This window comes from Paenibacillus sp. FSL F4-0100 (assembly GCF_037993005.1).
GTDB lineage: Bacteria > Bacillota > Bacilli > Paenibacillales > Paenibacillaceae > Paenibacillus_AQ.
On sequence record NZ_CP150303.1, the window covers coordinates 5,009,081 to 5,066,751 of the forward strand.

General features: G+C 48.4%; 55 protein-coding genes. 18 read left to right on the forward strand and 37 right to left on the reverse strand.

Translation table 11 applies throughout. From position 1 onward, the window contains the following. Positions 1–216 precede the first annotated feature (216 nt). From MHH48_RS22480 to hrpB, 3 genes are all read right to left on the reverse strand, one after another. Complete coding sequence (locus MHH48_RS22480; protein ID WP_076322105.1) at positions 217–1,413, reverse strand: acyltransferase; 1,197 nt, start codon at positions 1,411–1,413, stop codon at positions 217–219. Between the two features lie 197 nt (positions 1,414–1,610). Then, on the reverse strand, positions 1,611–2,162 hold the full coding sequence (locus MHH48_RS22485) for a general stress protein (protein ID WP_076322106.1): 552 nt from the start codon (positions 2,160–2,162) through the stop codon (positions 1,611–1,613). A gap of 78 nt (positions 2,163–2,240) precedes the next feature. After that, a complete protein-coding gene (gene hrpB, locus MHH48_RS22490; RefSeq protein WP_076322107.1) occupies positions 2,241–4,751 on the reverse strand; it encodes an ATP-dependent helicase HrpB in 2,511 nt (836 codons plus the stop codon). A 182-nt stretch (positions 4,752–4,933) separates the two neighbouring features. On the opposite strand from hrpB, the gene gluQRS reads away from it, so the two are divergent. Continuing rightward, a complete protein-coding gene (gene gluQRS, locus MHH48_RS22495; protein WP_076322108.1) occupies positions 4,934–5,911 on the forward strand; it encodes a tRNA glutamyl-Q(34) synthetase GluQRS in 978 nt (325 codons plus the stop codon). A gap of 124 nt (positions 5,912–6,035) precedes the next feature. Here gluQRS and MHH48_RS22500 read toward each other — a convergent pair whose 3' ends face one another. The 10 genes from MHH48_RS22500 to MHH48_RS22545 all read right to left on the reverse strand — a co-directional run bounded on the left by MHH48_RS22500 (position 6,036) and on the right by MHH48_RS22545 (position 17,608). Continuing rightward, on the reverse strand, positions 6,036–6,416 hold the full coding sequence (locus MHH48_RS22500) for a DnaJ family domain-containing protein (RefSeq protein WP_076322109.1): 381 nt from the start codon (positions 6,414–6,416) through the stop codon (positions 6,036–6,038). 108 nt (positions 6,417–6,524) lie between these two features. Next, positions 6,525–7,322: an SDR family NAD(P)-dependent oxidoreductase gene (locus MHH48_RS22505; RefSeq protein ID WP_076322110.1), complete on the reverse strand. Its 798-nt coding sequence runs from the start codon at positions 7,320–7,322 to the stop codon at positions 6,525–6,527. A 224-nt stretch (positions 7,323–7,546) separates the two neighbouring features. Then, entirely contained in the window at positions 7,547–8,389 is an 843-nt protein-coding gene (locus MHH48_RS22510; protein WP_076322111.1) for a hypothetical protein, read from the reverse strand. 12 nt (positions 8,390–8,401) lie between these two features. After that, positions 8,402–9,154: a vWA domain-containing protein gene (locus tag MHH48_RS22515; RefSeq protein WP_076322112.1), complete on the reverse strand. Its 753-nt coding sequence runs from the start codon at positions 9,152–9,154 to the stop codon at positions 8,402–8,404. A gap of 44 nt (positions 9,155–9,198) precedes the next feature. Continuing rightward, entirely contained in the window at positions 9,199–11,268 is a 2,070-nt protein-coding gene (locus MHH48_RS22520) for a hypothetical protein (RefSeq protein WP_076322204.1), read from the reverse strand. A 165-nt stretch (positions 11,269–11,433) separates the two neighbouring features. After that, positions 11,434–11,709: a WXG100 family type VII secretion target gene (locus MHH48_RS22525; protein WP_006211202.1), complete on the reverse strand. Its 276-nt coding sequence runs from the start codon at positions 11,707–11,709 to the stop codon at positions 11,434–11,436. 157 nt (positions 11,710–11,866) lie between these two features. Then, complete coding sequence (locus MHH48_RS22530) at positions 11,867–12,379, reverse strand: hypothetical protein (protein WP_076322113.1); 513 nt, start codon at positions 12,377–12,379, stop codon at positions 11,867–11,869. A gap of 27 nt (positions 12,380–12,406) precedes the next feature. After that, positions 12,407–13,213 carry a hypothetical protein gene (locus tag MHH48_RS22535; RefSeq protein ID WP_076322114.1) on the reverse strand — a complete coding sequence of 269 codons (807 nt, stop codon included), beginning with the start codon at positions 13,211–13,213 and terminating at the stop codon, positions 12,407–12,409. A gap of 16 nt (positions 13,214–13,229) precedes the next feature. Continuing rightward, positions 13,230–17,207: a type VII secretion protein EssC gene (essC, locus tag MHH48_RS22540; RefSeq protein ID WP_076322115.1), complete on the reverse strand. Its 3,978-nt coding sequence runs from the start codon at positions 17,205–17,207 to the stop codon at positions 13,230–13,232. 89 nt (positions 17,208–17,296) lie between these two features. Next, positions 17,297–17,608, reverse strand: coding sequence for a hypothetical protein (locus MHH48_RS22545; RefSeq protein ID WP_076322205.1), 312 nt, complete (start codon positions 17,606–17,608; stop codon positions 17,297–17,299). A gap of 365 nt (positions 17,609–17,973) precedes the next feature. On the opposite strand from MHH48_RS22545, the gene MHH48_RS22550 reads away from it, so the two are divergent. The 5 genes from MHH48_RS22550 to MHH48_RS22570 all read left to right on the forward strand — a co-directional run bounded on the left by MHH48_RS22550 (position 17,974) and on the right by MHH48_RS22570 (position 21,086). Then, complete coding sequence (locus MHH48_RS22550) at positions 17,974–18,213, forward strand: hypothetical protein (protein ID WP_076322116.1); 240 nt, start codon at positions 17,974–17,976, stop codon at positions 18,211–18,213. A 440-nt stretch (positions 18,214–18,653) separates the two neighbouring features. Further along, positions 18,654–18,983: a PadR family transcriptional regulator gene (locus MHH48_RS22555; protein WP_071220202.1), complete on the forward strand. Its 330-nt coding sequence runs from the start codon at positions 18,654–18,656 to the stop codon at positions 18,981–18,983. Further along, entirely contained in the window at positions 18,976–19,536 is a 561-nt protein-coding gene (locus tag MHH48_RS22560) for a DUF1700 domain-containing protein (RefSeq protein WP_076322117.1), read from the forward strand. The genes MHH48_RS22555 and MHH48_RS22560 overlap by 8 nt, the downstream gene beginning before the upstream one ends. Beyond that, on the forward strand, positions 19,533–20,381 hold the full coding sequence (locus MHH48_RS22565) for a DUF4097 family beta strand repeat-containing protein (RefSeq protein WP_179090612.1): 849 nt from the start codon (positions 19,533–19,535) through the stop codon (positions 20,379–20,381). Before MHH48_RS22560 ends, MHH48_RS22565 begins: the two co-directional genes overlap by 4 nt. A gap of 78 nt (positions 20,382–20,459) precedes the next feature. Then, positions 20,460–21,086 carry an FMN-dependent NADH-azoreductase gene (locus MHH48_RS22570; protein ID WP_076322118.1) on the forward strand — a complete coding sequence of 209 codons (627 nt, stop codon included), beginning with the start codon at positions 20,460–20,462 and terminating at the stop codon, positions 21,084–21,086. 93 nt (positions 21,087–21,179) lie between these two features. Here the strand turns inward: MHH48_RS22570 and MHH48_RS22575 are convergent, their stop codons facing one another. After that, on the reverse strand, positions 21,180–21,488 hold the full coding sequence (locus MHH48_RS22575) for a DUF2087 domain-containing protein (protein ID WP_256720487.1): 309 nt from the start codon (positions 21,486–21,488) through the stop codon (positions 21,180–21,182). Between the two features lie 179 nt (positions 21,489–21,667). Here MHH48_RS22575 and MHH48_RS22580 point away from each other — a divergent pair, with 179 nt between their 5' ends. The 7 genes from MHH48_RS22580 to MHH48_RS22610 all read left to right on the forward strand — a co-directional run bounded on the left by MHH48_RS22580 (position 21,668) and on the right by MHH48_RS22610 (position 26,890). Next, entirely contained in the window at positions 21,668–22,645 is a 978-nt protein-coding gene (locus tag MHH48_RS22580; protein ID WP_076322119.1) for a YpdA family putative bacillithiol disulfide reductase, read from the forward strand. Positions 22,646–22,665: 20 nt separating this feature from the next. Next, on the forward strand, positions 22,666–23,109 hold the full coding sequence (locus MHH48_RS22585) for a DUF441 domain-containing protein (RefSeq protein ID WP_076322120.1): 444 nt from the start codon (positions 22,666–22,668) through the stop codon (positions 23,107–23,109). A gap of 222 nt (positions 23,110–23,331) precedes the next feature. Further along, entirely contained in the window at positions 23,332–24,237 is a 906-nt protein-coding gene (locus MHH48_RS22590; protein ID WP_076322121.1) for a decaprenyl-phosphate phosphoribosyltransferase, read from the forward strand. Positions 24,238–24,265: 28 nt separating this feature from the next. Beyond that, positions 24,266–24,898, forward strand: a complete 633-nt coding sequence (locus MHH48_RS22595) for an HAD-IB family hydrolase (RefSeq protein ID WP_076322122.1) — start codon at positions 24,266–24,268, stop codon at positions 24,896–24,898. Then, the gene (locus MHH48_RS22600; RefSeq protein WP_076322123.1) at positions 24,886–25,227 is read left to right on the forward strand and encodes an EamA family transporter; all 342 of its coding nucleotides are present in this window, start codon (positions 24,886–24,888) and stop codon (positions 25,225–25,227) included. The genes MHH48_RS22595 and MHH48_RS22600 overlap by 13 nt, the downstream gene beginning before the upstream one ends. Next, complete coding sequence (locus tag MHH48_RS22605) at positions 25,217–25,537, forward strand: EamA family transporter (protein WP_076322124.1); 321 nt, start codon at positions 25,217–25,219, stop codon at positions 25,535–25,537. The genes MHH48_RS22600 and MHH48_RS22605 overlap by 11 nt, the downstream gene beginning before the upstream one ends. Before the next feature lie 60 nt (positions 25,538–25,597). Then, on the forward strand, positions 25,598–26,890 hold the full coding sequence (locus MHH48_RS22610) for a DUF6080 domain-containing protein (protein ID WP_076322125.1): 1,293 nt from the start codon (positions 25,598–25,600) through the stop codon (positions 26,888–26,890). Between the two features lie 97 nt (positions 26,891–26,987). Here the strand turns inward: MHH48_RS22610 and MHH48_RS22615 are convergent, their stop codons facing one another. Beyond that, positions 26,988–28,733, reverse strand: coding sequence for an ABC transporter ATP-binding protein (locus MHH48_RS22615; protein ID WP_076322126.1), 1,746 nt, complete (start codon positions 28,731–28,733; stop codon positions 26,988–26,990). A gap of 133 nt (positions 28,734–28,866) precedes the next feature. Between MHH48_RS22615 and MHH48_RS22620 the strand changes: the two genes are divergently transcribed. Next, positions 28,867–29,379 (forward strand): ADP-heptose synthase, encoded by a 513-nt coding sequence (locus tag MHH48_RS22620; RefSeq protein ID WP_076322127.1) that lies wholly within the window; start codon positions 28,867–28,869, stop codon positions 29,377–29,379. A 139-nt stretch (positions 29,380–29,518) separates the two neighbouring features. On the opposite strand, the gene MHH48_RS22625 is transcribed toward MHH48_RS22620, so the two are convergent. Beyond that, on the reverse strand, positions 29,519–29,968 hold the full coding sequence (locus MHH48_RS22625; protein ID WP_076322128.1) for an NUDIX domain-containing protein: 450 nt from the start codon (positions 29,966–29,968) through the stop codon (positions 29,519–29,521). Between the two features lie 46 nt (positions 29,969–30,014). Continuing rightward, entirely contained in the window at positions 30,015–30,320 is a 306-nt protein-coding gene (locus MHH48_RS22630) for a HesB/YadR/YfhF family protein (RefSeq protein WP_076322129.1), read from the reverse strand. Positions 30,321–30,909: 589 nt separating this feature from the next. Here MHH48_RS22630 and MHH48_RS22635 point away from each other — a divergent pair. Continuing rightward, the gene (locus MHH48_RS22635; RefSeq protein WP_076322208.1) at positions 30,910–32,667 is read left to right on the forward strand and encodes an ABC transporter transmembrane domain-containing protein; all 1,758 of its coding nucleotides are present in this window, start codon (positions 30,910–30,912) and stop codon (positions 32,665–32,667) included. Continuing rightward, positions 32,668–34,770, forward strand: coding sequence for an ABC transporter ATP-binding protein (locus MHH48_RS22640; protein ID WP_076322130.1), 2,103 nt, complete (start codon positions 32,668–32,670; stop codon positions 34,768–34,770). It begins immediately after the preceding gene. A 161-nt stretch (positions 34,771–34,931) separates the two neighbouring features. On the opposite strand, the gene MHH48_RS22645 is transcribed toward MHH48_RS22640, so the two are convergent. From MHH48_RS22645 to MHH48_RS22680, 8 genes are all read right to left on the reverse strand, one after another. Then, the gene (locus MHH48_RS22645) at positions 34,932–35,861 is read right to left on the reverse strand and encodes an S-layer homology domain-containing protein (protein ID WP_076322131.1); all 930 of its coding nucleotides are present in this window, start codon (positions 35,859–35,861) and stop codon (positions 34,932–34,934) included. Positions 35,862–36,113: 252 nt separating this feature from the next. Continuing rightward, positions 36,114–36,578, reverse strand: coding sequence for a hypothetical protein (locus MHH48_RS22650; RefSeq protein WP_076324908.1), 465 nt, complete (start codon positions 36,576–36,578; stop codon positions 36,114–36,116). A 79-nt stretch (positions 36,579–36,657) separates the two neighbouring features. Further along, positions 36,658–37,386: a hypothetical protein gene (locus MHH48_RS22655; RefSeq protein WP_256720739.1), complete on the reverse strand. Its 729-nt coding sequence runs from the start codon at positions 37,384–37,386 to the stop codon at positions 36,658–36,660. Beyond that, on the reverse strand, positions 37,386–38,276 hold the full coding sequence (locus MHH48_RS22660) for an ABC transporter ATP-binding protein (RefSeq protein WP_076324910.1): 891 nt from the start codon (positions 38,274–38,276) through the stop codon (positions 37,386–37,388). Before MHH48_RS22660 ends, MHH48_RS22655 begins: the two co-directional genes overlap by 1 nt. 417 nt (positions 38,277–38,693) lie before the next feature. Further along, entirely contained in the window at positions 38,694–40,109 is a 1,416-nt protein-coding gene (locus MHH48_RS22665; protein WP_076324911.1) for a VWA domain-containing protein, read from the reverse strand. 567 nt (positions 40,110–40,676) lie between these two features. Beyond that, positions 40,677–41,897: an ROK family protein gene (locus MHH48_RS22670; RefSeq protein ID WP_076324912.1), complete on the reverse strand. Its 1,221-nt coding sequence runs from the start codon at positions 41,895–41,897 to the stop codon at positions 40,677–40,679. A gap of 207 nt (positions 41,898–42,104) precedes the next feature. Continuing rightward, complete coding sequence (locus MHH48_RS22675; RefSeq protein WP_076324913.1) at positions 42,105–42,443, reverse strand: four-helix bundle copper-binding protein; 339 nt, start codon at positions 42,441–42,443, stop codon at positions 42,105–42,107. Positions 42,444–42,570: 127 nt separating this feature from the next. Next, positions 42,571–43,623, reverse strand: a complete 1,053-nt coding sequence (locus MHH48_RS22680) for a GTP-binding protein (RefSeq protein ID WP_076324914.1) — start codon at positions 43,621–43,623, stop codon at positions 42,571–42,573. Between the two features lie 107 nt (positions 43,624–43,730). On the opposite strand from MHH48_RS22680, the gene MHH48_RS22685 reads away from it, so the two are divergent. Beyond that, positions 43,731–44,249, forward strand: a complete 519-nt coding sequence (locus MHH48_RS22685) for a molybdenum cofactor biosynthesis protein B (protein WP_076324915.1) — start codon at positions 43,731–43,733, stop codon at positions 44,247–44,249. Between the two features lie 410 nt (positions 44,250–44,659). Here the strand turns inward: MHH48_RS22685 and MHH48_RS22690 are convergent, their stop codons facing one another. Together MHH48_RS22690 and MHH48_RS22695 are read right to left on the reverse strand one after the other, a co-directional pair. Beyond that, positions 44,660–45,187 (reverse strand): hypothetical protein, encoded by a 528-nt coding sequence (locus MHH48_RS22690; RefSeq protein WP_076324916.1) that lies wholly within the window; start codon positions 45,185–45,187, stop codon positions 44,660–44,662. A gap of 92 nt (positions 45,188–45,279) precedes the next feature. Further along, positions 45,280–46,278, reverse strand: coding sequence for an acryloyl-CoA reductase (locus MHH48_RS22695; RefSeq protein WP_076324917.1), 999 nt, complete (start codon positions 46,276–46,278; stop codon positions 45,280–45,282). A gap of 228 nt (positions 46,279–46,506) precedes the next feature. On the opposite strand from MHH48_RS22695, the gene MHH48_RS22700 reads away from it, so the two are divergent. Further along, positions 46,507–47,307, forward strand: coding sequence for a hypothetical protein (locus tag MHH48_RS22700; RefSeq protein WP_076324918.1), 801 nt, complete (start codon positions 46,507–46,509; stop codon positions 47,305–47,307). Positions 47,308–47,384: 77 nt separating this feature from the next. Here MHH48_RS22700 and MHH48_RS22705 read toward each other — a convergent pair whose 3' ends face one another. The 10 genes from MHH48_RS22705 to rny form a co-directional block, all read right to left on the reverse strand. After that, on the reverse strand, positions 47,385–48,839 hold the full coding sequence (locus MHH48_RS22705) for a nicotinate phosphoribosyltransferase (RefSeq protein ID WP_076324919.1): 1,455 nt from the start codon (positions 48,837–48,839) through the stop codon (positions 47,385–47,387). Between the two features lie 57 nt (positions 48,840–48,896). Continuing rightward, a complete protein-coding gene (locus MHH48_RS22710) occupies positions 48,897–49,454 on the reverse strand; it encodes an isochorismatase family cysteine hydrolase (protein ID WP_076324920.1) in 558 nt (185 codons plus the stop codon). Positions 49,455–49,529: 75 nt separating this feature from the next. Further along, on the reverse strand, positions 49,530–50,315 hold the full coding sequence (locus MHH48_RS22715; RefSeq protein ID WP_071220157.1) for an NUDIX domain-containing protein: 786 nt from the start codon (positions 50,313–50,315) through the stop codon (positions 49,530–49,532). A gap of 166 nt (positions 50,316–50,481) precedes the next feature. Further along, the gene (locus MHH48_RS22720; RefSeq protein ID WP_076324921.1) at positions 50,482–50,931 is read right to left on the reverse strand and encodes a YlbF family regulator; all 450 of its coding nucleotides are present in this window, start codon (positions 50,929–50,931) and stop codon (positions 50,482–50,484) included. A 100-nt stretch (positions 50,932–51,031) separates the two neighbouring features. Further along, complete coding sequence (miaB, locus tag MHH48_RS22725; protein ID WP_076324922.1) at positions 51,032–52,591, reverse strand: tRNA (N6-isopentenyl adenosine(37)-C2)-methylthiotransferase MiaB; 1,560 nt, start codon at positions 52,589–52,591, stop codon at positions 51,032–51,034. A gap of 306 nt (positions 52,592–52,897) precedes the next feature. Next, positions 52,898–53,470, reverse strand: a complete 573-nt coding sequence (locus tag MHH48_RS22730; protein WP_076324923.1) for a phosphate propanoyltransferase — start codon at positions 53,468–53,470, stop codon at positions 52,898–52,900. A gap of 178 nt (positions 53,471–53,648) precedes the next feature. Beyond that, positions 53,649–54,605 (reverse strand): membrane dipeptidase, encoded by a 957-nt coding sequence (locus MHH48_RS22735; protein WP_076324924.1) that lies wholly within the window; start codon positions 54,603–54,605, stop codon positions 53,649–53,651. A 91-nt stretch (positions 54,606–54,696) separates the two neighbouring features. After that, positions 54,697–54,957, reverse strand: coding sequence for a stage V sporulation protein S (locus MHH48_RS22740; RefSeq protein WP_006211249.1), 261 nt, complete (start codon positions 54,955–54,957; stop codon positions 54,697–54,699). A gap of 129 nt (positions 54,958–55,086) precedes the next feature. After that, the gene (locus MHH48_RS22745) at positions 55,087–55,881 is read right to left on the reverse strand and encodes a TIGR00282 family metallophosphoesterase (RefSeq protein WP_179090707.1); all 795 of its coding nucleotides are present in this window, start codon (positions 55,879–55,881) and stop codon (positions 55,087–55,089) included. A gap of 136 nt (positions 55,882–56,017) precedes the next feature. Then, positions 56,018–57,559 (reverse strand): ribonuclease Y, encoded by a 1,542-nt coding sequence (rny, locus tag MHH48_RS22750; protein WP_076324926.1) that lies wholly within the window; start codon positions 57,557–57,559, stop codon positions 56,018–56,020. Positions 57,560–57,671: the final 112 nt, after the last annotated feature.

A 57,671-nucleotide genomic window follows, 5' to 3' on the forward strand; every position in this document is an offset into this window, starting at 1 on the left:
CCCTCTTTTTAAACCAAGAAGGCATAGATTGAAACGTGGTTGGGTCTTGGATGAAGAAGAATGATGCAAGAGCGTCAGTGTTTATACTATTCTGAATTTTTCATATAATGAAATTATATAGTATGTGGTTTTTCATCTGCTGTTTTTTGGGTGGTTGGTGGATCGAAGGATTGGTTTCATAAGAAAAACCCACCCTCGGAGGGTGGGTTTAATTCTTCACATCCCGGTGGATGTGCCGGTGTTTGGACGCGATTTGCCGTATGGGCGAACCCCGCGATTTTTTCTTGCTCCGGCGATTCCGACAAGCCACTTCCCGAACGGCAGCTTGGCTAGCAGGCGAGTGGCACCATAAGCCACGCCCACACTGATGATCCATGAAGAGAGTATACGAACCAGAGGGTGCATGCTGATCAGCATAGATTCGTCGACTGCATAGCTCATACGTAGTGTCAATAGATGGATCAGGTAAGCACCATACGAATAGAGCCCAATGGAGGTCAGAAGCGCATTCGCTCCCGCTCCGGCATGACGACATATCCAACCAGCCACATCGTACATGACCAATATAGAGCTAATCAGAAAAAGTGCCATCATCGGGCGAAGCAGCGATAGGGAATAGAATGTAATCGCGCCATTCGCGGCGGAACGGATTTCATTAACGGCCTGGATGAGCATCCATCCGAACAAAAATGCGAAGGCGAGCCATATCGCCGGCCGTGCCTTTTGCAGCCATTTTTTCCAAGCGTCATGGTATAATCCGGCCGCCGCCCCCAGCGCAAAATAGAAGAAATAATAGAGTGCATTTCGATCTGCGTAGGTTGTGAACAGCTCACTCCATACCGGGATATTCAGGCTTCCCATCCATTGGCCAATATCATTGATAATTCCTGTTAAACCCACGTACAATAACCCGGATACAATCAATATCGTAAGCTGCGTCTGCCAGCCCCATCGCTTCTTTATTCCTAATATAGCGGAGCGGAACAGCGGGTACAGCAAATAGAATTGAAACAGCATAATGATGTACCAAAAATGCGAGCTCGATTTCCCGGTTAACCATACTTCCCCAAGATACTTCCAATCCTCAATTACAGTGGGATTAAACTTATGATTGATCAATAAAGTAATCAAGGTCCATACCGCAAACGGAACGTAGATATCACCAAAACGCCTCTTGATGAACTTTCCGTAATACAGTTGACCTTTATCGTTATAAAACAGCACCATGCCAGTAATAAAAATAAAGACGGGCACAGCAAATTTCGTCACCATCAGAAGAACTGCCATCATCAAACCATCGCCTGTCGTCATTCCCGGCGCGACAGAATAGTGCGCGATGGAGTGCTGTAAGACTACAGCCAGGAAAGCAATTCCCCGCAAGCGCTCAATTTCCGGTATTCTTTCTTTGGGCATACTGCTCCCCCTTCGTCTGACTTCGTGTGAACACTCCTCATTGTAAGGGACACTGCCCTGAATCGGGTAATCCAATTATTTACTGATCCTGAGGTTAAGGACCCTCGAAATACGTCTGTCGATGAACCTTCATAGAAGACAGACCGCGATTGATATCAATATAAAACCCGGTTCCAATGAGAACCGGGTTTGTTTCCTTACAGCAGCGTAGTGCCTCGCGGCGGAAGCATATCGTCCCGATCCAGATCAACCGCACCGGCACGACCCTCGTTTCTATAATCATAATCGCGGAATATATCGTAGATGCCTGTATTTTCTTGATCAGCGTCAACCAGTACCAGAATCCGTCCTTGCTCTATATAGGACTCGTACTCTTTCGCCTCATCTTCCGGGATGCCAAGGCCGATAAAACCACCGACCAGCCCCCCGGCTCCCGCACCCACTGCTGCGCCGGCAAGCGTCGCTGCAATAGGTCCTGCGGCAAGAATCGGACCGATGCCGGGAATAGCCAAAGCCCCAAGTCCTGCCAGCAAACCTGCCGTACCCCCAAGTATGCCGCCTGTTGCTGCGCCTGCAGCTACTCCTTCTGGCGCCATCGTTCCCGTCTGTTCAGCAATCATGTCTGCTTCGCGTTTATCCTTCGCTATAATCGAAATGGCATCATTCGGAACCCCATGCTGCTGAAGCTGCTCGATGGCTTGAGCCGCTTCCTGTTCCGAACGGAATACTCCAACAATTTTCTTCTCCATGATAAACCCTCCTCATCGGTGGTCGTTCATATTTAACATTACCCGACGGAAGGTGAAATTAAACGTGGAGCTGCTCTGTTAAGCCTTGGGCCGGATCCGATGGGTTGCAGTCGCCTCCATGGGATCATCAGGCCAATAATGTTTAGGATATCTTCCCTTTAAGTCTTTTTTCACATCGAAATAGCCGCTGCGCCAGAAACTGGATAGATCCGAGGTTACCTGAACGGGCCTTTGTGCAGGTGACAACAAATGCAAGGTCAACGCAACCCGTCCATTGGCAATTCGCGGAGTATCCTGAAGTCCGAATATTTCCTGCAGGCGAACAGCCAGGAACGGTTGTTCAGGGTCACTGTAGTTAATTGGGATCAAGGACCCGCTCGGTACCCTGATATGAGTTGGCGCTTCCTTCTGAAGCTGCTGCTTTTGCTCCCAGCTAAGCATATGCTCCAAGAGCGTTCCCGGAGCAAGACGTCTCATATCATTTCGATTCCGCAGCCCGTCCAAATAAGGGAGCAGCCACTCCTCCGCCTGATTCATCAGGCCTTCGTCCGAAACATCAGGCCAATTCCCCTCGGGATCATGTCGGAACATAAAAGCCAGCCGCTCTCTCAGCTGCAATGCTGACTTGCTCCACTGTAACAATCCAAGGCCCTCTTGCCTGATCCCTTGCAGCAAGGCTAGCGCTATTTCCTCTCCAGTTGGATTCGAATAGGATTGCTCCTTGATCACGATCGCTCCAAGCATCTGCTTTTGTCTCGCCCTGATGCTGCCGGTAGCAGCATCCCATACGACCTCTTTATGCTGTTCCATCTCGCCATGATAATACTTATCGAGCCATAATTCATCCATTTCAGAGGCAAGCTGAATATTCCCGTCCGCGCCTTGATCATCAACTGCAGCGACCACAATATACGGGGCACGGCTCATAGGCTGTACCGACATCAATTTCACACCTCTGCCGCTTCGCATAAGGAACCCGGTTCCTCCCCTGTTCTTTGCGATCCGATCCGGGTAGGCGAATGCCAGCAATAGTCCACAGAGGTTCAGATCCCCGCTTACTGTATATGTGATATTTAGCTGTGTATGCAGTTTCCTAATCTCTTGTTTCATCCGCTGCAGTACGGCTTCATTGGACATATCTTGTTCGGCGAACCGCTGCCCACCTTGTTCATACGCGAGAAGCCGCTCCACGCGCGAACGCATATCCTGATCCCTTAAGGCTTCACCTCTGCTCATGATATCACGCTCCTGAAGCAGTACAGCCATTCGGATGGCCAGCGATGCCTCGCCTAGTTCTTGTGCCTTCAGCAGCATGTGGGCCAGCCTTGGATGAAGCCCGAGAAGCGCCATCTCACGGCCATGCTGTGTAATACTGCCCGAATCATCCAAAGCCGACAGCTGCTTCAATAACGTTTGCCCTTGCGTAAGAGCTGGTCGAGGCGGCACATCAAGCCAGGCAAGCTGCTCCGGGCCACGCGTCCCCCATACTGCCAATTCCAAGGCCAGCGGCGTCAGATCGGATTCACGGATCGCCGGAATGGTGCTTTCCGGCAGATGGCGATGCTCTTCCTCACTCCATAAGCGATAACATACACCAGCAGATACACGTCCAGCCCTTCCCCTCCTCTGATCCGCGGATGCCCGGGATAACCGTCTCGTAATCAATTGCGGCAGTCCCGTTCTCGGCGAGAACACCTCCGTCCGCATATAACCGCTGTCAATAACGGTCATGATCCCCTCAATGGTAATACTGCTCTCGGCAATGCTTGTGGAGAGTACGATTTTACGCCTGCCATTCGAATCGCGTCTAATCGCTTCATCCTGCTTCTCTATGGGAAGCGCGCTGTATAACTCTCGAATGACGACATCTTCCCTTAAACCCATTCTTAATAATTCGTTAGCGGTCCTCCTGATTTCGCGGGCGCCCGGCAAAAATACTAGCATATCGCCTTCCTGTTCGGAGAGTGACCGCATGATGGCACTCGCAGCACCTTTATGTAACTCTTCGAGAGAGAATGAGCGCAAATAGTGAGTAGACACTGGAAAAGCACGCCCTTCACTAACGATGATCGGTGCATCGCCAAGAAGCTTCGCTACTGGTGCGGCCTCAAGGGTAGCAGACATGACGAGCAGCCTTAAGTCTTCCCGCAGCACCGACTGGGATTCCATCGCAAAAGCCAGGCCGGTATCGCCCTGCAAATTTCGTTCATGAAATTCGTCGAATATAATCATACCAATGCCGGTTAATTCCGGATCATCCTGCAGCATGCGCGTCATGATGCCTTCCGTCACAACTTCGATCCGCGTATTCTGCCCGATCTTGCTGTCCATTCGGACGCGATATCCGATCGTCTCACCAACTGCCTCTCCTAAAGAGGATGCCATGTAACTCGCGGCCGAGCGGGCTGCGATCCTTCTGGGCTCCAACATGATGATCCGCTTGTCTTCCAGCCAGGGTTCATTCAGGAATGCTAAGGGCACCTGGGTCGTCTTGCCTGCACCCGGTTCAGCGATCAAAACCGCATGGGTCCCAGTAGATAAAGCCATTTTCAATTGTGGAAGTATTCGGTGAATCGGTAATTCAGTCATGGATACATCTCCGTTATCCTATTAAATATCAATATAATCCCTTAATTATATAAAACACCCGATGTTCGTCAAGGGGAGCTCCTTGTTCGCCACGGCTGGAAAGTATCGATATAATTGCGCTACAATATGAATATCATTCCCAAGTGAACATCAAGATTCATGGAGTCAAGAAGGTGAACTGTATGGAGCAGCATGCCACATTTCGCGGTCGCTTTGCCCCTACGCCATCAGGCAAAATGCACATCGGCAATGCATTGACCGCTTTACTTGGATGGCTGCAAATAAGGAGTATGAACGGCCAATATATACTCCGAATAGAAGATATCGATGTCCAGCGTTCCCGACAGGAGCTTGCCGTCGAGATTATGAGAGATCTGGAATGGCTCGGTTTGGATTGGGATGAAGGTCCTGGTATGGCCGGTGCCTATGGACCTTATCATCAGGCGGCACGCCAAGCGCTGTACGAGCGGGAAATCAGCAAGCTGAAGGAATCGAATAAACTATACCCCTGCTATTGCAGTCGGGCCGATATCACGGCCGCAGCCAGCGCACCGCACGGCATTGCATCGGAAGGCCTCCGCTACCCGGGAACTTGCAGAGATTTAACTCGGGAGGAAGCGGTGCTTAGAGAGCTTCATAAGAAACCTTCGCTGCGGATGAAGGTACCGCAAACGATCGTTTCCTTTGTTGATGGCATCGCCGGAGAGCAGTCCTATCGGCTATCTGATGGAGGAGACTTTGTGGTTCGCAGGGCAGACGATATTATCTCATATCAACTTGCGGTAGTCGTGGATGATGCCTTAATGGGCATAACCCATGTACTCCGAGGAGCCGATCTACTGGACTCCACCCCACGTCAGCTTCTGTTATACCAAGCATTAGGCTACCACCCGCCACGGTTTGCGCACACCCCGCTGATGGTGGATGCGGAAGGCAGAAGGCTCGCTAAGAGAACCCGCGGACTTAGCCTCTCATTTCTTCGCGGCCAGGGCCTGATGCCCGAACGCATCATCGGCTGGCTGGCTTGGACCGCCGGCCTTCTGGATCATTTGGAATCCGTTCGCCCTGCGGATCTAATTCCTGTTTTTGACTTATCGAAAGTATCCTCTGCCCCAATAAAAATGACGGATCATGCTAAAAATCAGCTGTTTGAATCCTAAGTACAGCTCACCGAAATAAGGGATTCATTGAGCATTATTCAAATTACGTTCCTTCACATCCCGACAAACAATCAGCGCCAGCACTATCATTCTCGAAAAGAGAAGAAAGGCTGGCGCTGTTCTGTTATTCCTCATGGGTTAATCGTTCCCTGACCTTGGACTCATACTGTGTAAACGCGCTATTACCGCTAAGGCCCCGCTGTTCCATCAGCAATTGCAGTCTTAGATGCTTTTCATTCAGCTTGCGTTGAAGTTGCTCCTGCTCACCCTCGTTTTGGGCTGCACCGAGTAGGTCATACAGTTGAACGCATTCCTTGCGAAGTGTAACTTCTTCAGGAACATAACCCGCATTTTTCATGATGCGGTAGGACATTCTCAGATCTTCCGGAATGTGCGAAAGATCGTCGATCGGAAGTTTCTTCCCGGCAAAAGGCAAATGATCGAGCTCCCCGTTACGGATCGCTTCTTCAATCTTCTGCTCAGCCAATCTGGAAAAGATGCTCATTATTATCCAGCCTCCTCCTTTTCCCTTCGTCCTCCTCATCATATAGCAGCGCAGTTTATATTCCAAGTTCTAAATGCAGGGAACCTTTGGGGGTTCAACTGATCTCATTTACAACAGCGATTCGGCTCCATCTATGAATATTTGAGCCCCTGTAATATGTCTCGACTGATCGGAAGCGAGAAACGCCACCAAATCCGCGACCTCTTCAGGCGTACCCGGACCGTCAGACAGCGGCTGGCTCCCCTCCGGATATTCCACCGGAATCACGATCTCCTCCAGATCGCCCTGCTTCTTCGTGCTTTGATCAATGTTGGTAGAAATTGCGCCGGGGCAGATTACATTAACCCTGATCTTAAATTTTGCCAGCTCCAGCGCAGCCATCTTCGCAAAAGCCACCTGTCCCGCTTTGGTTGTACTGTAAGCGCTCATCCCAAAGTTGGAGAAGGTTCGGGTGCCATTGACGGAGCTGGTAATGATAATGCTGCCCTGTCCCCGTTTCTTGAGGTGCGGAATCGCATATTTGACCGTCAGAAACGTACCGTTCAAATTCACGTTCAGCGTCTTGGTCCATTCCTCCAGCTTCATTTCATCAATTGGCGTCATCACGCCATTAATCCCTGCATTGGCGAATACGATATCCACACCGCCAAAAATCTCCACTGTTTCGAGGACCGCCTTCTCCACCCGGTCAGGATCTGTGGTATCCACGTCAAAGGCTCTGGCGGAACCCTCCCGAATCGAGTTGATCTCCGATTCCGCTTTATTCGTTCGGTCATCCAAGAGATCAAATAAGGCAACGTTTGCGCCTTCTTTCGCCAGGTGAATGGCCGCTGCTTTTCCGATGCCTGATCCGGCTCCGGTAATGATCGCTGTTCTCCCATGAAAACGTCCGTGTCCTTCATTCATTATCAACACGCTCCTTTTAATCGTCATCCGTTATGCATTCATCTGTCACAAGATTACCCAAAAGGAGTTGTTTTATAATCATGATTACAAAATAACCCCACAAAGTGGAGCCTATGCTACGATGCTTATTCCAAATACTTTGCGGGGACCCCAAAAAACTTATGTGCAAAAAAGCCGGACCTTGGGTCCGACTCAGCGTTTATCATACCATACTTCTTGGGAACCTACCATACAATCTCCAGAAACGAAGCATCATCTTCCAGACCGTCCGTATGGCGAGCATTCATTAATACTTGCACCTGCTCATCGGGAATCGGCTCCTTCATCGGGTCCAGATCGTTGAGCCCATCGCTGTATAGCTGAAGCCGATATTCGGTCTCCGGGTCTAATTTGCACGAGAACACATGAGGACTGCCTCCGATCGGTCCACTTCGGGAAGACCAGCGTTCCGACGTTCGGAAACGATCTCCGAATACCGAGGTGATCTCGTCTTCCTTGCGCCACAAGCGTACCCTGGAATCACCCTGCCATGCGAGCCACAGCCTTCCTTTGCGACGAAAACCCGAAGAGAGCTCTATGCGACCGCAAATATACATGGCTTCGCTTCCCTTGCGCTGCTTCTCTTCCAATACTTCACGAAGCAGCTTTGGCGTTTCGGAACTCAGCGAATGAGTCCGCATTTCCCGATCGGCTTCATGGGTAAGTTCCTTCAGTTTGCGTTCAAGCGATGCGCTCGTGAGTTCCTCCACCGTTTCCAGCCAGTTCATTAATCCCTGACCCAGCAGACGTGAAGCCACATCGCCTCGATAACTCAATCCGACACCATCACACAGTACAAAATGGCACACATCTTCATTCATCTTTAACGCAATGAAATCCTGACCCATCTCGGAGAGCATGACAGATTCTGCCGCTCTGCCATACGCATAACGACATGTGAACAAATCTTTAATCTTCGTAATCGGTTCTTCCACGGTCTGCTTGCTCTCGTAATAAAACGATGCTGCTTGAGCCTTCCGCTTACGAATTCCCAACGATTCCATGCTTCTCGTGTATGATCGCTTCATCTTTGTGACCTCTTACCTTACAGGCGTGGCAGCTGACATCTGAAATCCGATGGACACCAGCTCAGAGCAAGTGCCTGGAAGCATCATCAAGGCTCCCGGGCTCAGTTGATAATCCGCCTCAAGCAGCATTTCTCGATAGCTTTCGGGAAGAACGGAAGACATCATTTTAAGTTTGCGCGCATGTTCATCCTCAAGCGATGTATCAGCCAAAATCCCCTTCCATCGGCGCGGTTCGGATATCGGCTGGCTCATCAGATGATCGGAAATGAAAATATTCTCCACGAGCACGTTGCCGTCCGGAACGCTCATGTTCATGATGCGGCGAGCAATCGGTTCCGGATCCTCTCCCGTGGCTACACCGTCCGTCATATGACACACAAGCGGTGCAGGGCAATCCTGCATATTCGGAATCTCCGATTGCAGAATTTTCTCGGCTTGAAGGAACGCTTTCGCCGAATCGGAGAACCGTTTAGGCGTTAAGTCCGGAAGCGATCCGATCGCCGCAATTTCGTCAATGCCCTTGATCCCGTTTAACAAATCATAGACATCATCGCTGTAAGCAAGAATGGCGATCCGGTACCTCGGCGTCAGCCGATTCCCTTTGGTGGAGCGAAACACCATTTGCCGAATGGCCAAGGACAATGCTTCGTATACGACGTCGATCCGCCTGCGGTCCTCCATCAGCATATTCATAGACGCGCTGATATCAATCAGATATATAATGAGCGCTGGCGTGCGCTGTGATGCTTGAATGGTATAGTTCATCGTGAATTAACATTCACCCCTGCAATTTCGTCATGTTTACTTCTTTATAGTTTTGGTATCCAGTGGCTGTCGTTACTTATGAATTCCTGCAGATTATTAAGGCGGCTTCTCATTTTACCAACCGTCTTATAATAGGCTTTATCGTTGTTATACAGCTCTATGAACTCACGCGCGGCATTCTTGGCGCGGTCTTTGTTGCCGGCTACCTGCGCATTATACGCCTTATTATATAGGGCAACCAGTTCTACTACGTTTTGTGAACGCTGCTTTTGAAGCATTGCGGCTTGAGCTTCTTGGGCAGCCCTGGCTTTCGCCTGACGCTCTGCCTCCGCCTTGGCAGCGGCTGCTTCCTGGGCCGCCTTTTTCTTCTTCTCTTCCATTTGGGCTAAGTACGCTTCATACTTGACTTGATTATCATATTTCTCTTGCAATACTTGCTTCTTTTTCTTCTCTTCTAGCGATGCCAGGTAAGCTTCATACTTCGCCTGCTTCTCATACTTTGCCTGAAGCTCGGCTTTCTCCTGTTCCTTCAGCGTCTGCTCAGCTTCTTTAGCCTTCTTGGCCTCTTCTGCCTTCAAGCGCTCCTCTTCCGCTTTCTTAGATTCTGCCTCTTTCTGAGCCGCCTCTTCCTGCTGCTTCCGCGTCTCTTCCCCTTGCTTGCGCGCAGCTGCTTCTTTCTCCTGCGCTTGCTGCTCGGCTAATCGCTGGGCATCCAACTGACGGCTCTCTGCCTTCTCCGCCAAAATCTGGTTCACCGTAATCGCAGAACCTGCCAATATGACGATAGCCGCAGCGGCCGAGAGCATGAATTTACGGGATAACAATAGTGCTTTAATGCCTTTGTTGGATGATTCTTCAGCCGGACGAAGCTGCTCCTCGAGCCCCTGTATAGCGGCGGCAAGCTCCACTTCAAGCGGACTGTCCTTCTTTACGAAATGATACGCGGAGCGGAATATTTCCAACGCACCGGAAAGATTGCCCGCATCCTCCAGATCACGCGCCTGATGAAACAAGCGTCCAACCACACTGTCGTTGACCTCTCGGGTGCCTGGCTCAATTCCAAGCGATGCCATAATCTCAGCCGGCACCTCTTGGGAAGTTTCAGAACGGGGTTCATCCGAATGGTCGTCATGGGCAGTTGCAGCGGCTGCAGCGGATGGTACTTCCTCCACCACTTCTTCCTCACTTAATGAGGATAATGCAATCAGCCACTCACCAAAGGTAGGACAGCTGCTCAAATCCTGACTGTCCCAGGTTCTGCCGAACAGATCCGAAATCCGTGTACCCCAACGCTGACCCAGCGACTTTTTCAGTAAAAAATAACGCTCGCACGGAGTCTGCATTTCATGCTGGTCAAAATAACTTTCGCCCCATGCCCGATTAACGATAGCCGGATCGCTCCATCCCAGCATTTCCGCAATGATAACAGCGCCCGCGAAACGGTCGGCATACGCACTCCATAACCCGCTATGTACCGTTCGATGAGCCGCATATCCAGGAGAGCCAGCAAGCAAAACATCAGGTCGATCCATTTTGGGGCTGTACATCTGCTCCACATCGACAAGCTCAACGGCGGCAGCGCCTTCCGGCAGCTTCACTTCCGAAAAAAACGGAAGCATGACATTAGGCGCAGACAGGTCACAGTGTGCTAATCCGCGCTGCTCCATGCTTGAACCGATGGCTGCCAATGCCTTGGCAAGCATCAGACTTTCAGAACGTCCCAGATTACGCTGATCGCTTATTACGTCAAACCAAGTACATCCATGAATCCATGGCATGATGACCGCGTAGAGCAAATCCGGATATTCCGCTATCAAATCTCCGTTTCTTTCGGGAGTGAGCACCTCTCGACTACTTACCTGCAAACCCGGTATCTCGCGATAATTCCCCATATGCTCGGATTGGTACACCATAGCCGGAATTCTGAACTTAGGAAAAAACACCTTTAGTGCTTTGGCTTCATGCAGCTCCCCATCCACAGGAAGCAGCTGATAGACGATTCCCTGCCGCCCAGCTTGGGCGTAGGCTACGCCTGGCGCTGCGGGATGCTGCCCTACTGTATAAGCCGTTCCATTTACAACAATCCCATCGCCCGGGTTTGGCTGAAATGTCATGAACGTCATCCTCTCTTAACTCCGTTACCTAACTATATAACTCTCTACTCTATTAACCAGATTGTTATATTCTAAACATCCAAAATTGCAAGAAAACCGGGTTGTCTTCCACCCGGTTTATTCTGCCTATTAAACTATTATAAAGCAAAAGTCTCCGAATAGGTATTAACGAGATTCGTCAGCCATACGGAATTTCTGAGCGATCGCTTTCAACTCATTGCTGATGCTGTCAAGCGTTTGTACGAAGGAGTTCATCAAGCGGCTTGCTTCCTGGAATTCCTGGAAAAAGCGCTGCTTCGTCATACCGTCCCATTGACCTTCCATACCGTTGATCGATTGAGTCAGGCTGTTAACGATTTGCTGACTTTGATCACCGCTCTGTTTAAATTGGTTCGCTACTTGCTCGACTTGCTCTGGCGTAATTAAAATACGTCCTGCCATTTATGTAACCTCCTAGAAATTCGTTTTCTGGTGACACTTGACATCTTAGCCCAAGAGTCTCAGTTTATCAAAATGTCCTCAGACCTAATTTCCAGTTACCCTATACGTCCCAATTTGAAACATTTACCATCCTGATTATCCCAAAGGGAATAGGAATTTAGTTGGCAATACCAAATGAAGACGGATCGGTAAAGGTCCAGCTTTGCCCGGCTAATGCGGCTTGTTTAGCCGAATCCCCGTTGTCTCCACTGGCCATACCTACGGCAGCGGCTACCGAACTCGGGTTCGATATTACCGTCGATGAATTACCATATTCCGGTAATATGGATGAACGTCCCTCCATGCCGGAAGCCGCAAACAGAGCTGTCGGCGATACTGTACTTATGATTGCATGCTCCAAAATCGTATGGTACTGATGATCCGTTTCTTGAAATTGATCGGCTTTGCTTTGAAGATGCTTGCCCAGCTGAGCTAGAAGAGCTCCCAGATGCTCTCCAAGACTCCGGGCAGACTGCCACTCATCAATAACCGCCGCTTTGAGAGACGTCTCCCAAACGAGTGATTCCATAGCTTGGTTGAGCGTTCTCGTAATCGCTAAATATTCATCGCCACTATGCTGCAGCTGACGGCTTAACGTCCGGAGAGACTCCGGCTCGACAGAAATACGCATTGGTCCTCACCTTTCATACAGGCTCTGTTACTGTTTCAGCCACATGAGTAGCATATGACGAAACTGCTCTTTAGTCGCTGGCGCTGCGGTTAACCAGTCCTGGTCTCCCTCCAGGCTCATACGCAGCAGCCAATTCATGGACTCGTTCACTATAAATGCTGCATTTTGACTTTCCCAGCTGATTCCGTTCCATATCGACAGCTGGAGTTCCCCCGAAGACACCTTGTTTTTCATACATTTCGCTAGAGCGATCGAACCCTCCGCATCATCCGTCAACCTGGCCAAGCGATCGCCGATATCGTCACACTTCTGTTCGGAAACGGAGGTGTAAATATCTCCGAATTCCTTCCGGCTAAGGAGTAGTGCCGGTATATCCCCCCAGTTTTGGTCGCTTAGGGCCAGATCCTGCACCAGTTGATCGCAGGTTTGTTCGATAGTACCAAGTTCGCTAAGCAAGTAACATCGGTTGTCTTCGTTGCTTCTGCATACTTGTATTACCCGTTCGTCCGTAACATGCAGATATCCTTCAAACGCCGAATCCTGATTTTCATATTTCAACCAGCACGCACGTTCCGCAAGTCCGGCAATAGCTACTCTTGAGAAGACTTCGGGTGGAATCGACAATTCCCCGCCTTCCTCTTGAATCAAATATTGCTTGCTTAGGAGCGATTGTTTGGTTTTCTCCCACTCAACCGCGATTTCTTCCGTTAAGTATCCTACAAAAGGATCTTCAACACCAAGTAATCGGTCCGATCCGATAATTCCAGCCAAGAAGAAAAATTCCTTGTCGTTCAGCGTGATCGTTTCTTGTTTGGAAGCATGAATTGTCAACATTATGAGCCACCTCCCCTCAAACTACAACATGCCATCGGTCGCGAATTTCTGTGACCCATCTTTGGGCGTTCCATTCGTCATCAAACGGAACTGCGCCTTTTATTCTGGAAAATTTACGTTTTACATAGTACCCCTGTCCTGGCGGAAGTATTTTTAGTCCTCCAGGACTATTGGTGGATTCGGAAAAAGGAATTCTGAAGAACGATAAATCGTTGGAATCCAATGTTCCGAATAAAAATCCGTTTTGTGCAGCCTTGATATCGGTAAACCAATCGACGCCATACGTCGGGAAATCGGCCGGTACACCGGCAATGACAACATGTACCTTGCGGTCTCTTCCCTGTCTGACGATGGCAGACAGCTGGTCTTTCAAGGTGAAATCGGAAAGCTGCTTGCTGAGCACGTCAGCGTCATCAATCATAAGCAGGATAGTCGGATCTTCACTGTCTTTGGACCGGGTCTGAACCCGTTCATAAAGGCCTGAAATGAGCGGAGCCAAATCTTCCTCATTCTCCGCATGCCCACGGACATGCGGAAGATGGTTCATCCGACTCAGACCACTGCTTCCATAGCGCGTATCTACCGTATATAATTCCAGCTCATCCGGCGATGTATGATATGCAAGTGATAACATCCAGCTAAGGAGGAATGATGTTTTACCACCTTCCATCGGACTCGCCACAATAAAATGTGGTCCATCCTCCAGATTGATAACAAAAGGGGTCAAGTCATCCGTAGCCACCCCGACAGGAACCCGAAACTTCACCATTCCTGCTGATTCATAAGGCTTTTGTACCTTCAGCAGTTGATGGAGCGGAATCTTGTCCGGCAGTGACTCAATCCGTGGTGCTTCTTCCCCGTGCCACGCTGCCCGGTGAGTGCGAATCGTATCGCGGAGCGCTGCGGAACGGTCCCCCTCTTCCTGACCGGAAGCCGGCAAAGCCGTCTGAAATTCAAGCGGCGGCACCTGCCCTTTAACCAATCCTCTTCCTGGAGGAAGCTGGCTGGGAACTCTTGTTGGACGCCCCACTGCATAATAGTAATCAGCAGGATCGGCGAGTTCGTACGATACTGCTTGCGAGATATTGCTTCGGACCTTCTCGAACATATCCGAAATCCGGTTCGCCGTAATGACAAACATAATCCCCAGACTGCCGCCTTCTCGCAGCAAGTATTCAAGCATATCATTCTCATCCGGATAGGAGTTACGAAAATTCAAGTAACCGTCAATAACCACGACCAACTGCGGGACGGGGCCTGTGTTGCCCCGGCGGTAGGACGCAACAGTCTTCACACCTGCTTCAGCAATCATATCTTTGCGAGTCGCCGCCGTTTTCGTCAGAAAACGGAACAGGCGCTTGATACGATCCTCTTCCTCCGCCATCATGACTCCTCCGATATGAGGGAGCCCTGCAAAATCCCGCAGCATCCGGCCCATATCCACGATATACCCATGCCAAAAGTCCGGGGTATACCGATTGGCTAACGACATCAGCATCGTTTGAATAAAGGTGGTCTTTCCAAGTCCGGGCATGCCGTATACGGCCCAGTGGCCTTGCTCAAGATTGAGCATCAGCGGCTTCTGGCACTGGTTTGGCAGATCATCAACCATTCCAACATAGGACACAAGTGCCGAATCACTGAACAGATCTTGCTTCTGCAGTTCGGTCCCAGACGGTATGCTCTCCAGATCCAAACTCTCCGGAAGCGGTGGAAGCCAAGGCCCCTGAAGCCGTTCGATCCCTTGCTCCTTGGCCACGTCAGCTACATGATCGATAAACACCTGGAGCTGTTTTGGCACCTCCAAATGCGCTCCCAGGGAAGGATTAGAAGCAAGCAGAGGCTCCGACTTCCCGTTAATTCGCACCTCGCGAATAACCACTGCACCAGGCGTATCCCTCTCTTCAATGTAAGGAGCGCCGCTCCAGGCAAACTGCATTTCTTCAAACACTTCGTCGCTGCCCACCTGAAAATAGCCTCGTCCGGGCTTGTTAATCCAGGCTGCATTCGGAATCTTCAGCATATCACGGCTGTCGCCCTCGCTTTGTACCCGAAGACAGATCCGAAAGCGCGAGTTACTCCAAATTTTATCGTCCACGACGCCTGCCGGTTTCTGGGTCGCAAGAATCAGATGGACACCAAGTGTTCGTCCAATAGCGGCAATGCTGATCAATTCATCCATGAACTCCGGTTGATCTTTCTTCAGCTGTGCAAATTCATCAATGATGATAACGAGATGCGGGAGCGGCTCGCCATGGCGATTGCGCAGCAGCTTGTAGTACTCGTCGATATGCTGCAGATTTCCCGCATCGTTCAATATTTTCTGGCGGCGGACCAGCTCGGCTTTCAGCGACACCTTCGCACGTTCAATCAGATTGTTATCCAGGTTCGTTATGGTGCCTACTACGTGCGGCAAGTTAACAAACGTGTTGGACATGCCGCCGCCCTTATAATCAATAAGCATAAATGCTAGATCATGCGGGTGAAACTCGGAGGCCAGGGAGGCCACAATAGATTGAATAACCTCACTTTTCCCGGAACCGGTCGTTCCCGCAATCAGACCGTGCGGTCCATGACCTTGACGCTCTATTTTATCATGAAGATTCAAATTAATCTTCTTTCCGCCCGCCCGGACACCCATCGGAACGGGTAATGAATCCGGATATCGGTTCTGCTGCCAGCGTCTGTGCATATCCAAATCGTTGATTTTCTGTATATCCATCATCTCGAAAAGCGCCAAAACGCTAGGGATATCGGACGCAGAAGATCGCTTCAGCCGGATCGGCGCCATGTATCGAGCCAAGGCTTCAATCTGCTCCCTACTAATATGATGGGATTGGAAGGTTTGCTTGGAGACCGTGCCGTCCGCTTTCTTAATCGTGTACGCCGCCTGCTCCCGGTCAACCTCAACAATAAGCTGGCAGTGCATCGGCAAGCTTTCCTTGCGGTCGGACAAGATGATGGTAACCGCATCGGTCGCTTCGGCATCTTCCATCAGCAGAGGCAGCAGCGGTTCTTCCTCGATTAATTGGGTAGCAGATAAGATCACCACGTATGCCGGCGTCTCAATCGATTTCTTCCCATGTTCAGAGCGATTATTTTTACGCCGGTACAAGTGAGTAAATATTTCATCGGCAAGCTGATGGGCATTGCTCCGTCGATCCGCAAGATAGCGGCTGGAACGATCATCATCCCACGTATGAGGGAGCCAGCGCAGCCATTGCCACTCGCTCGCTTCTTTCTCTTCATAGAAAGCGGCGATCTTCACTTCATCGGGTGAGTGCCGCACAGCCGTTTGGGCCATCATCACGCGCAGCATATTTAATACGCGGTCTCTTCCGCCTACGATCCCTATTACCTTGGATTCGAATAACGGCAGCGCAATCGATGCATCGTCGACGGACTGAAATTCGGAAGACAGCAATTCGGCTGCTTCTATCAGAGGGTCCTTGTCATACCCATCCGCACGGGGTGGCTTTACGTTAATGTAGAACGGAACCTCTCCCTTGCCCACGCAAATCTCCAGAAAATCCTTATCTTCCAGGGAACGTTCCCACAAGCTGCTGCTCCGGTTCTTCACAACGTTGTAACACACGTCCGGATCGCCATGGATATCAAACAGAATGTGTACCTGATCCTCCTGCCGCTCCTTAAGCTCTTCCCGGTGCAGGTCAAGCTGTGCACGGTACTTCTGATTTCGTTCGGCCAGCTTCTTCTGATAAGTCTTCTTGTTGCTTAAATACATGAAGAACGGCAGCGTGTAGGAAGTCAGCATCATAAAGATGGTCAGTATCATGTAGTTGCTCCCCATTTTGCCGTTCGCGCTCATATAGAAATAGAAACCAACCATCGCAGCCGTCATAATAATCGGAATAATGATGGCAATCATAGAAAACGACGGTTTGCTTGGCTCGGACGGGGGTCTCAGAATCTCCATGTCTTCATTGGGTAAAGCCGGTCTAATACGCGGCGAACGTTGGTACAACACGTTCATATGTCACTTCCTCCTAATCCAGAGCGTCTGAAATGTACAATTATGTATTTTGCTGTTTCAATTAAAACCAAAGGGTTATTTACCCAATCTCAGCTTTCTTGAAACAACAATCTTCTGCCATAGACAGGAGCTTCCTCGGTGGTTGTTGAGAATGCCCGCTGTAAACGGATATAGGAGCCTTCTCTAAGTCCTGCTTCAACTAGGTTAGAATGGCCCCCTACCGTAAACCACAAGCCTTCCGGGAACTTTGCTTCCAATATATATTGAATCCCTTCACCCGAGGGTTCACGAAAAAGACGTAGCCCCAGCAGCTCATTCAACCGTTCAATGGAGCATTCATCGGGTACGTCGATATCAAACCAATCATCTTCATTTCGCCCGCTGATCACGGTGAGTATCATCTGGTTAACCTGCCTTTCCAAAAATGGTAATCCTTATGTTTATTCCATATGCAAAGTCCAATCACCTATTTCAATAGTTGCAAAAAATAGTTACATTATTGTAATAATATCATCCCAGGGTCAGTTCTGTCAATTTGTGTCATATTTCCTATTTCCTATTTTTCACGCGGCATTGTTAGTCCCGAGGGACTATTTATGTATTGATTATAGGTTAAATCCGGGTTTGTAGTCGGGAAAATATCGTCGTTCACAAAAATGTCACGCTCAGAAAAATGATGCTGATTAATTCTATGAATTTAAGGTTATTTTAAGATTGGCAATTTATAATGCAAATATCATGAAAAATCTTTCGTGAGGTGATTGATATGAAAACACTAATCATGTTCCAAAATAAGCCGGTTCCCGTATACTTTACAACGGATAACAAGCAGCCGGTACAGAAGGTGCTAAAACTGCTAACCAGCGCGCTTGACCATAAAATTCAAACCGGTAAAAACGCGCTGCAAAAATGCCTCAATTCCCTGATCAGCATTGAAATCGAGGGATCCGAGGCAATTCTTCACAGCAAAAGCGAAAACGACTCTCTTGCGCTATCTCTCTTTTAAAGAGGGGTAGCCCTTTTTTTGTTTAACTTCATTATAACCCGTAATGGCGATCCTCGGCTATCTGCGCTCTCTGAATTCGGATTTGAAACAATTTCACGAGATTTCTCCGCGTTGTGATCTCCTGACATCTGTCCAATTTTTTTAATATAAACCGATCGATGGACATACTGTTCATCCCTCCATTCTTCTTTTGGAAAAACGACCCAATGTTCTGATAACTTCTATTAACCGTGCCTTTTCAAGATTAAACGAGACTTTCTTTCGTTTAACAAAGCTTCTTATGATTCGACGATGTTCTGACGACAGCCCATTTTATAATCAGTACCTTGCATTAATCAGTACTAAGTGATATCTTATTCATAGACCACTACTGAATATTAATTACTACCTCATGTATACAGCATGAACATGGACTTATGAAAGGAGGTATCATCTGCCGTATGAATGTCAGTATTCAATTCAAAAAAGGCGTGCTTGAACTCTGCGTGCTTGTGTTAATCCATCGCAAGGACCAGTATGGCTACGAGTTGGCTCAAGCGGTATCGAGGCATATTGAGGTAGCCGAAGGGGCGTTGTACCCTCTCCTTCGCCGACTTGTTAATGAAGGCTATTGTACGACGTACCTCCAGGAATCGACCGAGGGTCCGCCCCGTAAATATTATAAGCTGACGCCTAGCGGAGTGATTTATATGAGAGCCTTGGTAAAGGAATGGCAAGCTTTTGTGGGCAATGTGACCAATCTGATAGAGGAAGGAAATTTGTATGACTAAAAAACAGTTTATTTCAATTTTGGAATCGCGTCTTGCCGCGCTTCCTCCCGACGAACGGCGGGAATTCATTCATGATGTGGCGTCCCATTTTGTCATTGGCATGCAGAATGGACGAACCGAAGAGGAAATCGCCCGTGAATTGGGAGATCCTTTTGAAATGGCCAAGGAAGCGTTAGGCGACCGGTATGTGGATATGGATATGCCTGTTCCGGCAGCGATCCGAAGACCGTCTTCTTTTGGAAAATATGCGTTAGGAGTCGGTTTGTTCTTCTGTGCATTGGTGGCAGTCCCCTTCCTTGCAGCATTATGGTCCGGAGGGGTCGCCATTGCTCTGGGAGCCCTGGCAACCTTGCTGAGCCCAGTGCTCGTTCTGATTGACTATATCGTAAACGGAACGTTTTATCCGGCCAAATTATTCTTATCCATCTCTTTGATCGGAATCGGCATCTTCCTCGGATATGCCACACGCTCAGCCATGGTTGGATTGTTATCGTTAACCTTGAGGTACTCCAGATGGAATACGCGTTTGTTGAAGGGACGTGACGCACAGTGAACAGAAAATGGTTGTTCAGTTTAGCAATCGCACTTATATTGGTAGGAATCATCGGCATGGCCTTGAACAAGTTTAAATTCGGTGAAGAGCTTGTCAGCTATCAGAATCGATGGGATCTGCAGGATGCCGTAAATTTGAAAAAATTAACTATTGCCAGCAATATTAATATCAGCTTCGCGTTTGAGGACAGCGGCGATTCGAACGGATATATCGCGTTTGACGGCAAATTAAAACCGGAGCATGTCGATATTCTTAAAAACTTTAATCCATCAGGCCCTGAGGTGAAATTGGATCTGACTACACCTTCCACTTTCCAGTTGATGAGTGTGGACTTTCGTTCACCGAAAGGAAAACTGTCCATTGTGCTTCCATCAAGCACAAAACTCGACGAACTCGATTTATCGACGCTCTCAGACAATATCCAGGTAAGCGGAGCTTCTTCCAAGATGATTGACATCTCCGTGAAGTCAGGCGACATTAACATGAGCGGAATACAAGCCGAGCAGTTAAGCGTTGAGAACATTTCAGGAAATATTCGCGGTTCTGACATCCGGGCATCCACCCAGATGGTCAATCATTCGGGAAATGTCGTGCTGAAAAATATGGAAGGTCCCGTCGACGTTGAGGTCACTTCCGGTAACGTAAACGTGGGATTGCTTGGCGTTTCATCGGTTAATATCCTGTGCAGATCCGGCAATGTGAAAGTGCAGCCTGACCCGTCCTTCCGGGGATTCTATGACCTTAAGACACTATCGGGAGACGTTTCAGCGCCGGAGTCACTGAAAGAAACAACCGATACCATCCAAGTGGAAACCTACTCCGGAAATATCGATATCGTACATTAAGACGTTGTTGACAAACGATCGAAATGAAATATACTATACTTTATAAAGTAAACTACACAACAAGGAGAGTTTTCATACATGTCTAATGTACTATTCATCAAAGCAAACAACAGAGCCATCGAACAATCGGTAAGCGTAAAAATGTACCATGCGTTTTTGGAATCCTTCAAAGAAAGTCATCCGGAAGACCAAATCACGGAGCTTGACCTTTTTGCAGAGAATCTTCCTTATTATGACGGCACAGCCATTAACGGTATGTTCAAAGCTGCTCAAGGATTGGAATCTACCCCCGAAGAGCAGGCAGCTGCTGCGAATGTAAGCAAATATCTTGACCAGTTTCTTGCTGCTGACAAAATCGTGCTCGCTTTCCCATTGTGGAACATGACCGTACCTGCCGTTCTTCATACCTATATCGACTACCTGAACCAAGCAGGCAAAACGTTCAAATATACGCCGCAAGGCGTTGTAGGTCTGGTGACAGGCAAAAAAGTCGTCATCCTGAATGCTCGTGGAGGTAACTATTCGGAGGGACCTATGGCCGCGGCTGAGATGGCAGTTAACTTCGTAATGGGTAATCTTCGTCAATGGGGCGTGCAAGATATCGAAACCCTCATCATCGAAGGCCACAACCAATTCCCTGACGAAGCGGAAATGATCGTTCAGAACGGTCTCGAGCTCGTTAAAAAGGCTGCTGCCGGTTTCTAATCGAACTTTTACCTATTAATACAACGTTTAGTTAATACAAAAAGCCACCTTCCACTGCTCAGGCAGTAAAAGGTGGCTTTTGTGTAATCCCGTTTAAACCTTTTCCCATTGGGTCCATAACTCGCGCGGGTTACGTGTATAGACTTCATGATCACGGCTCATATATTGATGAATGATAAATTCCCGCCGAATGGTCGCATAATCCGCATGATAACGCTTGATAAACGCATTGATGTCCTTTTCCGGATATTCTTTCCCTGCTTCAAGCTGCTCTACCAGATACTCCAATATGACGAGTTTCTTTTTGTACTGGGCCGGAATGGAACGCAGCGTTCCGTCTTTCGTTATAAAATTCCGGAGAACGGATGCCTTATAGGCCTCACTTGCAATTGGTTCCATCATGGTGTTCTTCCTCCCTTCTAAATAAATTTCACAATCATCTAATTTAATATTCATCTAATTAGATGATAATCAAATTTGAAATGTTTGTCAATCCCGTCAAATCTGGATTTATCCTTTTATTTGCTGTAGGATTATTATGCAGATCGATAGCGTAAGGTTATTACATAAGGAGGTTCACCATGCTCGACGTCTTAATTATCGGCGCAGGCCCATGTGGTCTCTCAGCTGCCATTGAATGCCGCAACCGGGGCCTCAGCTGCGAGATCATTGATAAACACAATGTAGTTCATTCCATTTATCTCTATCCAACGCATATGCAGTTTTTCAGTACGGCTGAAATGCTTGAAATCGGAGAAGTTCCGTTCGCGATATCGAATGATAAACCGTTTCGGCACGAGGCGCTGGCCTATTATCGCAGAGTTGCCAGACACTTTAATCTGAAGATCTCCCCATACGAAGAAGCTCTCACCATAACCAAGCAGCCTGACGGCAGCTTTCAGGTAAAGACCCAGCGCCGCGGCGGTGTAGAGTCCATACGAGAAGCCAAACACGTAGTCATTGCTACGGGTTATTTTGATCATCCGAATTATATTGGCATTCCTGGAGAAGACTTGGAGAAAGTCACCCATTACTTCCGGGAAGCCCATCCCTATGCTGGAATGAAGACCGCGATCATCGGCGGCAGTAATTCGGCTGTGGATGCTGCCATGGAGCTCATCCGTGTGGGAGCCGAGGTCACGATGGTATATCGGGGTGAGGAAGTTTCACAGAACATCAAACCTTGGGTACGTCCTCTGTTCGATAGTATGGTGCAAAAGGGACATATCCAGCTTCACCTGGACTCGCGTGTCGTACAAATCGCAGAGTCTTCCATTACCGTTCTTTCGAATCAAGGCCAGGAAACAATCATTGAAAATGATTTTGTACTGGCATTGACCGGATTCCGTCCTGATCGGAAATTGCTTGCCTCCTCCGGCGTTGAACTGGATGAAGACATGGAGAAGCCGCTCTATAATCCGGATACGATGGAGACCAATGTTTCGGGACTCTATGTCGCTGGTGTCATTGCATCCGGTCGTAATGCCAATGAGGTGTTTATTGAGTCAGGGAGACTACACGGTCGTTTGATTGCCGAGCACTTGGTCTCGAACGCTTAACAAAAAAGGAGCGATCCCCCATGGACGTAACTTCACTCATCCTGCTGGCAATGGCGGGAATTGGCATTATCAGCAGCAATTCGGCCGTGACGATTGCGATGCTGGCATTGCTTCTCATCCGTGTAACCGGCTTTCAGCAAGCATTCCCATGGCTGGAGAAATACGGACTGACGGTCGGCATTATCATTCTCACCATAGGTGTCATGTCACCGCTGGCCAGCGGCAAAATGAGCCTGCAAACGATCGGCGAATCCTTCCTGAACTGGAAATCTCTTTTGGCCATCGCCGTCGGCATGCTTGTCGCTTATCTAGGCGGTCGTGGTGCCACGCTAATGGGAAGCAATCCCACCGTGGTTGCCGGTCTTCTTGTTGGCACGGTACTTGGGGTCGCCCTATTCCGCGGCGTGCCCGTCGGGCCGCTCATCGCCGCCGGTCTGTTGTCCCTGCTCATCGGTAAATCGTGAGGAACAGGAACAGATGCAACCTTTTTTATAAATAACATAAATAGAACAATAACCTCCCTGCCGGTTCGTGAACGCTTGGGGAGGTTTATTTGTTCTATTAACAAGCCTCGTATCGGACGGATCATTACCATATATAGTCTATTTTATGGTATGATAGCTATCGTGTTTTAGCGATTTTTCCGTAATCCCTTATGAAATATGATGTATCAGGAGGTAACACAATTGTCTTCAACGAATACCGAATCGGCGGCTGCTCCGCTTAGGCAGCTTCCCATGCTGCTCTTCAGGCAGCTGAGGCCGAAGCAATGGACCAAAAATCTGCTCATATTTGCAGCCCCCCTCTTCTCGTTTGAAGTGGTAAATCCCGGCGTGCTCTTCGACACCCTGATCGGTTTTTTCCTGTTGTCCTTCGTTTCCGGCTGCGTCTATATTGTGAACGATTATGCCGATCGCGAAGCGGATCGCAACCATCCGGTAAAGAAATACCGTCCCATGGCCTCGGGTGCGCTGCCGCCCAAGCTGGCTATTGCATTCGGCGTGCTGCTGCTAATCGCTTCGCTGGCCGTATCTTATTTCCTAAATCCGCTGTTTACCGTGTTATTGGTGCTCTATTTTGCCATGAACGTAGCCTACTCCTTCCGGCTGAAGCATGTTGTCATCATTGACATCATGATTATCGCGGCCGGGTTCGTGCTGCGAGCCATCGCGGGCGGACTGGTCATCCACGTCCCGTTCACGCCATGGTTCCTTCTCTGTACGATGCTGCTATCGCTCTTCCTGGCGATCGGCAAGAGACGGCATGAGCTCCATCTGCTGCAGCATGACAAAGGCTCTCACCGCAAGGTGCTCGATCAATATTCGTTCGATCTGCTGGACCAGATGAGCAGCATTGTCACCACAGCAACCATCATCAGTTATTCACTGTTTACCTTTACGTCAGGCAGAACCGTTCACCTCATGTGGACCATACCGCTTGTCATATATGGGATGTTCCGCTATCTTTATCTGATTCATATCGAGAAAAAAGGCGGGGCTCCGGACCGGGTGCTCCTAGAGGACACACACATCCTGGTCACCGTGATCCTCTATGTCATCAGCGTTATCGGGATTTTAGTATACTTTGAATAATACAGAATTAGTAATTGAGGGAAATGATATGAAACATAAATTCGCAATCTTTGACATCGACAAAACGGTCATCCATACAGACTCCATGTTTCAGTTTTTAAAATATGGTATTCGAAAAAAACCGTCCACAGCACCCTTCATTCTGAAAGTCGTGCTGCATTCCGTGCTGTACAAGCTCCGTCTTCTGGAGGCTGAGAAGGCAAAGAGCGCTTATTTTCATGCGATGCGCCATATGGATGATGCCGACCTGAAACATTTTTACGAAACAGAATTAAAACCTGCCATCTTTCCGGCTGCGCTGAAGGAAATGCAGCAAAAAAAAAGCGAGGGTTATCATGTGCTGCTTGTAACGGCGTCCCCCGACGCTTACATGAGATACTTTGCAGAGCTTCCTTGCGTCGATACCGTGATCGCTACGAAACTTTCCGTACGGGAAGGACGCTTTACCTCGATGATTGAAGGAAACAATTGTAAGGGGGAGGAAAAAGTGAACCGGATTCAGCAGTACTTGAACGAGCGGCAACTGAGCATTGATTATGCAGCTTCCTGCGCTTACTCCGATTCCTTGTCCGACCTCCCTATGTTCGGGCTCGTCAAATACAAATATTTGATCAATCAGAAATCTGCTCAGGGATGCGAGGGATTAACATGGAACAGATAAAAGCGCAGAGCGCCCCGCGCCACCTGGGCAAGCTGTTCATGGTTCTATCGGCTTTTTTGACGGCTACCGGCCAGCTGTTCTGGAAATGGGGCCACGCCAACTTGATATACATGGGAATCGGTTTTATCTGCTACGGCCTCGGGGCCATTCTCATGATCAAATCGTTTTCATTGGAGAAGCTGTCCGTTGCCTATCCTCTGATGTGTATCAGCTATATTGTGGCTCTGTTTTATGGTGATTTTTTTCTGGATGAACCATTAACCCTGCAAAAACTGGCAGCCGTAGCCCTGCTTGGAATCGGGGTGACATTAACTTCCTATGAAAAATGACGGGTTCCTATACTTGCTTCTGCTCCTGATGACCTTACTCGGCTCACTGGGCAGCGTATTCTTCAAAGGATATACCGCAAACAAACAAATCAAGCTGCTGCTGATCGGTTTTCTTAGTTACGGATTGGGAGCCTTGTTAAACATATACCTTCTAGGAGAGCTTCCTTATACGCTGGTTATGCCGGCGAATGCACTTACGTTCCTGTGGGCGTTACTGTTTGCCAAACTGGTATTCAAGGAAACCATCGGGATCCGAAAAATCGCTGGCGTCGCCTTTATTATTTCCGGATTGCTCCTGCTGATCTGGTAAGCGAATGCCGCTTGGCCTATTTTCAGTACATATAATAGCAAGATGGGGGGAACGAAAAGCATGACTTTTTTCAGTTATTTATTTCGACATAAAAAAGATAATTACACGGCGATCGGCCTAAGCGTCTGTCTGGCCCTATGGTATGTGTTCATGAACCTTCCGTTCGTAGCCTACATCAAGGATCATGCAGCCGAGTTGATGCCTCATAGCCCATTCTATGGTGCGCCCTTTACGCTGAATCTGTTCAACTTCGATCCTTCAATGGAATATGGACCGGAAAATATCTCAATTATCCATCCGTTCATTAATTTCCTGACCAGTCCGTTAACAACGATGATCGGGAGCTCCAACCTCCCTTATCTTCTGATTCAATCGGTCCTGAACGCCTTTAGCGCAGCGCTGGTCTATTACATCGTCCGAAGAAGCGGAGCCAGCTGGTTGTTGTCTCTCGTCACGGCGGCTTTCTTTGGTATCAGCTCTTATTCGCTGTTCACGGCATTCATACCGGATTCCTACGCTTATGCGCAGTTTATGATCATCCTATCAGCCGCTTATTTGCACTATGGACGGCTTACGAATCGATTTGCCGTCATGCCGAATGCCTCCCAGGCCCTGATTAATTTCGGCATCACGTCTACGAATGTAGCTACGTTCGCAGGAGCACTGCTGATCAGCCAGTTCGATAGAAAACAAAAGGACACGTTTAAACGGTTTATCATGACTATGCTGGTTTTCCTGGGGATGGCGGTGATCGTAACTCTGCTTCAACACTTGCTGTTCTCAGGTAAATCGTGGATCGCCAACGTGTTTTCAAGCGTGCAGAACGGTGCGCTCAGCTATGTTTCTCCTTTTTCATTCGAGCACCATTCCCGAGTCTTCTACATGCTATTTGTAAGTCCCATCCTATCGCCTGAGCTTGCCATGATTGATCCGGGGATCGCTGCATTCGTGACGAATTTGGCCAAGCCGTATCCGATTCATGTCCATATCGTCGGTATCGGGATGCTTATCCTTGCGGTTCTATCCTTCATTAAGGGTATCCGCTCCCGCGATACCTGGGCATTTGGCATCTATATTCTGTTCGCGATTCTGCTGCACATCATCGTTGGGTTTGGTTTGGCTACGTATGCTTACGATCTGTACTTGTACGCAGGACATTATCTGTTTGCCCTGTTTGTGCTTGCAGCACTGTTTATTGCCAAAACAAAGAACCTCCGGATTCAACAAGCTCTGACCGGCATCATGGTACTGTTCCTGCTGATCACCTTGGTGAACAATATCGTATTACACAGGCAGACGCTGGACTATATTCAGACGACTTATGACACGGTGTTCAAGAATATCGAGAAATAAGCCTTTAAACACATCAAAAGACCCGTCCCCTGAAGCATGGCCGAACACCATGCCTTAGAAGGACGGGTCTTTCGTTAATCAATGGAATAAGAGAATATCAATTCTCCAAATGCTGCACGTTGTATAGTCTGGCATAACTTCCATCCAGATTCATCAGCTCGCCGTGCGTGCCTTGCTCTGTAATTCTACCATTCTCCAGCACAACGATTTGATCAGCATGCGTAATGGTAGAAAGGCGATGGGCCACGATCAATGTGGTGCGATTGTTGGACAAGGACTGCAGCGCCTGCTGTATCAGATGCTCGGACTCCAGGTCCAGCGCCGAAGTCGCCTCATCCAGCACCAGAATGTCCGGATCCTTGAGGAAGACTCTGGCGATGGCAAGTCTCTGCTTCTGCCCGCCCGAGAGCTTGACGCCCCGTTCCCCCACTTCGGTCTCATAGCCTTGCGGCAACTGGGTGATGAAATCATGCGCATTGGCGGCTTTGGCAGCGGCGACGATTCTCTGCTCATCCGCTTCCGGATTGCCAAACAATATATTTTCACGAACAGATCCGCTAAACAGGAAGTTGTCCTGCAGGACCATCCCCACCGATCCGCGCAGGCTGTCCAGCGTCAAATCCCTGACATCGTGACCGTTAATCTTCACCGCGCCCTGCTGTACATCGTAGAATCTCGGAATCAATCCAATCAGGGATGATTTGCCGCCGCCGCTCATGCCGACGAAGGCAACCGTCTGCCCCTGCTTGATGGTCAGGTTAATATCTTGCAGCACCCAGCCTGCGGCATCATTGTACTTGAAGCTTACGCGGTCAAACTCGATCTGTCCTGCTGTCTTGAGCGTTTTGGCACCCGGACGGTCCACGATGTCATATGGCTCGTCCATGAGCTCCTTGACCCGTTCCAGCGAAGCTGAAGCCTGTGTCAGCACCGTTGACGAGTTGATCAAGCGGCGAAGGGGCGCATACAGCCTGTCAAGATAACCAAAGAAGGCAACAAATGTACCTAATGTCAGATCTCCCTGAATCACCCGATATCCTCCATAACCGATAACCAGAATAGGCGCAATATCGGTGAGTGTGTTGATAATGGAGAAGGTGAGCGCATTCCAGCGGGTCTGCGCCATCGCTTTTTTCAGAAAATTGCCGTTGATGCCTTCGAATTTCTTCTGGTCGTACCGCTCCAGAGTAAAACTTCGGATAACCGAGATCCCTTGAATCCGCTCATGTAGGTACGCTTGGATGCCGGCGAGAGCCTGCGACCGGTCCTTAGTCAAGCGCTTAAGCCGCTTATACAGCAAATTCACCGCTAACCCGTAGAGAGGAAGAATCGAGATGGCAACCAGCGTCAGAACGGGATTCATGAAGAACATGACGATTAATACAAACACCAATGTAAACATATCCAGCCAGATGTTCATCATACCGACTTCTACCAGGTTCTTGGATTGTTCCACATCATTGATAAAGCGCGATATCGCCTCGCCTACCTTGGTATTCTGATAGTAACGAAGGGATAACCGCTGCAGATGGGCATACAGTCGATTACGCATATCGAATAAAATACGACTGGTAATGAACTGGGCAAAATACTGCCGCAAATATTCCACCGGACCACGTACAACGACAAACAGCACCAGGGTCCCGGCGAGAATCCACATCAGATCCTGGATTTTCTGTTCAATGGTCATCTGCTGGTTGATTAGCAGATCATCCACGACATATTTCATGATCATGGGCAGTAACAACGGGATTGCAAATTTGATCATGCCGATAATAAGGGTCAGGATGATCCACTTCATATATGGCTTAACGAACGGATAATAGATTTTCCATGATTTCAAAGGTGATAACAGCCCCTTTCTGAAGTAACATCCACGTGGTTGACAGGCGAAGAGCAGTTGACATTTATGCGCTTCAATGCTTTATTAGTTCTAAACTTATGAATTGTATCATGTCTTGCAGGAGGATTTAGTCATGACCAGAATTTTCGTGACGGAGGCCGTCATGCTGGCCATTTACGGTCAGCTGTTAGTACCACCTAAACCCGTCGAGTACATCATTCCGTACACTACCATTTTGGAATTATATGAGCTTCATACCACCGAGGAACATCTCATGAATAGCAGTGCTGATGACCAGCACGTCAAGATAAAGATTGGCGAATTGATTTCCTATTTTGAAGAACCACTGAACAAAAAGAAAATCGAGCGCGCTCTGCAGGTGCCTTGGTCCAAGAGCCCCACCATTCCCGTTAGTGAAACTACCCGGGTCTCGGTCATGAATACCATGGACACCGCACCCTATGGGGAATCCTTCGATCCTGTGGAAACCGAGCTGCTGCTGGCATCCCAAAGAGCCGCGGCTCCCATACTGACCGATCAATACGAATTGATTCAGCGTATCGTCGAAAGCGCTCTTCCCGTTCAGATCTATGATATCGACGATTTTGATTTTGCATTAGAGGTCCCGCTGTCCGGGCAGCCATAATGATCCTATGTACACACCTTCGCATGGCAAAAGGAGTCCCTCCCCCGGTTTGAATGGGGCAGGGACTCCTCATGTTGACCGAAAAAAATTCCCCGTGCGGGGAATTTAAGGCGTACAAACTGCCACCACTAAACGAGCCTCAGCTGTTCTTTTTTATCTTGTCCAGCAAGCGGACCGTGATCTCATCCATAACGGGCAATGCTTGAAAATCAAAATATTTAAGAGATACTTCCGTATTAGGGGACAAATGAATGGCACTGTGCAGGCCGGTTGCCGCATACACACCTATCACATAATACACTTCATCTCCACCTATTTGCTTCTTCATATACTCCGGACCCGACACAAGGTCCAAGAGTCGCATATCATCCGCTGTCTGGCCGCTCTCCTCCCACAGCTCTCTGGACGCTGTGTCTTCAAGAGCTTCGCCGGGCTTCAGGTTTCCGAGTGGAAGTCCCCACTCGTCCTTGTTCTGCCGCTTCAGGAGCAGAATCTCTCCGTTATCGTTCAGCACAAGCACCGCCGCTTTCACACGGACCACCGAGCGTTTGCCGATGTATTGGCGAATATCGCGGTGATATACGCTCATCTTGGGAACCTCCTTTCCCTAGATGGCGCTGCAGTCTCACATCAGGTTAATTCACTGCGCCCTCTTCTTCATAAATATACGAAATGTCATCCAAGGATTCCTCATACTTCACGCGTAGCGTATATCCCTCCAAATACCACAAATCCTGTTCTTCCATAAAAAATGTTACCTCTTCGGAATGCTCCGTCAGTCCCGCTTCTCTTGGTTCTTCTACCGAAATACCGAGCGAAAATCCGGGATGGAGACCGCCGCCTGAGCTATATCGTGGAAAGAAGCGAACGAACGTGCCTGACTGAAGATCAAGTTCCTTCTTGTACCAACGTGCCGCCTGGTCGCTGACTTGAATTTGCATGTGTCGTACACCCTCCTTAGACGTCATATTATGTTGACCCCTATCTTTTTGCAGACCGGAGATCTTAGGGACGGTATCTTATAAATAGTTGCAATATTATCATAACGCATACGCATGTTAGGATACAAATCATTTTGATAATAAAATAGTGACATAAGGTTCTATCCTACCTTCACTATCGAATATCTTGCTATGATCCTGAAAAATAAGTTTGACACATTCCAGTTCATGGTGATAAAATTCAGTCCATACGAGATCGATTTGAATAAATTGTAAATTACGAAGAAAGGGTGAGTGACATGTTTAAACTGTTTGCGATGGATCAAGATCAAGATCATCTGGATCATCATTTCCTACAATTAAATATGGATCGACTCCCCAATGGTGCTGTCTCATCATCATCAAGCCTCGTTCATTCGTTGCCAGAATGATCAGAACGAAGCAGCTAACCGTTGCGCGGAAGTCATGATCGCCGTGCGAATGATAAGTTCAAAATTAATGAAGCATATCGTCCGTCGTCGGATGATGTGCTTTTTTTGGTTTTTAGGATGATATGATGCCGGAACGACCTACGAAAGGAAGGGATAATGTGTTTGCCGTACTTAAAAATTTAGGCTGGTTTTTCAAGCAAGAGAAAAAGCGTTACTTGATCGGCCTTGCGCTTCTCATCTTTTGCGGACTGGTTGAGCTGCTGCCGCCGCTTCTGCTCGGAAACGCCATTGACGATATCGTCAGCAGTTCCATAACGTGGGCGTCTCTCGTCCAATATCTGCTCATGATTCTCGGCATCGTTGCTGTCGTTTATTGTGCCACTTACATATGGATGCACCGTTTGTTCGGAGGGGCGAACCTCGTGGAACGTTTGCTCCGTACCCGGTACATGAACCATTTGCTGCGGATGCTTCCGCCGTTTTTCGAGCGTAACCGCACAGGAGATCTCATGGCAAAAGCTACGAATGACCTTCGCTCCGTGGCAGCAACTGCTGGCTTCGGGATGCTCGTCATGACCGACTCCACCATATACTTGATTGTCGTTCTGTTCGCCATGGGCTTCATTGTCAGCTGGAAGCTTACATTGGCAGCCATTCTGCCCATGCCGATCATAGCCATTGGTATGGTCATCTACGGAAGAGCCATCCATAAACGCTACACGCTGGCGCAGGATGCCTTCGGTGACATGAACGACCAGGTTCTGGAGTCCGTAGCTGGTGTGCGTGTCGTCCGCGCTTATGTACAGGAACGCGCCGATCAGCAGCGCTTCCAGGACATTACGGATGATGTATATCGTAAAAACCTGGCGGTAGCCAAAGTGGACGCCTTATTCGAACCAACCATCAATTTCTCCATCGGTCTCAGTTACGTCATCGGTTTAGCCTACGGTGTGTACCTGGTGTTCCAGAATCAAATCACGCTCGGAGATCTCGTATCGTTCAACATGTACCTCGGGATGATGATTTGGCCGATGTTTGCCATCGGGGAATTGATCAACATTATGCAGCGCGGAAACGCTTCCCTGGATCGGGTCAACGAAACCTTAAAGACCCCGCCAGATGTTACCGACGCCGCGAACCCTGCAGATGTGGAGGTTCCGGATACGATTCAATTTAAAGATGTCACGTTCCGTTACCCAACCTCTACAATTGATAATTTGAAACATATTAATTTTACGCTGCAAAAAGGCCAGACGCTCGGCGTCGTAGGACGCACGGGCAGCGGCAAATCGACGCTGCTGAAGCAGCTTCTCCATGAGTACCCTACCGGAACCGGCGAAATCCTCATTTCCGATATACCAATGGAGATGCTGGCGACTGACCGGCTCCATGGCTGGATCGGGTATGTGCCGCAGGAGCAGATTTTGTTCTCCAAGACGGTGCGTCAGAACATCCAATTCGGCAAAAAGGATGCCAGCGACGAATTGATCATGGAGGCAATTACGACCGCTGCGTTTGACCGCGATCTGGTCACCCTGTCCGATGGGCTTGATACCCTTGTAGGCGAAAAAGGCGTGGCGTTGTCCGGTGGGCAAAAACAAAGGGTCTCACTGGCCCGAGCTTTTATCGGCGACCCTGAAATCTTAATATTGGACGACTCCTTGTCCGCTGTAGACGCCCGGACGGAAGCCAGAATCATCGATAATATCCGGAGCAAACGCGCCGGCAAGACGACCCTGATCTCCACGCATCGACTCTCAGCCGTTCAGCATGCCGATGTCATCGTGGTGCTGGAGGACGGTCGAATCACGGAGCAAGGAACCCATGATGAACTGCTGGAGCTCGGTGGCTGGTACCGTGAGCAATTCGAACGCCAGCAGGTAGAAAACAATCTGACCTCGGAGGAGGTGTCTTAATTGACTCCAACCGATACGACCATATCGAATGAATCCGGCATTGCCAAACGACTGTTCCGTTATGCCTTAACAGCCAAGGGCACCTTCATCGCCGCCTTGATTCTGCTGGCCATCGGCGTTGCCGCAGAGCTTGCAGGTCCCTTCATCGCAAAAACGATGATTGACGAGCATATCCTGGGCATCGAACGGCCTTATTATGAGACGACGCAGGCTCAAGATGCCGCATCCTATAACGGGACTTATTTTAAACGCGAGGATCGCTTTCTTGAAGGCGAGACGCGAGGACAGGAAGTACGTCTCGTTCAGGCTGGCCGCAGCTTTTACTTCATTAACGAGCCGGTAGCCCGAACCGAAGGAAACCGCTCCTTTCAGGACGGTGTTATGACAATTTCCTACGCCTCGAAGGAGATGCAGTATCCGGCTGTTAAATTGACCAAGGAACAGCTGTTTGAATTTTATAAACCCGAACTTCCCAACATATATAAGCTGGTCGGCCTGTTCCTGATCTGCCTGTTGATCTCCATGATTACGGTATTCGGCAGAACCTACTGGCTCCAATCGGCAGCTAATCGGGTCATTCAGAAGCTGCGCACCGATGTGTACGCCCACATTCAGCGGCTGCCCGTCAACTTCTTTGATGATTTACCGGCGGGCAAAGTCGTTTCCCGGGTAACCAATGATACCGAAGCGGTAAAGGACCTGTTCGTTGCGGTATTATCCAACTTCAGCTCCGGCGCTGTGTATATTACGGGTGTCTACGTCGCTTTGTTCCTTCTGGATGTACGACTGGGCTTGATCAGTTTGTTTGTTATTCCGATGTTGATTGTATGGACCATTTTGTACCGTAAATTTGCAACCAAATACAATACCGTCATCCGCTCCCGTCTGAGCGAGATCAATGCCATCATTAATGAATCCATTCAAGGTATGGCCATCATTCGTGTATTCCGCCGCCAAAAAGCGACCCAGGACGAGTTCGAGGCGCTGAATGCGGACTATATGGCTCATCAGAACAAAATGCTCAATCTGAACTCCTTCACCACGCACAATCTGGTGAATGTTCTGCGTAACGTTTCCTTTGTAGTCGTACTCTGGTATTTCGGTTCTGCTTCATTAAATGGTGCCGGCATCGTCTCGATCGGCGTCCTCTACGCCTTCGTTGATCTGCTTGGCCGCATGTTCCAGCCGATAACGGGCATGGTTAACCAGCTGGCAGCGCTCGATACCTCCATCGTCTCCGCCAAACGGGTGTTTGAGCTGATGGATGAAACAGGCGAGAAAGTAACGGATGGCAGCATGCCGCGGTATTTAGGAAATGTAGAATTTCAGAACGTGTCGTTTGCGTACAAGAAGGACTATGTCCTTAAGAACATTTCTTTTGAAGCGAAGCAAGGCCAAACCGTGGCGCTTGTAGGTCATACCGGCTCCGGCAAAAGCTCCATCATCAATCTGCTGTTCCGCTTCTATGACCCGCAGAAAGGCACGATTACCATTGATGGCCAGCCCGTTACCGATATTCCAAAGCAATGGCTCCGCAAGCATATGGGGATTGTACTGCAAGACCCGTACCTGTTCACAGGCACCATTGCTTCGAATGTCAGCCTGGGTGATCCGAGCATTACACGGGAACAAGTGGAGCAGGCTCTGCGCGACGTAGGGGCTGATCGGCTGCTCGCTCATCTTCCGCAAGGCTTCGATGAGCCAGTACTGGAGAAAGGCAGCACGCTCTCCGCCGGACAACGACAGTTAATCTCTTTTGCCCGGGCTCTTGCGTTCAATCCGGCCATACTGATTCTCGATGAAGCCACCGCTAACATTGATACGGAGACTGAAGCCTTAATCCAGGAAGCCCTGGAGGTACTGAAGCGAGGGCGCACGACCTTTATCATCGCCCACCGCTTATCCACGATCCGCAGCGCCGATCAGATTCTGGTCCTTCACCGCGGCGAAATTGTGGAACAGGGTTCCCATGACGAGCTGATGGCCCTGGGCGGAAGATACTTTAAAATGTATCAACTCCAGCAAGGCAGCACGGCTCCGATTGCAGAGAGTAAGGAGACGGTACTTGCCTCCAACAGTAAAATGGCAGGTGGTCATGTATAAACCAAGTTAGAAGTGTTTTTTCTTGCGAAATCAGGAAGACCCAGGCTTCGAAGTTTATACCTACAGATATCAATAAAAGAAGGCTGTCCCCTGTCGAATGTTACATTCGCTTGGGAACAGCCTTCTTTATTGCATTGTATGCTGGCGGTACATTACAAGAATTACTTTGCCGGATGATCAAGAGTAGCTTCTGCTTTGACCGTGATTTTGGTGTACTTGGAAGGCACGAGCACGTCATCTGAAGATTTGGAGATGACTTGCGGGTACATTTTGTCCGGATCGGGTTGAAGAACTTTGTAGTAGATCACGGCTTCGGTATCGCTAACATAGTCGACCGACGTAATTTTAATGCCATACCCCGGATTCGGTAGGTCTTCCTTGGTTACCGTGACTTTATTCTGCGCATCATCCACCTTAACGACGCTTGTACTTACATCCGGTTCAGATTGTCCCGGTTTCTCGGGTATCATGTTCTTCTGATGCTCCTCAATAAATTGAATGGAATTGTACGCAAGCTCTGCCGCTTCAATACGGGTTAAACTCTTGGCGGGATGGAACTTGGCGTTGGCGTCGAGCTCAGCGATCTTGGTTAACAGCAGGAACTGCACCGCTCCCCGGCTCTCCTCTTTCATCAAATCCTCGTCGGCCACATGCAGATACATCATGACCACGGGATAATTCCCGGTCTTCTGAATCGCTTCCGAGAGCAATGTCGCGAAACCTTCTCGGGTTATCGGTTCATTCCATTTCATGTCTGCGGATACGGACAATCCGTTCTGAGCCGCTATATTCACAGCATCCGCGAACCAGGCATCCTTCGGCACACTGTCAAACGAACGGCCCGTATAGTTCGGTTGTACCTTCAGGTCGGCGACATTCACAATCATCTGCACCGCTTGGGCGGTCGTTATTGTTTTGGCCGGAGCGAATTTATCGGCACTAATCCCTTGGATAATTCCTTTCGCTTGCAGCTCCTTCACCATTTGTAGTGGCTGCTCCTCTTGAATATCGTTGAAAGCAGAGGCGGCGCCGGCACCGAGCAATGACGAAGTGACAAGCATTGCAGTTAACAATTTCGTAGTTTTTTTCATAATTACACCTCCTAATCTATCTGACGCAGAGGTGCTGGAATATGTTTCATCTCAGCCCTAATTTCTTTTATAGAGGTTGTTCAAAAAGTCCGCTTTTGATCACGAAGCGAATCAGGAAGCAGCTCGGCATCGAATCTTGAATTCAGCCGGGCCTTCCGGTGCTCACGTACCCAAAACGTACGCTCCGCTCCTGACGTCCCTAGCTTCATCCAACCTTCTCGGTGCTGAAAATCGACCTTTTTGAACACGCACTTACACGCTTTTTTCGCTGTCCAGGCCAAGCTTCACATACATTTCGCGAGAATAGCCCTGCAGCTTTTGCTCTAACGCTTGAGCCTGGTCCTTAAATGCGGTCAGCTCCCGAATCATTCGGGAACGGCCAGCCGGACTAAACGTCTCATGAATCCGTTCTTTGAAATAATCATGAACGATGTAGTTACGCTGCTTCCAGACTTCTTTTAATTGAAGTGTTTCTTCTTCGGAGAATGGAAAGTAATGCTGGATCTCGTGTACCAGTTGGCCTAGAGAGCTGCTTAATTTCCGATGATATAGTTGGGTGAAATCTTCTTCTGAAGGCACATTCCCTTGGGAAAGCTTGATCAGCATCAACAGATTCGCGAGCTGCTGCTCAAGCGCCTGTGAATAATACACCGCTAATCCGAAATAGGCAAACAGCTCTTTGGAGTGGTCACTATCCATCAGTCGAGATTGTTTCATGGTATCCTCCTCTAGTATTGGCTGTCTTTACCGTTTCTATTTGTGTATATCCCTATGGTAAAGGAAGATTCCTCCTACTTCAACCTACTTTTCGGATTATGGTTGCCGCATCCTTACGACAGGCCGTCCATAGATAAACCGCCAGTAAAATAAAGCTGTATATGAACGTGTACGCAATCGTCATGAATAACACGAACTGGGAACGCTCGTCAGCATGAATGAACATGTCAATCATAACAGAGACAGGTGGCAGAACATAAGGAATCAATCTCAAATCAACAAGATCATCCTGAACGATAGATTGCCCGGCTAAGGAAATAACGATAACGATTAACAGCCATCCTGCCGCTCTTCCCTGATTCTCCATAAAGCCAAACTGAAAAAATACGGACAGAGAAATCCCAAGCAAGGACAATGCCACATGTCCCAGATAACCCAATGCAAACTGGGATAATGTAATCGGCTTATCAAACATTCCAAATACGATTGGATAAAGGACGGCAAATAAACTGAACAGGATAGATAGAAGCGTTACGGTTATATATTGGGCGGCATAATATCGTATGGCCTTCCCGCTGTGAACGATCAGGAGCATCGTTTGACGCCCTTGATCATGATTGAGAAAGTTCAAACCTAGCCAAGCTGAGCCAACAAACAGAAATGCAGCCGTTACGGCATAACTGTCCATGATCGGATTGGGCCGGTAGGAGTATATAAACACCACCGATATCAACATGAAGGCAATCGGAGCGAAATATCGATAGGATCTCGTGTAACTAACAAGCATGTAACGAATCAATGACCCCATTATGCTCCCTCCCCTTCATTTGATTGACCAGAGGTTGGGTACACTTGCTTTGCCATCTCTCCGCTCCAGGGTTCCAGCCGTATCAGCGAACCACCTGACTGTAAAATATCCAGCAGCATATTATCCGCGACTTGCCGCGACACGACCATCGATGCAGGGTTACCTCTCGAAATCCAATAGTGAAACCCTGGACGGCGTTCCAGTTCCAGCATTTTGTCCTGAGAAACACGCGTGAATTCCAGCTTCATCCGTCCCATCTCCGAACCGGCTTCCAGCGTTCCGTCCCGTTCGATCCGCCCCTGGCGGAGCTGCGTTACCCGGTCGGCCAGCGAAGCAATAAGCAGCGGCTCGTGAACGGACATCACAATGGCTGTCCCTTGTCTTTTGATTTCACTTAGAATGCCAATCATCTCCATTTGAGAAGCCTCGTCCAGTCCTGACAGAGGCTCATCCAGAACCAATAGATCGGGCTGACGAAGCAGGGCCTGCATGATGTTGACTTTTTGCAGCATCCCCTTGGAGCATAGGGTCATCTTCATGTCCTGCAGCTGAAACACATTCAGCATCGCACCAATTCGGTTCTCGGCTTCTTGCTTGTTCATACCCTGAATGGCGGCCATATGGCGCAAGTATTCAGAAGGACGAAATCGAAGCGCAGGGAATCGCTCCGGAACATATCCGACGCGAAGGGAGGTTTCATACTCGACCCGGGACCCTCCCGATGGATTAGCAAGTCCGGCTATTACATGTAGTAGGGTGCTCTTTCCAGCGCCGTTGCTTCCTGTAATAGCAACACACTCGGCTCGGGAAATGCACCAGGTAATGTTATGTAAGATTGCAAATTTACCGAAACGCTTGTGTACTCCGTTCAATTCCAGCAGCTCTTGCAAACATTTCAACTCCTGTTCACTTAATCTGGTGTTGTATGTATTGTAGAGCTATTTTACCTGAAAGCACAACACTTCAAGCTCTGTGAACAAAGGTACCGTTATCTCACATGACATGAAAATCCAGCGATTATTCCGGCCACGAGGCCATTATCAAAAAGCATCGTTAGGTCCCGGGCAGGAAGATAAAATAAGCAAAGGCGGCCTAATGGCCGCCTTGTTAATCATTCTTTCTTAACGTTTACCTTGGTCATAACCCTTTTCTGATTAACCCAATCCATTTACGCTGTCATCATCGCGCCCGTTGACCTGCCACTTCAAACGATTCAATCTCTCCTGATCCGGCGCCTGCGTTTAGCGCAGCGCCTATGGCCTCTTCGGCATGACCTTTGGCTCACATGAGTCACATTGCTTTAACCGCTAATTATTTTGCTTATTCTCCAGATCTTCGATATTCTTATCGCCTTCATTCTTGTAATCGTCATAAACCTGGTTTCCATTTTTAGTGACTTCGTCATATAAACGTCTCCCTGTATCACGAGCATAATTCCATGCGAAATTCTTACGATTAGTAACCTGCATCCAGATCTCACCGTGAGGGATATCATTTCCGTATTTAGTTTCTAGAACCCGAAGGGCTGCTAGCAGATTATCATATTCTTTGTTCGCTAGAATTTGCATATCCATTTCTGTAGTATTGATAGCTCCCTGCTTCCGTATGACTTGTGTATTTGCCTCTCCTTCTCCTTTTATTTGCCACGTCTTCCACTCGCCGAGTAATTTGATATACGCTTTATTGAGATAATTTTTTAGTGATTCGTCATTATTTACAGAAGTGAACTCTCCACCTCCAGATGAAGCAACTTGTCGAAGCAATTTCTGTCCTTCGTTATCCACATCAAAGCCAATAATATTTACAACGGTCTTCACTTTGGATTGGTTGAGTTCTTTGGCAATCTGTACTGGATTACCTCCACATGTTTCAATTCCATCACTAACCACATATACGACCGAATCGGTTGTCTCGGGATTAATATCTTGTTTTACAGATTCCAGAGCATTTGCAATGGGTGTCCATCCAGCTGGTTTTACGCCTTGTAGTGCCGTTTTCATTTGATTTGCCTGGTCACCTTGGCCATGAAATATTTCTTCTGTACTGTTACATGATACTTGTTTATCTTTCTGACTTCCTGTTCCTTTATGTCCATATACCCGCAAAGATACTTCTGCATTTTCAGGTAATTTATCTGCGAAGATCTGTATAGCTTCTTTGGCAGAGTCCATTTTTGATTTGCCATTGATCTGCGCTTTCATGCTGCCACTGGCATCAAGTAGGATCGAAATGTGTAATTTCCTACTTGCGGGTAATGTGATGTTTCCATTAGGTCGGTCAATATCCACTTTAACTTCTGTGTCATATTCTTTGAAAGTGGTTATATAAGAGCGATAATCTTCAGCCAATAGAAGGAGAAGTTCTTCAGTATATTGATCAGCAGTCAAGTCATTCGGTAATTGATCCACAGCTTCCTTAACTTTCTGTACATCATAATTGGAACCGGCAAAACGTCCTGGTGGTTTCATTAATGTTTCTTCATCGGTCAAGGAAGTCTGAGGTTCACTTTGATTAGAGTCCGGTGGACTCTGAATTTCTGAGCTGGGTTCATTTTGATCTGAACCTGATGGGGTCTGAATGTTTGAAGGGTTCTTTTCTGGTTCAATACTTTGCGTAGAATCCGATGAGTCAGGAATTTTTAAAGCATTCTTATCTGTTTCATTACTGCAACCTGCAAGGAATAAGATTAACATCATAATAATGAAGATAGATCTTCGAAACATCAACTCACCTCTAATTAATAATCTTCTGATACATGAACAAATACCGCTTACGGTCAGCGGACATGATGAACGTCTCCCCTTTAAGCTCGTGCAGCTGTATTTAAGGGAAATTTGGAACCTGCCCTCTCGTATTCGGACTTCCCTCCTTAATCTAAGTGTTGTTATAAGGACCCGGATCTCCTGTGTCTTTCCAAAATCATACACTACAATCAAGTAATTAACACCTAATAATGGTTAATCAAATAAATATTAGACTTTCTTCCCATAACCATGGGACCATGAAGAGACCCACCAGCACATACCGTGATCCTTCGTAAATAAATGCCGGATAGCCCGGTACAGTCCGCAATGCCTAGACTTGGGTAAGGATGAATATACTTCGGCAGCAAAATTAGATTAAAAAAGCAAAAACAGCCCGTTTATCGTTGGATAAACGGGCTGTTTTTGCTCCCCTGCTAAACTCACGGATTTGCCTTGCCAAAATCAATACTTGAGCATAGCCAAGAACATTCAGGAATTTATTAAACCTTATTTAATATTAATGAAGGTGAAGAAGTCCTTTTCCCTCTAATCGCTCATTTCATTCAGATATTTTTCAAACACAATCGTACCTGCACCAATGATGCCCGCATGTTCTCCAAGCTCTGAGGGCTGCAGCACCATCTGATTATGGAAGCTGGACGAGCTTCTGTTAAAGGATGTTTCATTAACATGATTGTAGAAATCCGGGTAACGATTAGCCAGTACTCCGCCAAGGATGATGGTTTCCGGTGTAAGCAGATTTATCATATTGGCCAGGGATATACCGACATAACATGCCGATTCATGCAGGATATTGGCAGCTAGTGGATCTCCAGCCAGCCCGGCATGGATTACATCGACTACATCCAGATTCTGATTCTCACCATTTAGATAAGAACAAAGAGAACTTTCAGTCCCACGTCCTATCTCCTCACACACTCTACGGACGATGGCAATCCCCGACGCCATTGCTTCAAGGCAGCCGTCATTACCGCAAGTGCAGCGCGGACCGTTGATATCTATCGTACAATGCCCAATCTCACCAGCTCCAAAGGGGAAACCCTGATATATTTTCTGGTTGATGATCAGGCCGCTCCCAATCCCGATATCCGCATCCACGTACACTAGATTGTTGAAATGGCGACCGTTTCCATACCATAGCTCACCGAGTGCCATTACGTTAGCGTCCTTCTCTACATGGGTTGGGAGCTCCGTATTCTCCTCGATTAGTTCCTTTAAACGTACTTGATGCAGACCGGGTAAGTTGGGCGGAGACAGAATTTTACCTTGAAACGGATCAAGCGGTCCGGGAGCCCCTACGCCGATGCCGATAATTTCGGACTCCAAGCCTGACTTGTCCAGTACAGCTTGTATCGTGGATATAATAATATTCACTACACTGCCGCGATTGGCGCTATCTTCAAAGGAGCAATGTTTCGTGAACAACATGTCTCCCTGCAAATTAATGACCGCTGCCCGCACGGAGGCTGCGCTAATATGGACGCCGACCGAATACTTATCGGCGGGATTCAACGAGATGAGCTTGGGCTTCCTGCCACGGCTGGAGTCATCATATAACCCGGCTTCAATGATCAATCGCTCCTTCATCAGCTCTTCCACCAGATTGTTAACCGCCGTAAACGTCAAGTCCATCTTGGCTGCGATTTCCGCTTTCGTTAAACTGCCATAATCGCGAAGCAGCCCGATAATGCCGATACGATTCATATTTCGGACATACCGATTGTTTTTTCCAACTGAATTATTCATGTTACAACCTCATTCTTTACCATTCATTGTACTTACCTTCCTCGCACATCTATCATAGGGGAAAATACGAAGTTAGTAAAATTCCTCCAGTTGATCTCGTGGAGAAAAGTCAGTTCACCGAACCTGAAGATACCCAACTTACAACTAAAAAGCCTAATTTCCCGCTTCGGAAATCAGGCTTTGTTATATCGTACTACGATAGTTAACTTACATGTGCTTTAGCATTTCGCGGCATGCGTCGGCACATTTCCGGCACGCGTCGGCACATTGTTTGCAGTGCTCGTGATCATGCTTCCCGCATTCTTCCGCACAAGCCAGGCATGCCTTGATACATAGTTCGCAAATTTCCTTAACGTAAGGACTTTTCCGTGACATGGCTTGAGCCGCAAACGCGCATATATCGGCACACTCTCTGTCGAGCGTTATACAATCGCGAAGCATGGCCAGTTCGTATTCTTTCAGACAGGATACATAGCATACATTGCAAGCGTTCATACATTGGAGACATGCTTCAATACATTCTTTATATTTGAGTTCATTTAACATTGGGTAGATCCTCCTTGTAGTTATTACGCTATGCCTTTGTATTAAACTTTGAACTGCCCTCTGAATCAAACATGGGCCATAAAGACCCCAGTACAATTGCCCAAAAATGATCAGGCAAGTCTGTGACTTATGCCCGACTTATCTTCCCTTCCAGCATTTCAAGCTGCTCTCGCAGCAGCGACTTCTGGAAATGCTCCCCGATAAATACCACCACATCCGGTACTTGACCCTGGGGCGTAATTTTCATAAAATCGGATTCCCGGAAGGCGTACTGAAATAGAAACCGGCTGTTGGTATCATTGAAGGTGAGGATGCCTTTAGCCCGGTACACATCCCTTGGCAGCCCAGCTATGAATCGCTCGAATTCCACACTGTTTACCGCATGGCTGAAATAGTAGGTGTAGGACATCACATGATCATGAGAATCGTGAGCATGACCATGGTCGTGGTTGTCGGCATGGTCACGATTGTGCGCATGTTCATGGCTGTTAGCGTGCTCTTGCTTGTATGTATGTTCATGGACATCCCTGTCCTCTCGACCATGTACATGCGAATGCTCATTCTGTCCATGTGAACCGCTCTGCAGCAGATCTTCAAGATTCAAGTCGCAGCGTACCGCAGGGATAATCGGAGCATACGGGTTCCAACGTTCAACCAGCTGCTCAATCGTCTCTTTGTCCTGATCGTTCACCAGGTCCATCTTATTGAGGACGAGCGCCGAGGCGGCGCGAATCTGCTCCTGCATCAAACGATAGGTCTTCCCCTTCTGCTCTATATTCAAATGCAGCAGATGCGCGGCATCCACGACAGTGATCAGCTTTTTCACATCGATTCTCATGTATAAAGAAGCTTCTGCCGCTGCGTCCAGGATTTCCATCGGATTGGCGATCCCCGTCGCTTCAATGACGATGACATCCGGCTGTTCCCGCTGGATCAGCATCGCAATTTCAGATGATAAATCGGATCGAATGGTACAACAAATACAGCCACTTAGCATCTCTGCCGTTGGTACCTCTTCACCGGCGACAAGCCCTTCAATGTTGACCTCGCCGATTTCGTTCATGACAATGGCCGGCCGCAAGCCCTGCTGCTTGAAGCAGGTAATGAGACGGCTAAGCAATGTCGTTTTTCCACTGCCAAGAAAACCTGATAAAATATAAATGGGTGTTACATGCTCCACGTTCCATACTCCTTTGCGTGCATCATGATTATGCTAGCGAGTGTACTACATTTCATCCGACTACTGCAAGTTCACCACCATTAACTACTACAGGAGATGTCATTTCTATGAATTCAACGCAAGAGCATAAACAGCAATCCCCCGCTTCCGTGAACTGTAAGGTGATTACGGTCTCGGACACGCGGACCAAGGACACGGACAAGAGCGGTAAACTGATGATCGGCTTGCTTGAAGAAGCCGGGCATGCCGTTGTATCTTACAGCATTGTCCAAGACGACTATGAAATAATCCGTGAAACGATCTATTCCGCGGTCAGCGATTCGGAGATTGATGTCGTCCTATTAACCGGCGGTACAGGCATATCGAGCCGGGATACCACCTATGAAGCCGTATCTTCACTGCTTGATAAGGAACTCCCCGGATTCGGCGAGATCTTCCGCTTCCTAAGCTTTACCGAGGATATTGGGTCTGCGGCCATTTTGAGCCGTGCGATCGGCGGCACGTTAAGCCACACGGCCGTCTTCTCGATGCCAGGTTCGACAGGAGCCGTCAAGCTTGCGATGAACCGGATTCTATTGCCTGAGCTGCGGCACATCAAATATGAGCTGGATAAACACAAATCATAATAACAGCGAATTTAACATGCTAAAGAGGGTGTCCCAAAAGTTCTTAGATCTGGCGGGATGCCCCCTTTTTCTGTTAGGAGACGCTCCGTGTACGAATCGTTCCTCCCATCGCTGTTGCCCCCAAATTTCTTGGAACGACTTCCGTACCATCAATCGTTTTCGTTCCTACGTCAAACTGGAACACTATTATTTGTATTTCTGCTTCGAGGACTGACGAAAGTGAGCCTATGTCGGATGGCTTTCGCTTGCCCATAATCTACTCAAGCAAGCGACAAAGACCGAAAAGCAAGAAATGGCGGTGCAAGGATAACATCCTGAGCACTGCCATTTCTTCATTTGACACATTTTTTATCTAACGAACCGCCCGTCAAGTGAGCAAACCTACTTATGGACAGCTACTTCTCTCCACTCTAACTGCTGGCGCGTCGTTGATGTTTGGCAAGCAGGGAGGGCGCTATTTTTTTGACCTGGTCATAATAGTTATCCGTTTTGTCGCCCGTCGACGTATATACGATGGACGTTTCCTTGTCGCTCATGATCAGGTTATGCCCGCCGGCCGCATTGGCATCCCCTTCTGTAACGCCGTATATCTCCTTGATCCCTTTTTCCCTGGCCGCTTGATCCTGATAGACATACACGGTAATAAACTGGCTTGCATCATAATTGATCCGGTATTGATACGTGATGTTGCCTACGTTGTCCTCCGCATAGGTTTCATTGGTCAGCGGCATGCCCACCTGATTGAATGAGGCCTGGAGATCCTCAAGGAATTTTCCATTCATGCCCCGCCCCGATATTCGGGCCTCCCTGGAACCTTCCTCGTAAGCCCTCATGTTATATAAGCGCGCCTCGTCCCTGGCCACCTGCCTGGAACAACCGACCGATATGGCAAGAATGGAACAAAGCAATAAAGCGGTAACGATTCTTCGGTAATTCATGTTCACTCACCCTTCCTTAGGTGTCAGAGGTTGCCTTCCCTTAGCATGCCTGAGGATGAGGAACATTATGCGTATGAGAAATCGAGGTAATATTATAGAGCGATGACGCTTCTTCCAACCGCCCTGCCCTGCAGAATGGTGTTCAGCACTTCAGGCAGATCGTGTAGACCGTATTCTGTAATTCCTTCTTGAAGAACAGATGCCGGTTTCCATTCATCGGCCAGCTTCGACCATACCGATCGGCGGAAGGCCATAGGACAATACACCGAATCGATTCCGAGAAGATTGATCCCCCTAAGGATAAACGGAAACACCGTCGAATCAAAAGCACCACCGCCCGTCATGCCGGAAACGGCGACGCTCCCGCCGTATTTCACGCCTTTCAGCAGTGAACCCAATTGGTTTCCACCGACCGGATCTACCACCGCTGCCCATTGCTCGGCAGAGATGGCCCCCTTGGAGGATGCCGCAGCCTCTTCCCTGGATATCACTTCATGGGCTCCCAGCTTTAAGAGCCAGTCCCTCTGACTTGATTTGCCTGTGGATGCCGTTACGCTATAGCCTAATTGACTGAGGATGGAGACCGCGAAGCTGCCCACGCCCCCTGTTGCCCCCGTAACTAGAACGGCCCCCTGTTCCTGTCGCAGTCCATTCCGTATCAAGGCCTCTATCGATAATGCAGCCGTAAAACCTGCGGTTCCGATAGCCATCGCATCACGCGGGGACAAACCCTGCGGCAACGGGACGAGCCATTCTCCCTTAACCCGTGCGTACTGGCTGAACCCACCTTCATGAGATACCCCTAATTCATAACCGGTACAGAGAACGCCATCGCCTTCCTTGTAATCAGCATGAGCGGAATGCACAACCGTCCCTGCCAGATCAATACCCGGAATGAACGGGTACCGGCGGACAATTTTCCCCTCCGGTATGCTGGCTAGACCGTCTTTATAGTTGACCCCGCTGTATAATACCCGCACAATAACGTCACCTTCGGGCAGCTGCTTCAAACTCATGTTCTCCACACTGCCGCGAACCCCTTGCTCATCTTGACGCAGCACGTAGGCCTGAAATTCGGTTTCGTTGTCCACACATATCACTCCTTGGGTTAGTTTAGGTGCTGTAAAGCAATTTGGATCTGCACTATGAATATGTCGAAGCTTTATACATGCTCTCGGAATATGGCGACTTATGCGCTTTTCCGAGAAATGATCCTGCACTCGGCTTAATTAGTCAAAATTATGTTATCATGGAATATGTTATCATGGAAAAGGAATACTTTTATACAAAAATCACCAGCAGGAGTTGAAATCTAAGTTATGATGCATTCAGAATATAGATCTGAACGTTCATCCTTCCGCTTCTCGTACTTACTCACTTTGGTCACCTTAGTTCTGTTACCGGTCGTCTATAAACCGATCAGCCAGTTTTTTGAAGCCTTTGGTATTCATACACAATCAGGGGGCATTGCCGGCTCGTTTCTCGTGTTCTTTCTAAGTTTGGGTCTCATTCTTACACTGTATCGGCTAATCTTCAGAGTATTCCCCATCATTACCCGGCCTGGTCTCAAAGTATACGTATTATTCGGTCTACTCTTCCTATTGATTATCGGGACCTACGAATACAGGAGCACATACCGCACGGTTGAAGCGGCCGTGTTCAATGGGAAGCATGCTTTTCTTGAGGCATCTTTCAGGGTTGATCATGCTGAAATCATACAATCAGAATTATCGCCGAACAAGGCATATGCTTTCTTGGATACACCTGGAACGGGATTGCATTTATCAACCTATACCAAGGGATGGTTCGGATGGAACACTTCATTTGCAACAATATTATACCCTCCTGCTGAAGATTCCTCTTCTCACTCCGTATTCTCGGAGACAAGCAAGTATTCATCACTCGTCATTGGCGTATATAGAAGCCAGGAACCCTTTCAGGTCCAAGTAAATGGTCAGCCGGTCCACACCATACCTTATCAGCAACTCAAGCCAGATGTCAGTGAAGATTTGTACATTTGGTACTACGAATGCCAGCCGGGCATGCTCGAGAACATGGATAAGGGTCATATTACCGTGCGTGACGTCAATGGAATTATGATGGATCGACTTGACTTATAGCAGGATACAAAAAAACGCTCCTTCACCTGCCAAGCGGCAAGAAAGAAAAGCGTCTTTTAATTTCTGTATTCTAAAACCTAATCCTCATGCTGTTCCATGAACTCAGCCATCATCCGCTGTTTCACTTCCCAGACCTCTTCACTCAGATTAACGCGGTATATTTCCGGATTCAGCTTCCGCAGATACTCCGGCCAGAACTGATCCAGCTGAGCATCATGATAGCTGCGAATCTCTTCAAGCTTCGGCAGCTCATACACCAGTTCGCCATTCAGGAACACCGGTTCAAGCATGGACACCGCTTCAAAATTCTTTACATTCTTGCGCATGTATGGATGCAGCGGATTAAACAGCTTTAATTTCCCGTTTTCCGGCGGCATCTCTTCTTCCGGGAAGCAGATGTAATCGGCTATCGCTTTGCCACTTCCCTTGGATATGATGCGGTATACTTCTTTTTTGCCTGGTGTGGATACTTTTTCGGGGTTGCCCGAGATTTTGAGAGTCGGCACCATCTTGCCGTCAACTTCCCGCTCCACGAGCTTATAGACGCCTCCAAGCGCAGGCTGGTCGGCTGCCGTGATCAATTGGGTACCAACGCCCCAAGTATCCACTTTAGCCCCCTGTGCCTTGAGATCCAGAATCGTTCCCTCATCCAGATCATTGGATGCCACGATGCCAACATAATGAAGACCAGCCTCATCCAGCATCTTCCGTGCCTGAATCGACAGATAGGCCAAATCCCCGCTGTCCAGACGAATAGCATTCATCCGCTTCCCTTGAGCCTCCAGCTTCTTCGCTGTTACAATGGCATGGGGAATCCCGCTCTTTAACGTATCAAAGGTATCCACCAGCAGCGTCACTTGATCCGGCATCACCTCGGCAAAAATATCAAAGGCCTCCTGCTCACTCCGGAAGGTCTGCACCCAGGAATGCGCATGCGTACCTTTCGTCGGGATTCCGAACTTCTCGCCAGCCAGCATATTCGATGTGGCATGGAAACCGGCCAGATACGCAGCACGCGCGCCCCAAACCGCGGCATCCGCTTCCTGTGCACGTCTTGTGCCAAACTCCAGCAAGGTATCGCCGCTGGCAACCTGACGGATACGGGACGCCTTGGTGGCGATCAAGGTTTGAAAGTTCATGAAGTTCAAGAGTGCCGTTTCAACCAGCTGTGTTTCAAAAATGGTCCCTTCAACTCGAATGAGCGGCTCATTCGGGAATACCAGCGCCCCCTCTTTCATGGAATGAATATTTCCATGAAAACGGAACCGGCGAAGCTCCTCTAGAAATTCAGGTTTATACTTCTCTTCCTGTTTGGCCAAATACGCGATATCATCCTCCGTGAAACGCAAGGATTCAATATAATGTACAATCCGTTCAAGACCGGCAAAAACCGCGTATCCGTTACCGAATGGCAGCTTGCGGAAATACGCCTCAAACACCGCACGCGTACGATGAGAGCCATTTATCCAGTGAGCGTACATCATGTTGATCTGGTATTTGTCCGTATGTAGTGCTAATCCTGCTGTCAGCATCACGATCATCCTCCACTGTTACCCGGTTCATCTAGGCTTCCGGGTGGTTCAAGCTGTCTATTGATTAAGAAGTTCCTTACTTCGCACGACCGATGCCCCGAGACTGCCTTGAAAGTGACTTAAAGCCCACTTGTGTCCCTCCGGATTAAAGCTCGCGACGGCATCTTCATAAATCGTAATCCGGTATCCGTAATTATAAGCATCCACTGCAGTATGCAGAACGCAGATATCGGTGCATACTCCGACGAGATCGACTTCGGTAATCCCGCGTTCCCGCAGCTTCTGGTTCAGATCCGTACCGCAAAATGCGCTGTATCTCGTTTTGTCCATCCAATAAATGGTGTCCTTGCGTTCCTCATATACCTGCTGAAGTTCACCGTACAATTCCCGCCCCCGGGTTCCCCGAATGTTATGCGGAGGAAACAGCTTGGTTTCGGGATGATAAGCATCATTGTGCTCATGCAGGTCCACGGCCATTACAACAAAATCACCACGATCACTGTATGACTTGGTTAGCTCCGCGATTGTGTTCTGAATGTTGATGGCGGGTTCGCCTACAGGCAGATTGCCATCCACGAAATCATTCGTGAAATCTATCACGATCAAGGCTTTCATCTGACACACACTCCTCTTCAACATGATTAATGTGATCGATAAAATAACAGCGGGTGAATCCATTCCATTCCATTCCTACGTATAAATCGATAGCAGTGGTGCATGATCCGTAAAACGATACAATTGGGCCGGCCGTTGGGAATATTGATTGGAATTTAGCGGCTTGCCGTTCTCATCACGGGCTTCTTCCAGTATCCCCTGCCTGCTGCGGGTCGATGTGATTTTGCGGATGAAATTGGGCTCGTTGAACTCGGGCACGACGGTCTGAATGACCTGGTACAACTCACTCAGTGTAAAATGCTCCGGTAAAAACTGCCGTGCAATTGTCGTTTGCAGCATTTGCTGCTGAATCTTGCGGTACGCATCCATAATGATATCCCTGTGGTCAAAAGCAAGCTCCAGCTCCTCCAGAGCTTCCGCTACAGTAAACAGACCCACCTCTTCCGCATCATCGGCAGCCTGGCGGTGCTCCAGCATCCATTCTTCTACCAACGCATAGAATGCATGGCTGATGATCCAGCCCCTTGGATCCCGTCCCGGTGCGCTGTACACGCCCAAGTACTCCAAGTGACCGCCGTCCACCCCGGTCTCTTCTTTCAGTTCCCGTTTGGCGGCATCGTAAATAGACTCACTCTCACGACAAAATCCACCAGGGAGTGCCCACATCCCCGCACATGGCCATGATCTTCGCCTGATCAGCATCACCTTAAGCTCACGTATGGGCAATGTCTTGGTGAAGGTTTTCCGTTCCCGCTTCGTCAAGGTAAACATCACGATATCGGCGGGTACACCATCCGGTGTTCTGTATTTCTTGGCACTGCTCTTTGGCGCCTGTTCGCGATCCGTCATTTCCATCACCATAACTATTATTTTGATAATTTCATTATGACATATTTAAAGATGATGTCAAGGATTTCCTGACCTCATCCTCTTTATAAGTGTACTATGCCCTATTCATTCTCATTCTGTGCATAATGTAGCAAGAATAGAAAAGGTGCGGAACCATCCATTCCGCACCTCGTTTCATCTATCCGCAGCTGCTTGGCGGCGTATCTTTTCCTGTTTCCACATTCACTTTTTCCGAAACGGTATCATGAATCACGGACACGACCAGCTGAAGAAGATAATTAATATCGCTTTGACTTTGCTGGAATTCCATCACGAGCGGAATACCGTCAATTTCCTCTTGCAGTTCCTCGATCTCCCGTTCGATTTTGGCAACCATATCCTTGTTCTGGAACGATTCAAAGGCTACGATTTCTTTTTGCTTTTTCTTAATGGTTTTAATCAGGTTTTGAACCCGTTCGTGGTTCTGGATCTTCTCTTCGGCCTGCTTAAACATCTGAACTTCTTCACTGGTGGATATTAATTCAGCCAGCTCGCCGGCTTTTGCTAAAATATCGTCACGTATAATCAATTCACGAGTGTTGTAAGTTGACATACCGTATGTGTTCGTACGAACATGATCATGTGCCAAGGTTCATCGCTCCAATTCTTCATCATCTATATGGGAATATGCAGCACCAGCCGCATTCTGCTCGCGGCCCAATGCTGCATTGGAATGCTGTGCTTCTCTATTATACCGCATCCGAGGCAGGAATCGTGTTCGGGATCATATCCCCTTTGATATACCAGGTCTTCGTATCCGTAATTCGTACATTCACGAAGCTGCCTATGAGATCCGCTGAGCCTTCGAAATGAACCAGCTTATTCGTGCGTGTGCGTCCCGACAGCATGGAATCATTGTTCTTGCTGACACCTTCTACAAGGACCTCCACCGTAGCGCCAAGCAGCCTATCATTGCTCTGGCGGCTGTACTCACTAATGGCTGCATTCAAACGTTGAAGCCGCTCGCTCTTGACCTCCATCGACACATTATCCTCCATCACTGCAGCCGGTGTTCCTTGGCGAGGAGAATAGATGAACGTATAAGCAGCATCATAACCTACTTCTCGCACAAGAGACAGCGTCTCCTCAAACTGCTCATCGGTCTCACCGGGGAACCCGACAATAATGTCGGTGGTAAACGCTACATTGGGAATTGCCTTCTTAATTTTATGGGCCAGTTCCAAATACGTCTCGCGTGTATATTTGCGGCTCATTTTTTTGAGCACTTCGGAGCTGCCCGACTGTACCGGCAGATGAATATGCTCGACCAGGTTGCCACCCTTCGCCAGCACTTCGATCAGATGATCGTCGAAATCCCTTGGATGGGATGTCGTGAAGCGAATACGTGGGATATCGATCTTGTGAATATCATCCATCAGATCGCCGAAACGGTACTCGATATCTTCAAAATCCTTGCCGTAGGCGTTCACGTTCTGACCGAGCAGCGTAATTTCCTTATACCCTTGCCGGGCCAATTCACGAACCTCAGCAATGACATCCTCCGGACGCCGGCTGCGTTCCTTGCCGCGGGTGTATGGAACGATGCAATATGTACAGAATTTATCACAGCCGTACATAATGTTGACCCAGCCGCGGAGACCTTCTCTCTTCTTCGGAAGATTCTCAACAATGTCGCCCTCCTTGGACCACACTTCAACCACCATTTCCTTGCTAAAGAGCGCTTCCTGAATAAGGTGAGGCAGACGATGTACGTTGTGCGTACCAAAGATCAAATCCACGAAGCCATGCTTCTGGAGAATTCGATTAACAACCGATTCTTCCTGCGACATACAGCCGCAAACCCCAAGCAGCATATCCGGCTTTTCGATCTTCAAATGCTTCAGGTGGCCGAGTTCGCCAAACACTTTGTCCTCCGCATTTTCACGAATGGCACATGTATTGAGCAAAATGATGTCCGCCTGCTTCCGATCCTCGGTTGCCTGGTAGCCCATCTGCTCCAACAATCCCTTAATCGTCTCGGAATCATGCTCATTCATCTGACATCCGAACGTATACACAATATAATGCTTGCCAGCTCCGATGCTTCGGAACTCTTCCGGCAGCTCGGTATCATACAATACTTCGACACTCTGCTTGCCGCGCTGTTTTTCCTGTCTATGATTAGGCTCCGAAAGGATGTTGATTTCCCGGCCATTGATGCGAATTCTCTTCCCGTGTTCATCTTCCGAGAGAACTTTGGCTCCTGAAAAATCAAAATACTTGGAGTAGTCCTTACTTTCTTTGGACATGCTTGGTCACTCCTTAGATCCGCAAAATCTTTGGTTTACATGACAAAATATCTTAAATAGGCACTGTTTTAAATTATATCATGATCTTATTGCCTAAGCTACCACCCTGGCGTTATTGAGGCTAAACCTTAACAGATGAACTTTTTCCTTCAAATTGGCTTCGCGAAACATTAAACCCTTGGGAAATTTCAAAAAAGAGCCTGAAATCGAAGTGAATCGACTCAGGCTCTTCCAGCTGTGATCGCTTAACAGCAGCACATGCGTGACACATACAGTATGTTCATAAAGGTTTACTGAAGCTATGGATTAATCAATAATTTCAGCAGTGTCTCCGGTTTTGGCGCCAGCAGCGTTAGCTTCATCGGTATCGATGTGCATGTCGAGCGCAAAATTATCGGATACGCGGGCAATGACATTCTCCAGTACAAGACCGCGTTCGCCGCCTAAGCGTACCTTCAGCAGATCCTTGTCTTTAATCCCCCATTGATCCGCAACGGACGTATGGAAGTGAATGTGACGAGCAGCTACGATAACACCTTCGTCCACCGTTACTTCACCTGCCGGGCCTTTAATCGTGATACCCGGGGTACCGGCGATGTTTCCGGATTCGCGTACGGGTGCTTTTACACCGATGGCGAAGGAATCCGTGCGGGAAATTTCCAACTGGGTTGCAGGACGTGCAGGTCCCAAAATTCTTACTTTATCGAATTGTCCCTTCGTTCCAATGACCGCTACCGTTTCGTTGGCTGCGAATTGTCCTGGTTGGGACAATGGTTTGAACTCTGTAAGCTGATATCCAGGGCCGAACAATGCCTCAATATGCTCTTGGGTTAAATGAATATGGCGGGCGGATACACCCACAGGTACAGTTTTACTCATCTGTCTCACTCCTTGTTTTTCTCTATATGCTGTACATGCCATCACCTATTATACTCTCTATTACCCAAAAATAAAAAGGCAACCCGGGTGATTCAGGCCGCCTTCTTCCGTTTCATGAGCAATCTGCAACAGGATTGTCAAAGTTATCCTCGAATCATGGTCGTTATGCGAAAGGTTACTATGCTTGAGTTGACAATGAAGGTAAATTCTGCTCAAGAAAACGGAGGGCATACTCCGACATCCAGCCCTTGACCATCGATTCAGGATAATGTTTAAGCAGCAGCTCTTGAAAATCCGAATACCGGCCCGGATGCTCAAGTCCGGCTACCCATTGATCAATCCCGTCGAAATCCGAACCAAACATGATGTGCTTCTCTCCGCCCATCTCACAAATTTTCTCGATGTGCGGCAATACGTCCTCCGGCTTGACACGCTCTACACCGCTGCGGATAAACCAGGGCACAAACGCGATTCCGATCATCCCGTTAAGCGCGATTAATGCCCTTATCTGTTCATCATTCAAATTCCGGGGATGCTGGCAGACGGAGTACGCATTGGAATGCGAGGCGATAATGGGCCCTTTGGTCAGCTCCGCGAGCTCCCAGAAGCCAGCTTGGGACAGATGGGACACATCCAGAATAATACCTGTCGAATTGCATAGCTCTACCAGTTGACGCCCCCGTTCTGTGAATCCCCCATTTCGCTGCTCCAATGCTCCATCTGCAGCCCAGTTCGCATAATTCCAGGTAATCCCCATAAAACGAACGCCCATCTCAAACAAGAGCTGGACGTAATACAGATTCCCCTCCAGCCCGTCAACGCCTTCCAGCGACAGAACGCCGTACCGTCCATTCTTCCGTTGTCCGAACTCTTGGACTTGTTCTTGCCAGAGCAGTGGCTTCAGATGACCCGGTTTAACAATGCGGCTGCGATAGGTATCGATTTGTGCCAGCACCCGTTCAAAGGAAGGTCTCCCCCATTTCTCCGATAAAAAAACAGCGAACACCTGAAGGGCCAGATCGCCCTCCTCCATGCGCTGCAGCGTTACATCCAAATGCGGGTCGTCCACAAAGGAGGCTTGGGAATCTTCCCACATTTTGCTCAAAACATCACAGTGAAAATCAACCGTCCGCATCGCGCCATTCATCTCCCTTCTAAACTTATCACAGCAAAAAGCCTGTTTACACCAAGGAGAGTAAACAGGCTAATACCTCAACATTCGAAATTCATCTAGGTTCTACGATCAATTTAATTGCCGTCCGGTCTTCGCCATCAATCACAATATCCGTAAAAGCAGGGATACAAATTAAATCCACCCCGCTCGGTGCTACAAATCCCCGGGCAATCGCTACCGCTTTAATGGCCTGGTTCAGTGCTCCCGCCCCAATCGCTTGCAGTTCCGCCCCGCCTCGCTCCCTCAGAACTCCAGCGAGCGCCCCTGCAACTGAATTAGGATTGGATTTTGCTGAAACTTTTAATACTTCCATGGTAAGTACCTCCCCTGGGAATGTTGAGTGATGGTTTGCTTCCGCTTACTAGATGTTATTCGTGAGAGGGGAAAAAATTCCTGCTTTTTACCATCCGTTCCTAATTTAATTAAACGGATTCCGCCTTTTTTAATCCATCCGCCATTCGTCTTCGTACATGCGGATTTTCTGTATCTTCCGGGCTCTTCCCGTTTCCTCATCCATATCCACGCATACGGCATGGAACTGCCATTTGCCTTCGTCGACCTGGAAACGAGCAGGAAGCTGGGTCTTGAACTTATACATTACCGCATCACGCTGCATGCCGAGGATGCCTTCCTTGGAGCCGACCATGCCGGTATCCGTAATATAAGCTGTTCCTCCAGGCAGTATGGTGTCGTCATTGCTTTGTACGTGGGTGTGCGTTCCAACTACCATCGAGGCGCGGCCTTCCAGATGCCATCCCATGGCAATCTTCTCCGAGGTTGCCTCTGCATGGAAGTCCACCAGAATGCACTTCGTCTTCTGGAGAAGTTCATCCACAATGTCATCGGCTGCACGAAACGGGCAATCGATCGCTGGCAGGAATGTTCGTCCCTGTAAATTCACAATCGCTAGCTGTTTGCCGTTCGCTTTGATGATCGTGTATCCGCGGCCCGGTGTGCCGGGCGGAAAGTTTGCCGGACGAATCATGCGAGGCTCATCATCGATAAACTCAAAAATATCCTTGTTATCCCACGTGTGATTTCCCAAGGTGATGCCATGAATGCCCCAATTAAAAAATTCATTGGCTATAGCCGAGGTAATGCCGCGTCCTGAAGCTGCATTCTCCCCATTGGCAATTATGATGTGCGGATTATATTTGGACTTCAGCTCCGGAAGGGAAGCCTTCAAAGCTTTACGACCTGTACTGCCGACAATGTCTCCGATGAATAATACGTTGATGTCAATCACTCCTTCAGGGATGCTTGTCCTGATTCCCGGCAAGACCGTTCCCGATTCATATATGTCCGAACTGTATTTTCGGAAATTTCAAAGATAAAAAGTGGCCGGATTGCGGCCACTTTTTAAGGTCCAAACTCTATTTTGCGTAATCCACCGCTCGGGTTTCCCGGATAACGGTGACTTTGATATGACCCGGATAATCCAGTTCATTCTCAATCGTTTTGGTAATGTCGCGTGCCAAGCGGAATGCTTCAGCATCGTCGATTTTCTCAGGCTGTACCATGACACGAACTTCACGTCCTGCTTGAATGGCATAGGATTTCTCAACGCCTTCAAAGGATTCGGAAATTTCTTCGAGCTTCTCAAGACGACGGATATACGTCTCAAGCGTCTCTCTGCGTGCTCCCGGTCTGGCAGCAGACAATGCGTCAGCTGCGCCAACCAGCATGGCAATAACCGAAGTTGCTTCACAATCACCGTGATGAGAGGCAATGCTGTTGATAACCACCGGATGTTCCTTATACTTCTTCGCCAGCTCCACGCCGATTTCAACGTGCGATCCTTCCACTTCATGATCCAGCGCTTTACCGATGTCATGCAACAGTCCTGCCCGTTTCGCAAGCACGATGTCTTCGCCCAATTCGCCGGCCATCAGGCCAGTCAAATAGGCCACTTCCATGGAGTGTTTCAACACATTTTGTCCATAGCTTGTACGGAATTTCAGTCGACCCAGAATTTTGATCAAATCTGGATGCAAACCGTGAACGCCAACCTCGAAGGTGGCTTGTTCTCCATACTCGCGAATGCGTTCGTCCACTTCCTTGCGGGATTTCTCCACCATTTCTTCGATACGAGCCGGATGAATCCGTCCGTCTGCCACGAGCTTTTCCAAAGCTGTACGGGCAATTTCACGGCGAATCGGATCAAAACCGGAGAGAATAACAGCTTCCGGAGTATCATCGATAATAAGGTCAATCCCTGTAAGGGTCTCAAGCGCACGAATGTTTCGGCCTTCACGTCCGATAATCCGGCCCTTCATTTCTTCATTCGGCAAGGTGACTACAGATACCGTGGTCTCAGCTACGTGATCAGCCGCACAGCGTTGAATAGCCAGCGTGATGATCTCGCGTGATTTCTTATCTGCCTCTTCCTTCGCCTGCTGCTCGATTTCTTTAATCATCTGAGCGGTTTCATGACGAACTTCCTGCTCAACATTACTGAGAATAATGCTGCGGGCATCCTCCATCGACAGGTTGGAGATGCGCTCCAATTCTGTCGTTTGTTTCTTGTAAATGGCATCGATTTGCTGCTGGGTCTCTTCTATTCGTTTCTCTTTGTTCGCCACTTGTTCTTCTTTACGTTCCAAAGATTCTATTTTTTTATCCAGCGACTCTTCCTTTTGCAACAATCTGCGCTCCTGCCGTTGAATTTCATTCCGGCGCTCACGAGTGTCTTTTTCAGCTTCGGCTCTGATTTTATGAACTTCGTCTTTAGCTTCGAGAACCGTTTCTTTCTTCAATGCTTCTGCTTCCTTCTTCGCACTTTCTACGATCTGCAAAGCGGCATGCTCGGCACTGGAAATTTTAGCTTCTGCAAGGGATTTGCGAATAAAATAACCGAACCCAAAGAATATAGCGGCTACAACGAGAACGATTATGATCCACCAAATTGGATGCATCTGATCACCTCCTCGTTGGTTCCTCCAAGGCATTCCTTGGGAAATGTGCAATTGTCAGGTTACTCATTCATACATAAAATTTTCCGGCAGTGGAAGCTGCCGTCCATACTGC

Coding starts and splice junctions, on each gene's coding strand:
- MHH48_RS22655 (WP_256720739.1), bottom strand. CDS start 37,386: ATGGGGTCATTGATTCGTTACATGCTTGTTAGTTACACGAGATCCTAT.
- MHH48_RS22620 (WP_076322127.1), top strand. CDS start 28,867: ATGACCAGAATTTTCGTGACGGAGGCCGTCATGCTGGCCATTTACGGT.
- MHH48_RS22650 (WP_076324908.1), bottom strand. CDS start 36,578: ATGAAACAATCTCGACTGATGGATAGTGACCACTCCAAAGAGCTGTTT.
- MHH48_RS22530 (WP_076322113.1), bottom strand. CDS start 12,379: ATGCGTATTTCTGTCGAGCCGGAGTCTCTCCGGACGTTAAGCCGTCAG.
- MHH48_RS22585 (WP_076322120.1), top strand. CDS start 22,666: ATGGACGTAACTTCACTCATCCTGCTGGCAATGGCGGGAATTGGCATT.
- MHH48_RS22705 (WP_076324919.1), bottom strand. CDS start 48,839: ATGCTGACAGCAGGATTAGCACTACATACGGACAAATACCAGATCAAC.
- MHH48_RS22570 (WP_076322118.1), top strand. CDS start 20,460: ATGTCTAATGTACTATTCATCAAAGCAAACAACAGAGCCATCGAACAA.
- MHH48_RS22550 (WP_076322116.1), top strand. CDS start 17,974: ATGAAAACACTAATCATGTTCCAAAATAAGCCGGTTCCCGTATACTTT.
- hrpB (WP_076322107.1), bottom strand. CDS start 4,751: ATGACTGAATTACCGATTCACCGAATACTTCCACAATTGAAAATGGCT.
- rny (WP_076324926.1), bottom strand. CDS start 57,559: ATGCATCCAATTTGGTGGATCATAATCGTTCTCGTTGTAGCCGCTATA.
- MHH48_RS22580 (WP_076322119.1), top strand. CDS start 21,668: ATGCTCGACGTCTTAATTATCGGCGCAGGCCCATGTGGTCTCTCAGCT.
- MHH48_RS22665 (WP_076324911.1), bottom strand. CDS start 40,109: ATGTTTCGAAGATCTATCTTCATTATTATGATGTTAATCTTATTCCTT.
- MHH48_RS22605 (WP_076322124.1), top strand. CDS start 25,217: ATGAAAAATGACGGGTTCCTATACTTGCTTCTGCTCCTGATGACCTTA.
- MHH48_RS22600 (WP_076322123.1), top strand. CDS start 24,886: ATGGAACAGATAAAAGCGCAGAGCGCCCCGCGCCACCTGGGCAAGCTG.
- MHH48_RS22535 (WP_076322114.1), bottom strand. CDS start 13,213: ATGTTGACAATTCATGCTTCCAAACAAGAAACGATCACGCTGAACGAC.
- MHH48_RS22610 (WP_076322125.1), top strand. CDS start 25,598: ATGACTTTTTTCAGTTATTTATTTCGACATAAAAAAGATAATTACACG.
- MHH48_RS22675 (WP_076324913.1), bottom strand. CDS start 42,443: ATGTTAAATGAACTCAAATATAAAGAATGTATTGAAGCATGTCTCCAA.
- MHH48_RS22700 (WP_076324918.1), top strand. CDS start 46,507: ATGATGCATTCAGAATATAGATCTGAACGTTCATCCTTCCGCTTCTCG.
- MHH48_RS22505 (WP_076322110.1), bottom strand. CDS start 7,322: ATGAATGAAGGACACGGACGTTTTCATGGGAGAACAGCGATCATTACC.
- MHH48_RS22555 (WP_071220202.1), top strand. CDS start 18,654: ATGAATGTCAGTATTCAATTCAAAAAAGGCGTGCTTGAACTCTGCGTG.
- MHH48_RS22730 (WP_076324923.1), bottom strand. CDS start 53,470: ATGAGTAAAACTGTACCTGTGGGTGTATCCGCCCGCCATATTCATTTA.
- essC (WP_076322115.1), bottom strand. CDS start 17,207: ATGAACGTGTTGTACCAACGTTCGCCGCGTATTAGACCGGCTTTACCC.
- MHH48_RS22595 (WP_076322122.1), top strand. CDS start 24,266: ATGAAACATAAATTCGCAATCTTTGACATCGACAAAACGGTCATCCAT.
- MHH48_RS22685 (WP_076324915.1), top strand. CDS start 43,731: ATGAATTCAACGCAAGAGCATAAACAGCAATCCCCCGCTTCCGTGAAC.
- MHH48_RS22670 (WP_076324912.1), bottom strand. CDS start 41,897: ATGAATAATTCAGTTGGAAAAAACAATCGGTATGTCCGAAATATGAAT.
- MHH48_RS22520 (WP_076322204.1), bottom strand. CDS start 11,268: ATGACATTTCAGCCAAACCCGGGCGATGGGATTGTTGTAAATGGAACG.
- MHH48_RS22510 (WP_076322111.1), bottom strand. CDS start 8,389: ATGAAGCGATCATACACGAGAAGCATGGAATCGTTGGGAATTCGTAAG.
- MHH48_RS22485 (WP_076322106.1), bottom strand. CDS start 2,162: ATGGAGAAGAAAATTGTTGGAGTATTCCGTTCGGAACAGGAAGCGGCT.
- MHH48_RS22525 (WP_006211202.1), bottom strand. CDS start 11,709: ATGGCAGGACGTATTTTAATTACGCCAGAGCAAGTCGAGCAAGTAGCG.
- MHH48_RS22630 (WP_076322129.1), bottom strand. CDS start 30,320: ATGCAAATTCAAGTCAGCGACCAGGCGGCACGTTGGTACAAGAAGGAA.
- MHH48_RS22710 (WP_076324920.1), bottom strand. CDS start 49,454: ATGAAAGCCTTGATCGTGATAGATTTCACGAATGATTTCGTGGATGGC.
- MHH48_RS22515 (WP_076322112.1), bottom strand. CDS start 9,154: ATGAACTATACCATTCAAGCATCACAGCGCACGCCAGCGCTCATTATA.
- MHH48_RS22715 (WP_071220157.1), bottom strand. CDS start 50,315: ATGGTGATGGAAATGACGGATCGCGAACAGGCGCCAAAGAGCAGTGCC.
- MHH48_RS22645 (WP_076322131.1), bottom strand. CDS start 35,861: ATGAAAAAAACTACGAAATTGTTAACTGCAATGCTTGTCACTTCGTCA.
- MHH48_RS22625 (WP_076322128.1), bottom strand. CDS start 29,968: ATGAGCGTATATCACCGCGATATTCGCCAATACATCGGCAAACGCTCG.
- gluQRS (WP_076322108.1), top strand. CDS start 4,934: ATGGAGCAGCATGCCACATTTCGCGGTCGCTTTGCCCCTACGCCATCA.
- MHH48_RS22690 (WP_076324916.1), bottom strand. CDS start 45,187: ATGAATTACCGAAGAATCGTTACCGCTTTATTGCTTTGTTCCATTCTT.
- MHH48_RS22545 (WP_076322205.1), bottom strand. CDS start 17,608: ATGATACTCACCGTGATCAGCGGGCGAAATGAAGATGATTGGTTTGAT.
- MHH48_RS22735 (WP_076324924.1), bottom strand. CDS start 54,605: ATGCGGACGGTTGATTTTCACTGTGATGTTTTGAGCAAAATGTGGGAA.
- MHH48_RS22500 (WP_076322109.1), bottom strand. CDS start 6,416: ATGAGCATCTTTTCCAGATTGGCTGAGCAGAAGATTGAAGAAGCGATC.
- MHH48_RS22480 (WP_076322105.1), bottom strand. CDS start 1,413: ATGCCCAAAGAAAGAATACCGGAAATTGAGCGCTTGCGGGGAATTGCT.
- MHH48_RS22560 (WP_076322117.1), top strand. CDS start 18,976: ATGACTAAAAAACAGTTTATTTCAATTTTGGAATCGCGTCTTGCCGCG.
- MHH48_RS22575 (WP_256720487.1), bottom strand. CDS start 21,488: ATGATGGAACCAATTGCAAGTGAGGCCTATAAGGCATCCGTTCTCCGG.
- miaB (WP_076324922.1), bottom strand. CDS start 52,591: ATGTCCAAAGAAAGTAAGGACTACTCCAAGTATTTTGATTTTTCAGGA.
- MHH48_RS22740 (WP_006211249.1), bottom strand. CDS start 54,957: ATGGAAGTATTAAAAGTTTCAGCAAAATCCAATCCTAATTCAGTTGCA.